Here is a 57671-nt window from a genome sequence, read left to right as displayed (position 1 = left end):
CGGCGACACTCGAAACGGCGTTGTTCGGCGTGCCGATGGCGATCCTGTACAAGACGGGCCGCCTGAACTACTGGATTGCGCGGCGACTTGTGCGCATACCGCACATCGGACTGGTCAACATTCTTGCGGGCCGGGGCATCGTGCCCGAGTTCATTCAGGAGCAGGCGTCGGCGGACGCCATCCTGCCCGTGGCGCTTGAATTGATGGCCGACACGCCGAGCCGTCGGCAAATGCTGGACGACCTCGCGGCGCTGCGGGCGGCGTTGGGCGGACCGGGCGCCTCGATGCGCGCCGCGCGGGCGATCGTCGCCGTGGCGCAAGGAAACTGAGGGATCAAATGGCGGAGAGGCTATACATAATTGACGGAACGGCATTCGCGTTCCGTTCTTTCTTCGCTATTCGCGGCGGACTGAATGATTCCAAGGGAAGGCCGACCAACGCGGCCTACGGTTTTGCCCGCGTGCTCCTGAAAATCCTGCGCGAGGAAAAACCCGACCGGCTCGTGGTGACATTCGATGCGGGCGGCCCGACGTTCCGCGACGCCATGTACGGCGAATACAAGGCGCAGCGCGAGGAAACGCCGCCCGATCTTGTCGCGCAGTTCCCGATGATGAAGAAACTCGTCGAGGCCTTTGGCATTCCGATGTTGTGCGTCGAGGGCGTCGAGGCGGACGACGTCATCGGAACGCTGGCGCGCCGGGCCGGGGCCGAAGGTCTGGAGACCGTCATTGTGTCCGGGGACAAGGATCTGCTGCAACTCGTGTCAGATCGCGTTTCGGTCTACGATCCGAACAAGGGCGATGCCGGCATGCGCTACACGGCCGCCGAGGTCCGCGAACGCTTCGGCGTCGGGCCGGAACACGTGGTTGACGTGCTCGGCCTGATGGGCGATGCTTCGGACAATGTTCCGGGTGTTCGCGGCATCGGCGAGAAGACCGCACGCAGGCTGCTGGAAACCTACGGTTCGCTCGATGGCGTGTACGCGCATCTGGACGATCTCAAGGGAAAGATGCGCGAAAACCTCGAACAGGATCGCGACATGGCGTTTCTCAGCCGCGAACTGGCGACCATCAAGACGGACGTGCCGCTCGATTTCGATTTGGCCTCGGCCACATGCAAGCCGCTTGATCGCGCGCGGCTCGCCGAAGTTTTCGCCGAGCTTCAATTCCAATCGCTGCTCGAGGATTTTCTGCCCGACGCGGGCCAGGGTGAATCGTTGCGTTACATGCTCGTGTTGGACAAGGCGCAATTGGCGGATGCGATTGCCGAAATGCGCGCCGCGGGCGAATTCGCGCTCGACACCGAAACGACTTCGACGGATCCCATGCAGGCGTCGCTCGTCGGAATATCCATGAGCGCCAAGGCGCGGACCGGGTATTACATCCCCATAGCGCACACGCCGGAAGCCATGATGCGCAAGGCGCATCCGGATGATCTGTTCGGCGAACCGCTCGAATGCGTGCCGAAAAAAGAGGCGCTGGCCCTGTTGCGTCCCCTGATTGAGGATCCGGCGGTCAGCAAGACCGGGCACAATATCAAATACGATATGATTGTGTTGGCCCGTGAGGGAATCGAGGTCAGAGGCATCGCCATGGATACCATGGTGGCGTCCTACTTGACGGACCCGTCGCGTTTGAGGCATAATCTGGATGAAGCAAGCCTCCTGTACCTGAAGAGGAAAACGATTCCCATAGCCGATTTGATTGGCAAGGGAACGAAAACCATCACGTTTGACCAAGTCCCCGTAGATCGCGCATGTGAGTATTCATGCGAGGATGCGGATGTGACGTGGCGGCTGACGGGGGTGTTCAGACCGCTGCTGCGTGAACGTGAACTGGAGCCGCTTTTCCGGGAGGTGGAACTTCCGCTGATTCGCGTGTTGGCGCGTATGGAAATGGCGGGCGTGGCGATAGACGCCGCCGTGTTCGACCGCTTGCATGTCGAATTGACAAGACGCCTGAAGGCGCTTGAGGAAACCATATTTGAAGAAGCAGGCACGCCGTTCCAGATCAATTCGCCCAAGCAACTGCAAGCGATATTGTTCGATCGGCTCGGGCTGGCGCCCAAACGAAAGACCAAGACCGGGTACTCGACCGACGTGGACGTGCTCGAGGAACTCGCGGGCGAGCATCCGTTGCCCGCGAAGATCCTCGAATACCGGTCGCTGGACAAATTGCTAGGCACCTATGTAGACGCGCTGCCGAAACTCGTGAACCCGTCAACCGGCCGTATTCACACGTCGTTCAACCAGGCGGTCACGGCCACGGGGCGGCTTTCGAGCAGCGATCCCAATTTGCAAAACATCCCGGTGCGTTCGGAACTCGGACGGCAAATCCGGGAAGGGTTCATCGCGAATCCGGAGGGCATGCGGCTGATTTCGGCCGACTACTCGCAAATCGAACTGCGGATCCTGGCGCACTTGTCCGGTGACAAGGCGCTGCGGGAAGCGTTCGCGCGGGATGCGGACATTCACCGCGACACAGCGTCGCGCATTTTCGGCGTTTCGCCGGAATCGGTGACGCCGGACATGCGCCGGCAGGCCAAGGCGGTGAATTTCGGCGTGGTGTACGGCATCAGCGCGTTCGGCTTGGCGAAAAACGCCGGCTTGTCGAACAGCGAGGCTGCACGCTTTATCGAACAGTATTTCGCGCAGTATCCGCGCGTCAGGGCATGGCTCGACGAGACCATCGAGCGCGCCCGCCGTGACGGCTACACAACGACGATGTTGAACCGGCGCCGGTATGTGCCCGATCTGAAGAGTTCGGACGTGGCGACGCGGAAAGCCGCCGAGCGGGCGACGATCAACACGCCGGTGCAGGGCAGCGCAGCCGACATCATCAAGCGCGCGATGGTCCGGCTGGACGCCGCGCTCGAAAAAACGCGCGCACGGATGTTGTTGCAGGTGCATGACGAACTGTTGGTCGAGTGTCCGGCAGAGGATGTGGACGCGGTGGCGGAGGAGATGCGCCGCATCATGGAAAACGCCATTGCATTGGACGTCCCCCTGAAGGTGGACGTGGGAACTGGAAGGAATTGGGCCGATGCCCATTGACAACGATCATCGTGGACCGGCGAGACCGCCAAGGAGACGGCAATACCCCATGAGCAACGGAGACAATCGCAACCAAAACAAAATGCGCGGCAAGAAAAAGGCCACGGGCGGCCGGCAACAGGGCAAATCACAACAACGCGGGCGCCGTCCCATGAACATGCCGCAGCCCCAACGCCCCCCCATCGAGATCAGCGACGCCGAAATCGAGGAAATGATGCAGACCACCGGAGGGCCGGAAGTCGCCATCGGCGACCTCAAGGCCATGTCCATGCAGGAACTGCTCGATCTCGCGCGGGAACTCAACATCGAGGAATGCAGCGGCCTGAAAAAACAGGACCTGATCTTCAAGGTGCTCCAGGCGAGCATTCTGAAGACCGGATCGCTGTACGGCGAAGGCACGCTCGAAATCCTGCCCGACGGTTTCGGCTTTCTGCGTTCGGCGGACTATTCCTATCTCCCCGGTCCGGACGACATCTACGTCTCGCCGTCGCAGATCCGCAAGTTCGCCCTGCGCACCGGCGACACCATTCAGGGCCACGTCCGCCCGCCGAAGGAAGGCGAACGCTATTTTGCGCTGCTGAAAGTCGAGGCCGTCAACCAGGAAACGCCCGATGTCGCGCGGCAACGCATCATCTTCGACAACCTCACCCCCCTGCACCCCGACGAGCGTTTCCGCCTGGAAACGACGCAGGACGAGGTCGCCATGCGCATCATGGACCTCATCTGCCCCATCGGCAAGGGCCAGCGCGGGCTGATTGTCGCGGCCCCGTTTACCGGCAAGACGGTCCTGTTGCAGAAAATGGCCAACAGCATCGCCACGAACCACCCGGACGTGTCCGTAATCGTCCTGCTCATTGACGAACGCCCTGAAGAAGTCACCGACATGTCCCGCAGCGTCAAGGGCGAGGTCATCGCCTCGACGTTCGACGAACCGCCCGAACGCCACGTGCAGGTCGCCGAAATGGTGCTCGAAAAGGCCAAGCGCCTCGTCGAACACAAGCGCGACGTCGTGATTCTGCTCGACTCGATCACGCGCCTCGCCCGCGCCTACAACGTCATCGTGCCCGCCAGCGGCAAGGTCCTCTCCGGCGGTGTTGACGCCAATGCGCTCCAGCGGCCCAAGCGGTTCTTCGGCGCCGCGCGCAACATCGAGGAGGGCGGCAGCCTCACCATCGTCGCGACGGCGCTCGTCGAAACCGGCAGCCGCATGGACGACGTCATCTTCGAGGAGTTCAAGGGCACGGGCAACATGGAAATTCACCTCGACCGCCGCCTGATGGAAAAACGCATCTTCCCGGCGATGGACGTGGTCAAGTCGCGCACCCGCAAGGAAGAACTCCTCGTCTCCCAGGAAGAACTCCAGCGCGTGTGGCTGCTCCTGCGCGTGCTCAGCCCGCTCGAAACCGCCGAGGCCACCGAACTCCTCGTCGGAAAACTCAAGAAGACCAAGACCAACCACGAATTCCTCGCCATGATGCAGAAAATGTAACGCGACTAACGGAATTCCGAAAACGCCCGGCGTTCATTCGAGTCCGTGTTTACGGATGGCGTATCGGATTTGATCGCGGGTCATTCCAAGGAGTTCGGCGGCCTGGGTGCGGTTGCCGTGCGTGCGCTCCAGCGCCTGGGCGACTAGGTCTCGTTCGACGTCCCCGATCCGGCAGCCGCCGGGGGGAAGCGGGAATTGAAAGCGGTCCGCCGGTTGGGCCGGCGTGGCCGCCCGTCCCAGTACGATGTCCCCGGCGGCGATGACGGTTCCTTCCGAGAGCAGGACGGCGCGCTCAATGACGTTGCGCAGTTCGCGGACGTTTCCCGGCCACGCATAGGCCCGGAGCCTTTCGATGGCTTCGGGGGAGAGAGGGCGGTAGGGGCGGTGAAATTCATCGCTGTAGACGTGCAGGAAATACTCGGCCAGGAGGGGCAGATCCGACAGGCGGTCGCGCAGGGGGGGGATATGAATGGGAACGGCGCTCAGCCGATAGTATAAATCCTCCCTCAGGCGGCCGGTCCGGATGGCCTCCTCCAGATCGCGGTGGGTCGCCGCGACGATGCGCGCGTCCACGTGGATGTCCTGCGTGCCGCCGATGCGCTTGAACGCCTTCTCCTCGAGGACGCGCAGCAGTTTGGCTTGGAGCGCGGGGGGCATGTCGCCGATTTCATCGAGGAACATCGTGCCGCCGTGCGCAATCTCGAACAGGCCTTTTTTCATGGTGCGCGCGTCGGTGAACGCGCCCTTTTCGTACCCGAACAACTCCGATTCGAGCAGGTTCTCCGGCAGGGCGGTGCAGGTCACGTTGACGAACGGCCCCTCGGCCCGGTCCGATTCGCAGTGAATCGCCCGGGCGATCAGATCCTTGCCGGACCCGCTCTCGCCGAGCAGAAGCACGCCGGCGGAACCGCCCCGCGCCACCCGCCGGACCAGCTCCTTGACGGCTTCCATGGGGGGCGATTGGCCGATGACGTTGGCAAGGCCGAACCGGGCCTTTTGCTCGGCGGCATGCCGGGACAGGCGTTGCCGTATCGAGGCATGTTCCATGACGCGTCGGACGACGATCAGCAATTCGTCGAGATCGAACGGCTTGGTTATGTAATCGGCCGCGCCGCATTTCATGGCCTCGACGGCGCCGGCCACGCTCGAATACGCCGTTATGATGATGACGGGGAGACCCGGCAGCGACTCGTGCAGACGCCGCATGACCGACAGGCCGTCCATGTCGGGCAATCGCAAATCGAGCAGGACCAGATCGATTCCGCCCTGCCGCAGCGCCGTTTCCGCCGATTGGCCGTCTTCGGCCTCGGCTACGTCGTAACCGGCCTTCCGCAAGGACTCGCCCAGCGACCAACGGATAAGTTTCTCGTCGTCCACGATCAATATGCGTTCAGCCATGATTCAGGATCCCTTCGAAAATGACATGCTTTTCATTGCATCCCGTTTCGGGTGAAGCGCCCCCGATTGTCTTGAACCGGGATTGGATGCGTTTTGGCCAAGGGCGCGTGAAACGCCATGGTCCCCTGGGAAAAAACCGGAAGCGACACATCGTAAATGGCTTGATTCTTCGGGCCGGATTCACCGGCCCGACTGAATGTCACCTGTTCGTTGATGCCCATAATAAAAACATGACGTGTTATATCTGCGGTAAAGCCTGCGCCTGTTCGATTCGATTACGTATAACTCGCATCGCCGATCCTCGCATGATTGCAGGTGTCGCCCCGCCACGTCCCATTCCGGCGGCGGATATAACGAGTATACGGACAATAAGGCTGAACCGACAACCATCGTGGAAGGGTGGCTGTAAAATTCAACGCCCCAATACCTGTCGGATATCCAAGGGGTACTTGAAAGTGGTTGAGCGAAGGGATAGACTGCGCTGGGTACGAACAAGGATTTCGTAGTGTACAGAGGAGGATTGGTGCAATGAAGACAGGATGCAAGAGCAGGGTGTGGCTGGCGGTTCTTGTGGCGGTTCTCGCGGCGGGCGGCGCCATGGCGGCCACCGTGCCGGATGTGCGGGGAATGACGCAGTCGGCGGCCAACACGGCCATCACGGGAGCGGGGCTTGTGTTGGGCATGCCCGTGGGATACGGGAAAAGCGCCAACTATCCGGCGGGACAAATCTATCGGCAAAGCCCCGCGCCCGGCACGACGGTTGACGCCGGCACGGCGGTAAAAATCGTTGTTTCACAGGGAATGCCGAAACCCGAACCGGTATTTCCGTGGGGCACAAATCCGCAGACTTTATTAGAAGTAAACAGTTTCTGCGACGCGCAGCAGGCGATCATGGACAATACTTTGTTGTCGTTATTGCCGCCTGAATTCACGACCTTTTTGTCGCTTCTGGCGCCCGAAACAGGCGATTTGAACGGGACGACGTTCGTAGTCATCAAGGATCCGTATCCGGACGGCGAACTGAACTTCAATATCGGGGGAAACGGCTGGCTTGACTGCAGCCTCGACCTGATTTTGATTGAAGCGGTATTGAAGGATCAGACCTTCAATATTCCCGCCGGCGAGAAATATGCCGGGCTTACCCATGAGATGGTCTATCGGGCGCTCAACGTGAATGCCGAACAGTTCGAGCAGGATGTCGGTGCTTATTGGATGCTGCTCGGACAGCTTGCCAACGGGTTGCCGCAGGTGCTTCTCGGTCACATGATTCTGGGCGATGGCGGCGCTACGTTCAGCGAACCGGTGCCCGAGGACATCCCCTACAATCGCATTGATTCGGAAGGGTCGGCGGGTTTCATTCAGGCGTTGATGATGCTGCTGGGTTCGACGGGGTACATCAACAACGGCGTGATTGACATGAACACCTACATCCGGATGCCGGAATACTTCGCGAAAGACGGCGACGCGGACGGGGACGGCTACACGAACGAGGCGGAATTCCTCGCGAACGACAGCGATCCGGCGGCCTATGTTTTGGCCGCGTTGGATCCCGCCATCGTGCCCGATGCAGGCGATCCGCCGGTGATTACCCAGCAGCCCGCTTCCCAGACGGTCAATCCGGGCGAGCCCGTGACGTTCGGCGTGTCGGCGACCGGAACGGAGCCCCTGAGTTATCAGTGGTACAAGGACGGCCAGGAACTGCCGGGCGAAACCGCCGGCGCCTATGCGATCGCCAGCGCCATGGAATCCCTTGAAGGCGCATACCGGTGTTATGTGAGCAACGCCGCCGGTCTTGCCATTTCCGATCCGGCCCTGCTGTCGGTCAATGATCCGATCGTGATTACGGGCCATCCCCAATCCCTGACCGTCAATCCGGGCGGCAATGCCGATTTTCAGGTGGAGGCTACCGGTACGCCGCCGCTGAATTACCAATGGATGAAGGATGGAAACGCCATCAATGGCGCGACCGAGGCGGCCTTTACGGTCGTGTCGGCCCAGGAATCCGACGAGGGCGGCTATGCCGTCATGATTACCAATTCGGTTGGCAGCGTGGCGTCGAATACCGCGACCCTGACGGTCAACGATGCCGTGGTTATCGTCGCGCATCCGCAGTCGCTGACATTGAATCCGGGCGCGGGCGCGACTTTCAGCGTAACCGCCGTGGGCACGCCCCCGCTCAGTTACCAATGGACGAAGAACGGCATCGCAATCGCCGGGGCGACGGACGCCTCCTACGCCATTGCATCCGTCCAGGAATCGGATGAGGGGTTGTATGCTTGCGGCGTGACCAATGAAATCGGCGGCGTGACGTCGAATGCGGCGACATTGACCGTCAACGATCCGCCGCAGGTTGTGGTACAACCGCAGTCCGTCACCGTAAATCCGGGCAAGAACGTCACATTCATCATTGCTGCGGCCGGCACGCCCCCCCTGAGTTTACAGTGGAAAAAGAACGGCGCCGACATTCCCGGCGCGACGAACGCCATCTATTCCATCGCGTCCGCGCAGCAGTCCGACGAAGGAACGTATGCGTGTTCCGTTGCGAATTCAGCGGGAAGCACGATTTCGGACGGGGCAACCTTGACCGTCAACGATCCACCGGTCATTACGGCGCAACCCGAATCGCTCACGGTCGAGGCCGGCGGATCGGCGACTTTCTCCGTTTCGGCCACGGGAACGGAACCGCTCGGCTATCAGTGGCAGAAGGGCAAGAGCGACATCGCCGGCGCCACCGATGCCAGTTACACGATTCCAAACGTCCAGGAGTCGGACGCCGGCTCGTATTTCTGCGCGGTGACCAATGTCGCCGGATCGGTTGTATCGGACGTCGCGACATTGACCGTTACGACGGCCGGCGAAGGTGAAGGCGAGGGTGAAGGTGAAGGCGAAGGCGAGGGAGAAGGGGAGGGTGAAGGCGAAGGTGAAGGTGAGGGTGAAGGCGAAGGTGAAGGTGAAGGTGAGGGCGAAGGTGAAGGTGAGGGCGAAGGCGAAACGCCTGAAACCGGTTGCTTTGGCAACAAGAATCTGCGCGACTTCAATGCCGCCGGTTTCTGGACGCGCGTGGCCGACGTGCTGCTGGGTGTCCTCGGACTCGGCGTAATCCAGTTTACAAAGCGGTCCGCATCATAACGAAAAGCGGCCGCGGGGCCGCGCGAAAAGGACGATGAAAGGCATCGGGCTGGACGTTGTTCACCGTGCACGCGGTGGCAACGTCCAGCCCTTGTGTTTGACGTGCGATGAAAAAGTATCGAGGCGCGTTTAGGCCAGGAACGAGCAGATGTACTGCATAAGGCCGCTTTCGACGGCGATATCGAACGACGAATTCGCGGGGATTTCAAAGGCCGTGCCTTCGGTATACGATTTCCATTCCGACTCGCCTTTCAGGCGCACGGTGCATGCGCCCGCGATGACTTCCATTCGTTCCGCGGCGCCCGTGTTGAAATTGTACGAGCCGGGGTAGATGAGTCCGAGTGTTTTTTTGGAGCCGTCGGGAAACAGGATGGTGTGGCTGACGACTTTCCCGTCGAAATAGACATTGGCCTTGCAGATGGCGCTGACGTTGTCGAACTTCTCTTGCATTTGCATTGCTCCTCGTGGTTTCGTCGCATTTGTTGATTTTTGATCGAATGACAGGCGGGACAGTCCGTCCCGCATAAAGCGTCAGAACAGCCCCGTGACCTTTCCGGTGCGCACGTCCACGTCGAACTTGCGGTACGCGGGATCGGACGCGGTGCCGGGCATAAGGTTGATGTCGCCGGCAACGGGCACGATCACGCCCGCGCCCTGATACAGGAGCACGTCGCGCACCGGCAGCGTCCATTCCTTCGGGCGGCCCTTTTTGTCGGGATCGTGCGACAGGCTCAGGTGCGTCTTGACCATGCAGACGCCCAGCTTGCTGATGTCGTCGTCGGCTTGGATGTCCTTGATCTTCTGCTCGGCGAGTTCGGAATAGATCACGCCGCTTGCGCCGTAGACCTCCGTGGCGATTCGGGTGATCTTGTCCTTGACGGGGGTGTCGTCCTCGTAAAGGAGGCGGAACTTCGGCTCGTCCTTGCAGGCGTCCAGGACGGCTTCCGCGAGTTCGACGGCGCCCTCGCCGCCCAGCGCCCAGTGCTTGGACACCGCCACGCGCACGCCCAGCGATTCGCACGCCTGTCGTATCACGTTTATTTCGTCGTCCGAATCCGTCTGAAAATGGTTGATGCACACAACCGGCGCGATGCGGCTTTTCTGCACGGTTTCGAGATGCGCAAACAGATTGCCGAGGCCCTTTTCGACCAGCGCCGGGTTCGACTCGCGGTAGATCCGATCGATCGGCTTGCCCGGCGCGACCCGCGGCCCGCCGCCGTGCATCTTGAGCGCACGGACCGTCGCGACCAGCACCGCGCAGTTCGGGACCAGCCCGCTGTAACGGCATTTCAGATTCCAGAATTTTTCAAAACCGATGTCCGCGCCGAAACCGCTTTCGGTCACGTGGTAATCGCCGAGTTTCAGCGCCACGCGATCCGCGACGATGGACGACTGGCCGATGGCGATGTTCGCGAAAGGCCCCGCGTGCACGAGCACCGGTTGCCCCTCGATGGTCTGCATCAGGTTCGGATTCAGCGCGCGGTTCATGAGCGCCGCCATTGCGCCGTCCACGTCGAGATCCGCCGTATAAATCGGATTGCCCCATTTGTCGAAGGCGACGACCATCTTCGCGATGCGGCGGCGCATGTCCTCCAGGTTCGTCGCGACGGCGAGAATGGCCATCAACTCCGACGACACCGTAATCTGGAATCCGCTGCGCAGCATGAATCCGTCCATCTTCCCGCCGATGCCGATCACGATTTCGCGCAGCGACTGCGCGCAGAAGTCAATGGTCCACTTGATGGCAAGATTGCGCGGATCGATGTTGAGCCGTTTCAGTTTCTTTTTCGACAGCGTTTCGTCCGTGTAATTGAACTCGTGCTGGAGACGGCTGGTCAGCGCGACCATCGCGAGGTTGTGCGCGTTGTTGACCGCGTCAATGTCGCCCGTCAATCCGAGGCTGAACTCGGCCAGCGGGATGCACTGGCTCAGCCCGCCGCCCGCCGCCGATCCCTTGATGTTGAAGGTCGGCCCGCTCGACGGCTGCCGAATCGCGCCCGTCACGCGTTTGCCGCATTTTCCCAAGCCCTGGATCAGCCCCATGGTCGTCGTGGACTTGCCCTCGCCCAACGGCGTCGGCGTGATGGCCGTCACGTCAATGTATTTGCCGTTCGGACGGTCGCGGAGCCGTTCGAGGATGCTCATGTAGTCGAGTTTGGCGACGTAATGGCCGTATGGAAGCAGTTCCATCCGCTCGACACCCATTTCCTCGCCAATCTGATAAACGGTCTTCATGTCTTTTTCGGCCGCCTCGGCGATCTGCCAGTCCGGCATCTTGGTCGGGTCGAGTGTTGCCATGTCCGCGTTCCTCCGGTTGCCGCTCAGTTCATGTTGTGTCGTTCGCAAGCATCATTGTGTTCTTCATCATGCACGTCATCGCCAATAACGATGACAATGGAGTTTATACATGCTCAGATTGGTCGTATGAGACGGCGTTCTACACGAAGTCCCGGAGGGACGCCCCGAGAATAGCCCAGGACGCCAGTCCTGGGATTTCGTGGCGGTGTCAGGGAAGTCCCGTAGGGACGTTTGAAGTCTTTGGTTCCGTCCCATACGTGTCGCTCGTCGCATTCGATCCCGTGCCGTTTTACCTTGAACGAAAATACACCATGGTCGAATATGCTTGCATGGATATGTGCCATTATACTTTTATTCACTCTGTTTCACACGTCCCTACGGGACTGTCATTTGGCTTTTTCCCGTGTCCCAGGAGTTCCTCCTGGGCTACAGTCAAACCGTCCCTACGGGACTAACCTGCCCTTCGCGCGAACCCATTTGACGGGTGTGCTCATCGGTCATGCATAAAGTCCATCGGACTAAAATGCACAAACTCCATCGTCATCGTAAATGATGACGATGGCGATAACGGGTTCGAAAGATGCGGCATAATCGTTACGAATAAAATTCCATCACGCGCATTACGCCGTCGTAACCGCTTTTCGTCAGCACATCCCTCAAACAGATCAACGCCGGATGATCCTCCGGCAGAATCTGGTAATTTCGTTTCACCGATCCGATGATGAAGTCAAGGCCGCGCGGGATCGCCAAGGTCAGAAAAGCGCTTTCAAGCGGTCCCTTGACGGGAGTACCGTCCGCGCGCTTTGCGGGCAGCATCACGGTGAAATTGCTCAGGCCGACCGACGCGTGCACGCCCGCCAGTTCCGGGTCGGCGTGGACGGCGGCAATCGTGTCGAGCACCATCCTCGTGATGCCTTCCGTGTCGCTTCCGATGGGCGCAATGCCCGGATCGATTATGCAGTGCTCGTTTGGAATGCCGTGCGCGTTCGCAATCCGCACAAGCTCCTTCGCGGAAGCGTAGTTTTCTTCCGCGGTCCGGTTGGGTTTCGACGCGCCGTTTTCCTCGTGTTCGCACGACAGCAGCAGCGGCATGAACGGTTGTTCGCGGTACAGCGCGAACATCTTCGTCCGCATGAGTGAAATCGAATTGAGGATGGGCGGCTTGCCGCCGGCCCGCGCCGGATCGTACGCGCGAAGTCCCGCGGCTGCGAGATCGTAGTCCGGCGTGTCGATCGAAAGCGGCTTCGCGGTCACACCCTGGATCGTGCGGACCATGTCCGCCATAAACTCCGGCGAACGCAGGCCGACGTTCACGTCAATCCAACTCGCGCCGCCCGCGTCCTGCGCACGCGCGAGTTCCTTCAACCCTTCGATGTCGTTCGCCTCGTACAGTTTCTTCGTCGAGGGCACCGAGTCGTTGATAGACTCGCCGATAATCGTCAATCCTTCGATGGCCATGACCGCTCCTCTCCGTATCAGACAGTTCCGTGCAATCTACGATCCGCACTCCGCCGCCGTCAACTCCACCGCCGGTTTTTCGCGCAATCCTTCGACAACAGCCGGCAAAACCTTGTGATCCAGGCCGAACAACATCAGGTGCACGCCCGACACACCGGGGATCGCGCGGACTTCCGCGATCATCTCGCGCGCCAGCGCGACGCCTTCCTGCACGATGTCCTGCGTTTGGGCAAACCGTTCCGTAATGTGTTTCGGCACGCGAATGCCCGGAACGCCCGGCATCATCTCGAAGGCCTTCTTCGATATAATCACCGGCAGCCCCGCCAGAATGAACACGTCGTTGTCAATGCCTTCCTCGTGCACGCGGCGCATGAATTCCCTGAACGTCGCCAGATCGAGGATCACCTGCGTCTGGATGAAATCCACGCCCGCCGCCACTTTCTGCTTGAGACGGCGGATGGGCACGTTCCACGGCGTCGTGAACGGGTTGATCGCGCCGGCGATGAACGGTTTCGGCGGATCCTTCATCGTGTCGCCCGTGAAAAAGATGACGCCTTTCTCGCGTAAGTAACGGGCCTCATAAATCATCAGCGCCGAATCCATGTCGTAAACCTGTTTCACGCCCGGATCGCCCTGGTAATAGTCGCCGGTGATGCACAGCGAGTTGTGGACGCCGTTCATCTTGTTCGTGATCAATTCCGAGATGAACGCCGTCTTCGTCAAGTCGCGGCAGACGGACTGGCAGATCGGTTCGACGCCGCATTTCACGATTTGCGCCGAGGCGATGGCCGAAGGCATCGAGGGCTTGCCGTTGAGGTAGGCCGTCGCGTTCAGCGCGTCGAAATGGTCCCGCAACAACTCGGCCTGCTTTTGCACTTTTTCGGGTTCGGCGCCGCGCGGCGAACGGATTTCGGACGTAAACACGAACTGCCCCGCGCGCAGTTTGCGTTCCAACCGCGAGGCCGTTTGCGGCGGCTGTTGCTTGCGGTTCGTGCCCAGATCGAGATACGGGATCGGTGTCCGGGCGAGCAGATCCTTGCCCGTAAAATAGTTCATATACGAGGACGTGAAGAACAGTTTCGGGTCCGGCGACCGCAGCAGCGGCGGCGTGGACGTGCCGTTCTTGTCGGTCAGTTGGTGGATGCGCGCCCAGACGCAGGGGCGATCCGGAAACACTTCGCAATGCTCGTCCATCGAACCGCCGCACGGACCGTTGCGCACCTGTCGCGGACAGGCCATCGGACATTGCGTGTAGCCGGTATGGCTCAGCACGCACTGCCCGCAGTGATGACAGTCGAACAATACGCCCTTGGCGAAGTTCTCCGTCCTTGTCAAAAGCCTTGCCAGGAAATTCATGACTACGTCTCCCTGATGACCAGTTCCGGCTGAACCACGTATTGCCGCATTTCGTTTCGACCGAGGCCGCTGGTCAGCATTCCGGCCAGATGATCGGCCATTTCCTCGTTGTGCGGATCCACGGACGTCAGCGCCGGCGTAAAGTAGCGCGCCAAGGCCGTATTGCCGTAACTGGCAAGGCACACCTCGCCGGGGACAGCCACGCCTTCCTCGCGCAAGCGGCCAATCGCCTGAATCGCGCTGATGTCGTCGCAGCAGAACACGCCCGTGATGCCGTTCGCGCGAATCGCGTCCGCGCTAACCCGCGACACGTTGTCGAAGATCGGCGGTTCCAAGTCCGGCTGCCTGCGCCGCAGGACCATCCGGTATGTCTCGGTCATCAATTCAAGGACCATGTTCCGGCCCGTCCATCCTTCATTCATAACAAACGCCACCGCCCCCGATTTTCTGTCCAAAAGATAATTCAACGCACGGACGACCCCCAGGTCGTAACTCTGTACAACAAAGGGAAAGTCCCGGTATGTCATCGTGTGATCGAGCAGAACCACCGGCGCGTCCGAGGGCGACAAACGCGAATAGAAATCCCAGGTCCGCGACTCGTCGAGCGTCGGGATCACCACAACCGCCTCGTAACGTTCCACCTGCATTCGCGCCACCAGCCGGACTTCCTCTTCCCAGTTGTTGTAACTGTAAAAGCGCCGCACTTCGCGTCCATGGACGGCCGCATGGGCGGACACTTTCGATAGCAGATCGTCGTACTGGATCGAAACAAACGGAATCACGACCCCCCAAATCCGCTCTTTTGGGCCGTGCTCGGCGACGAAGGTTCCCTTGCCGGCCCGCTGAATCACCAATCCGTCCTGTTCGAGAATGTTGAGAACGCGCTTGGCCGTTTCCCGTGCAACCCCATGTTTTCGTTGGATTTGCGTGATGGAATCCAGCCGGTCGCCCGGCTGGAGGCGACGGTGCAGAATGTCGTCGCGATACCGCTCGACAAGCAGTTCATACAACGGCGATGCCGATTGGAGGCCTTTGTCCATAAGCCCGGTTCCAGATGGACCTCAGAGATTCACATCACATCACATCACTCTTATTCTACCCGACTCCGATGCCCATGTCAATAATTTTCTTCATATCCCTTCCCCATAAGAGCCGTGCGGGTATGGAACTTTTCAAACGGCATGGTGCATTGATTAGAAAAAGGCCATGGATGCCTGTTCACATTCGGGACATTTTCGATGAAAATTCTTGTTGCACGAAGGGTAATGGTTTTTTCTTGTATTGCGTTTTCCGTGTTTGCAGGATTGAACTTGGCGCTTGCGGCCGATCGCTTGACGATAGACGACGATTTCGCGGATGGCGCGCTGAACGCCAGTCTTTGGAGCGTTACGCAGTCTGGTCCGATGGCCGTGTCGGAAATCAAGGGCGCGATTGCGGCCGTCACACCGGGTAATGAGCAAGCCAAGGGACGGCTCGCACTGGCCACGGCGGTTCACGGGAATCTGTCGGTTGAAATCGAGTACGACGCCAAATCGTATGCCGGCGGCGCCGACGGCCGTATTTTGCTCCAGGTGCAGGGGCCGTCATCCTATGCTTCGGTTTATTACCACCGGTTCGACATGGACCGGTGCGAGGCCGTTTTCGGCGGCACGTTGTCGGGCGGCGCCTCCATCTATGCCTATCGCGAACAGGTGCCCAACAAGGGCAAGTTGCGGATCGCCCGGACCGGTTCGACATTTACGGCCGCCTACTGGCAAAGCGGGTCATGGCGGACCATCGGGACGCGCGATGGATTCACCGACGATGCCGTCATCCGTATCCAATTTCAAAGCACTTCGGCGAATCCCGCGTTTGATTTTCGCGTGACGCGGTTCCACCTCGATGCGGACAGCGCATCCGCGCCGCTGGCGATTTCGGCGCACCCCGAAAGTTGCAACCGGTATGCCGACGAGGGGCCAATCACCTTGAAGGCGGCCGCGACCGGCGGATTCGGCCCCATCAAATACGAATGGTTCCATGATCCCGGATCGGGGCCTGTGCCGGCGGGCACGGGCGATACGCTTACGATCGCGAAGCCTGCCGCGGGGACTTCCGGGAAGTATGTCTGTAAAATATCGGACGCCAACACATCCCTCGAAAGCAAGCCGGCCGTGGTTCGCGTCGGCGAACGGATTCAGTTCACGCAACATCCGACGGGCGGACGCCGTTACGCAGGGGACGGCGCGTTGACGCTGACCGCCGCCGCCAAGGGCGGCGTGGGCCCGTTGTCCTACGCGTGGCGGCATGAAACCGGCGGCGGGACGAAGACGGTTTCGACTGTTGCCTCCTGCACCATCTCCGCGCCCACGGTCGCGCATTCCGGCAAATATTGGTGCGAAGCCACCGACGGACACGACACGGTCAAGTCCAATGCAGCCGAATGGATCGTGGCGGAACGTCCGGGATTTCAAGAGCATCCCGCTCCCGTCAGGCAATATATGGATGGCGGTCCGTTGACCTTGCAGGCGAAGGCCACAGGCGGGCTGGGGATCGTTTCGTACCGGTGGTTCAAGAAAGGCGTGGATGCGCCCGTTTCGACGGATGCGGCATTCACGATACAGACGCCGACGGCGGCGGATGCGGGTTTTTACCGGTGCGAGGTGCGCGACGAACGCGAAACCGTCCAATCCACGGAGATTGAAGTGGTCCTCGCCGACCACTTGGTTTTTGAACAACAACCCGCCAGTGTGCGGCGTTACGTTGACGCGGGCCCCCTGATCTTGCAAGCCGTGGCGAAGGGCGGCTTGGGGCCGGTCGCGTACCAATGGTTTGTCCAAGGCAAGGACGCGCCTGTTTCGACCGAGAATCCCTTTACAATTGCCGCGCCCGTCCCCGCGGATTCGGGCGTTTACTGGTGTGAAGCGCGCGACGAACGCGAAACCGTGCGATCGAACACGGCAGCGATTACCGTCGCGGAACGCCTCGTTTTCCAGCAACATCCCGCGCCGGCTACCGTACCGCAGGAAACCCCGTTGACCTTGCAGGCCGCCACGACGGGCGGACTCGGCCCCGTTTCATATCGCTGGTTCATGCAAGGCAAGGAAACGCCCGTTTCGACGGCGAATCCCTGGGTGTTGGCCGCGCCCATGCCTTCGGATTCCGGCGTCTACTGGTGCGAAGCCCAAGACGAATGCGAGACTGTCCGGTCGAACACCGCCGCTATCCTCGTCGAGCCGAAACCCGTTGCGCCCAATGCCGCCGCGCTCCCGGCGGAACCGAAGCCTTGATCCATGCCGTCAACGTGGGATCGGCGCGCGTGGTCAAGGTGGACGAAGTGGACTTTTCCCGAAAGGGAAAAACTTCATTTCGTCCACGAAATAAGCCAAGAGCCGTATCTAATTCAGTTCTGACGTTCGCGCCGTGGAAGCAGGCTTCGGGAAATCGTATACTTTTCGCGTTGTAATGGAGTTGCGAGGAGTCGAGCCATGGTGAAGTTGGGTTGGCATAGTCTAGGGACGTCTTTCGATTGTCCGTGTGGTATTCGGCACGAGTTGCCGATCGAAGCGTGTTATCTGGGTGAAGGCGCGGCGGCGCGTCTGGCGGCGTTCGCGCGTGAAAAGTGCGGCAAAACGTGCCTGATCGTATCGGACGCGAACACGCGCCACGCCGGCGGCGAGCGGCTGTTGTCGGCGTTGTCCGGAGCGGGCAAGACATGCACGGAGCATGTTTTCGGTTCGGACCCGTTCGAGGCGACGGAAGAGTTGGGCGAGGTTGTCGCGCGGGCGGGCATGGACGCGGATTTCTTCGTGGGGCTTGGTTCGGGAACCCTGTGCGATTTGGCGAAATACGCGGGGCATAAACTCAAACGGCCCACGCTGCTGTATGCTACGGCCGCTTCAATGAACGGTTACACGTCCTCGATTGTCGCGATGAAGATCCGCGGTCTGAAACGGACGAGTCCCGTGCAGCCGGCGCTGGGGGTATTTGCCGACCCGGACGTGGTCGCGACGGCGCCGATCAAGATGGCGGCGGCTGGCGTGGGGGATTTCCTGTCCAAAAACTCGTCGTCGTCGGATTGGTACGCGGCGCATTTTCTGCGCGATGAATACTATTGTTCGCGTCCGGGCGATTTTTTCGAGGGCACGCAGGAGAAACTGCTCGAGGCGGCGCCCCGCGTGGCGCGGCGCGACCCGGAAGCCGTCGGTATTGTGCTTGAAGCGCTGTTGCTGGCGGGATTCTCGATGGTGGTGGCGGGATCGTCCGCGCCGGCATCGGGCGGCGAGCATCTGATTTCGCATTACCTCGACATGAAGCACGCAACGAAGAAGACTCCGAACGATTTGCACGGCGCGCAGGTCGGCGTAGCGACCGTGTACACGCTGGAACTGTGGGAAAAGGTACTGGCGCTGGATCCGGCGCGAATCGATCCGGAGGCGCTGGCCGGTGCGCATCCCGACGACGAAACGATTCACCGGTGGATTGACGCGGATTGGGGTTCGGTTGGGCCGGAAGTCTGGGCGCAATGGCAGCAGAAGACGCGCGACCGCGAGGGGCTTCGCCGCGAGATCGAACGGTTCCGCGACGGTCTTCCCGCGTTGCGCGACGCACTGAAGAAGGAATTGCTGCCATCGGCGACAGTCGCGGAAGCGATCCGGGCGTCGGGCGGCGCCGTTGACGCCGAAGGCCTGTTGGCGCCCGTCGAGGAGTACCGCAACGCGCAACGTTTCGCGCGCTACCTGCGCAACCGGTTCACGATTCTCGATCTGGCGGCGGAACTCGGCGTGACATGATGGGCGCGTGGACCGGCTGCCTGATTGTCTTATGCGGGCAGGCGCTGTCCATGGAGGAAAAGTCCCTGATTGATACCGCGTGGACGGCGATCCTTGCCCATGAACATTACGTCCGGCAACATCGCGGTTATCTTGCCTATCTCGACACGCATGCGGATATCGCGTCCGCCGAGGAAGCATGGATCGCAATCCAGAATCCGGGCGAATTCCGGGCGGAGTTGAAAATCTTTGAAGAGGCGATTCTGGGGGACGAAACCGTTCGCCGGACATGGGACCGCTACACAGAGACGCTCGTGCGGGACGACATATTACGCGCGAAAGAAGATGCCTGGTGCCGGGCGGTCCTGGCTTCGGAGATCGTCCGGACCCACGGCTGTGCGGGGGTGTTCTGGCTTCAATCCCATGCGGGGGACGCGCTTCGTTTTTTCGAAAACCCGGCCCGGCCGGTTTCAGTGCCGGAACTGTTCTATCCCCTGCGAACTTGGCTTGCCGGGCATCCGCGCGTGCGCGATGAGTGGCGCGATGCGTTTCGGAAACTGTACGAATGCACCGCTGCCCACGATTCCGTTTTCCCGTGGTGGAACATGGGTGCGCCCGAATATCAACAACTTTTCGCTCGTCTTGCGCGGCGCCCGCCCGATTTCTGGGCATGGCGGCGGCAGGCGCTGGCGTGGGCCGTCGAACCCCGGGCGCGCGACTGGGCGCGCTACTGGCGCGGATGCGTCCGCCGCGACCCGGTGCTGTCGGATCGGTATGCGGCCTATGTGTTGTTTCTGCGCGAACGTCCTGCATGGAGGGACGCGGCGGATCGGGCATGGGAAGCGAAATTTGGCCCCGTGCCCGCGTGGCCGCCCGTCGGCGATCCGCCGGCATTGGAACCCGTTGAATCTCCTAAGCGGCCTGTTGTTCCGCGGAAGGAACCCGATTCCGGTCCGCCGCATCGGCCCGACAAACCCGGGGTGACCATGCCGTCCATGCCGTCCATGCCCGAAAAGCCAAAACTGAAAGAACCCGCTGATTCGCGTTTCAAACGCCAGGAGTTTGAAACGCCCCGTCCAGCCGCCCCACAATAACCGTTTGCGGGAATCCGTTGCAGGCCCGCCGGAGTGCAGGAAATGCGTGGAGGAAAAGCCGTTCGTTGGTTGGTTGGGATTGGCTGCTTGGCGCTGGCCTTGCCGGTATACGGCGAAGTGCGCGTCGGCATTGTGCAGGACGGAGCATGGCCCGACGGCGACGAAGTTCGCGCCGTCTTTCAGCGCGAGATAGAATATCTCAATAAAAAGGAATTTGGCGTCGTTTGCCCTGCCGAATGCTATGTTGTCGCGGATGGGACATGGGACGGCGTGGACGCGGCGCTGAACAAGGCTTTCGCAAATCCGTCCGTTGACATCGTGATAGCGCTGGGTCCGATTGGGTCGGCCAATGTGTGCCGGCGGACGATGCTTTCCAAACCGGCGATTGCTCCGATGGTTATGGATGCCGAAGCACAGGGCATTGCCATTGTGGACGGCGCCAGCGGCAAACCCAATCTCATGTTCATGGCATCGCCCGCGCCGTTCAAACGCGACCTGAAAGCCTTTCGCGAACTGACGCCGTATCGGCGCGTGGCCATCCTTGGAAGCCGGTTGCTGTTCGATGCCGTTCCCGTGTTGCGCGACGGCTGTCTTGCCGCGGCGGAATCCCTGGGCGTTGCGGCGGACATCGTGCCCGTAAATGATTCGATTCCCGAAGCGGTCGCGGCCCTTCCGTCCGGCGTGGACGCCGTGTATATCGGCCCGCTGCTTCAACTGTCCGGCGACGCCGTTGAACAACTGGCGCGATGGCTCATGGATCGCAAACTGCCGAGTTTTTCCTTTGCCGGACGTGGGGACGTTGAGCGCGGCATTCTTGCGAGCGTGAATCCGCCACTGGACACGGTGCGCCTCGCCCGCCGCGCGGCGCTACACATTCAACGGCTACAGATGGGCGAATCGGCGGAAAAACTGCCGGTGTTGTTCACGCGTGACGAGAAATTGACTGTCAACATGGCCACGGCGCGCGCCATTGAAGCGGCCCTTCCCCGGGCGATTCTCATCGAGGCGGAACTTCTGAACGAACAGGCCGCCAACGTTGATCGTCGCGTCAATTTGTCCGAAGCGGTTGCCGGCGCGCTGGCGTCCAATCTCGAAATCGAGGCGGGCGCGCACAAAGTCGCCGCGGGCAGGGAAAACATCCGCGACGCGCGATCGAAGTTGTTGCCAAAAATTGAGGCGGATTTGGCCGATGTGCGGCTCGACAAGGATCGCGCCGCCGCCAGCGCCGGCATGTTTCCGGAGCGGTCGCTCACGGCGACCCTGTCGTTTACGCAGGTTATCTTCGCCGAGCAGGCATGGGCGAATCTCGACGCGCAGAAACTCCTGCAGAAAGCGCGCGAATTCGAATATGAACGCGCGAAACTCGACCTGGCGCTCGAAGCCGCGAAGGCGTATTTGAATGTATTGCGGGCGAAGACCGGCGAACGGATTCGCAAGGGCATTCTGCGGATGTCGCGTTCGCACCTTGAACTGGCCCGCGTGCGCAAGGCGGCCGGCGTCGGAAATCCAATAGAACTGTTCCGCTGGGAAAATGAGATAGCAAAAGCCAAGAAAGCCGTCATCGAATCCGAGGCGTTGCGGCAGGCCGCCGAACTTGCACTTAATCGCCTGCTGCATCGTCCGCTCGAGGAGACTTTTCTGACCGAGGACGTTAGCCCGGACGACACGCGGCTTGCGGGCGGGAACAGTCCGTTGGCGCGTTACCTTGCGGACGACCGCACTTTTGCGGCGTTCCGCGATTTTTTGGCCCGGGAAGGTCTCGCGGCATCGCCGGAACTGCACCAAATGGACGCGGGCATCGCGGCGCAGAAACGCGGACTCCTCTCGGCCCGGCGCGCCTATTTCATGCCCGTTATCGGCCTGCACGGCGAAGCCGGACGCATTCTCGAAGAGGACGGCGAAGGCGTCAAACCGCATTTTCCGTTGTCGTTGTTCCTGAAATATCCGGATGAAAAAGAATGGGATCTTGGAATCAAGGCGTCGTTGCCCCTCTATGCCGGTGGCGCGCGCAAGGCGGCCGTGGGCAAGGCCCGGGAAACGCTCGCGCAACTGACGATCGATCGCGAGGCCATCGCCGAAAAAATCGAGCAGCGCATTCGATCCCATGCCATTGCGGCGCGTGCCGGAAACGAAAACATCGAACAGACCCGCGCCGCCGCCGAGGCTGCGCACAAGGCCCTCGATCTGGCGGCGGACGCCTACGCACAGGGCGTGGCGTCTCTCGTCGAACTGATAGACGCGCAAACCGCGGCCAACGTATCGGACGATCTGGCCGCCAATGCCGTCTTTGACTTCCTGATCAGCGTCATGGAAGTCCAGCGCGCCGCCAACGCGTTCGTGTTCTTCATGACCGACGAGGACCGTCAGGCGTGGCGCGAACGCCTCGAAGCCTATGTCGCGGAACGAGAGACAGCGGGGCGCTGATCGACTATGGACCCACGCGAGCGGGAACTATGGAAAAGCATCGCCGACGCGGCGGGACTGGTGGGCCAACTCGGCGCTTCGATAGCGGCGCCGATAGTCCTCTGCGCGGTCGCGGGCGTATATCTTGACCGATGGCTTGGCGCGCGCGGCATCGCGACATTCGGGATGATTGTCCTTGGACTTGCCGCGGCCGGCTATTCGGGATACCGGATGATCGCCGCCGTATTGCGCGACAAGCGTGGTCCGTGATTTCGGCAATACATGCTGACATGAGAGTACCGAATTCTCGAACTTTGTTACAGGCTGCAATTACCCGAAAAGTGTTGTTTTTCCGGTTGAACGGATTACAGAATCGTATTGAAGCATTGAATGTGGAGTCCCAACAGGAGCAGAAACAAGGGCAAGTGTGTGGGACAGGCTGTCCAGCCTGTCCGTCCACGGACATGGCGGGGCTTCGGAAAAGACAGACCGGACAGTTTGTCCTGCGTTCCGCACCCGAAAGACTCCCTATGCGCGTTCAGGGCAGGTGAATACAAACAAGAACTCGGTACTCTCAATCTGTTGAAAGCCTTGGATTTTTCCCATGGTCGTTATGGACTGGATGGACACAATAAAAAGTCCACCATGTCCTCATTGCCCATAAACTGGACTGACGAGTTTTTTTAGGACAACGATGGTTATGCTTATGATGACGTGCTTGTTGCTTTTCCAATCGGCGGGCGCCGGTTTCGCCGAAGAAGCCATACTGCCGCATGGGAACGCCGCCCCGGCCCTTGCCGCCCGCCACTTCCCGGATCGCGTACATGAGTTTGTGTGGCGGAACTGGACCGTCGTGGCCCCGGACAAATTGGCCCGGCTCCTCGGCGCTTCCGTCGGAGACATCACGGCGCTGGCCGTGTCCATGGGCTTGCCTCCCGACCCCGCTGTCTCGCCGGAAATGCAGACGCGGGGGTATATCGCCCTTATCCGGCGCAACTGGCATCTTCTGCCCTACGAACAGTTGCTTGAACTACTCGACATGACACCGGAACGCCTGTCGGTCATGCTGCGGGAGGAGGACTTCCTATGGATCAAATTGGGCCGCGTCAAACCCGCATGCAAACCGATCCGTTATCAAGCGCCAGACGAAGCCACGCAATGCCGGGCGGCGGAAATACGCCGCGTGGTCGAGGAAGATTTCGGCGAGGCGATTCGCGGTCCAGCGGAGCCGCGCTTCGATTTTGTTCGGCAACTGAGAAATTCAGGGACAGACACCGAATTTCCGGGAAATTCGGTGTCTGTCCCTGAATTTCTGCGGCTTGTGTATTCCTATGTCGCGGTATACGGCGATCCGCTGATGAACCCCGGATTGAATCCCTATCCCGACGGCCTGTTGCAGCGGCTTGCCGCGGCAGGGATCAACGGCGTCTGGATCCATGTTCTTCTGCGGGACCTTGCGCCGGGCGGCGCGGTGTTTCCCGAGTTTGGGGCCGGGCACGAGGAGCGGCTGGCGAATCTCCGCGCGCTGGTCGAACGGGCCGGGAAATTCGGGATCGGCGTATATCTCTACATCAACGAGCCACGCGCAATGCCGGATTCCTTCTTCAAGGATCGCGCCGAACTGCGCGGTGTCCGGGAAAAGGAACTGACGGCGCTGTGCACCTCGCATCCGGCGGTGCGTCAGTGGATGGGCGATGCGCTGGCCCATGTTTTCCGTGAAGCGCCGGGATTGGGCGGCGTCTACGCGATCACGGCATCGGAAAACCTGACCAACTGCGCATCGCACGGCGACTGGCGATCCTGCGATCGCTGCAAGGATCGCACCGATGCGGACATCCTGGCCGAAGTGGTCGAAACCATCGAGGCCGGTGTGCATCGTGGCCATGGCGGGGCCCATGTGCTTGTGTCGGATTGGGGATGGCGCGGACACGGCGATGCGCGGGACATCATTCCGCGCCTGCCGAAATCCGTGTGTCTGATGTCGGTGAGCGAATGGAGCCTGCCCATTGAACGCGGCGGGATCAAGAGCGCCGTCGGCGAGTATTCCATTTCGTCCGTCGGGCCGGGACCCCGCGCGTTGCTGCACTGGAAGACCGCCCAGGAGGCCGGACTGAAAACGGGCACGGAAATCCAATTCAACAATACCTGCGAAATCGCCAGCATTCCGTATTTGCCCGTGATGGATCTGGTTGCCGAGCATTGCTGCAATCTGCGCGCACAGGCCCAACTTAGCGCGATGCTGATCGGCTGGACGATGGGCGGCTATCCCTCGCCGAATTTCCAACTTGCCCGGCGGTTGAGCCTGATGTCCGTTCCAGACGCCGCCCAGGCGCTGGACGAACTGGCGCGGGATCGTTTCGGCATGGAGGGCGCCCCGCATGCGCGCAAGGCATGGACGATTTTGAGCGACGCCTTTCGGCAGTATCCGTTCCACATCAGTGTGGTCTATACCTCGCCGGTCCAATGGGGAGCGGCCAATCCGTTATACGCCGAAAGAACCGGTTACTCGGCCACGATGTGGGGGATTCCCTACGACGACCTTGACGGTTGGCGCGGTCCTTATCCGCCGGACGTGTTTGCGGCGCAGTTTGAAAAAGTCGCCGAAGGGTGGCGGAGGGGGATGGTGGAATTGCAGGCGGCTATGGAAAAAACACCGCCCGAGAAGCGCAATGAGGCCGAATCGGATTTGCGGCTGGCGCGAGCGGCGGGCATCCATTTTCAGTCCGTGGCCAACCAGGCGCGGTTCGTCTTCGCGCGTAACGCACTGGCCGATCCCAAGACTCCCGACGACGATCGCCTGCGGTTGAAAACCGAAATCAGGCAATGCCTGGAATCCGAGATTGATTTGGCCCGCCAACTTTTTGCGCTTGCACAAAAAGACTCGCGCATCGGCTTCGAGCCCTCCTGCCATTATTTCTACCTGCCGCTCGATCTCGTCGAGAAAGTTGTCAACTGCCGCTGGCTGATCGCGCATTTTGGCGAATAGCCGCGTATCTTCGCGGAATAGGCGATCAGGCGCCGGTTTGGCAACCCGGCGTTTGAAAAGCCGCGCACCGGTTGTTACCATGCGGCGCATGAGTGCTCTTGCGTACACAAGCGAGAAACAGGGCGATCCCTGGCGCATCGTGCCCGATTTGCTGGCAAGCCGCGGGCTTCTTCGCGACGTGGTGTGGCGCGAATTGCGCGCGCGCTACCGCAACGCGATGATGGGGTTCCTGTGGGCGGTGGTGCAGCCGGTCCTGATGATGGCCATTCTCCTGTTTGTGTTCGGTTATCTTCTCGGCGACATCATGCAGGCCCGCGGACTGCGCAGCGAGCGGCCCTCGGCGGTGTTTCTGCTGTGCGGGCTGGTGCCGTGGCAGTTTCTGGCGGTTGCGCTGGCCTGCGGCACGCATTCGCTCATCGAAAGCCAGGAACTGATCAAGAAAGTCTATTTTCCGCGCGAGATCATCCCGCTGGCGGCCGTCGTCAATTGTCTGGTGAATTTTTTTGTTGGATTTGTGACGTTGCTTGTTTTCATTATTGTGCGCGACGGTGTTTCCGCGTTGGGCGCGGGGCTTTTTTGCGTGCCATTTATTTTCGCGATTCAATTCATGCTGGTCCTTGGGCTTGCCCTGCTGCTGTCGGCGCTGAACGTCCATTACCGGGACGTTGGCTACATGGTGGATGTTGTCCTCGCGTTTGGCTTTTACGCGACACCGATTTTTTATCCGTTGGGCATGGTGTCGTCCCGGCTTGACGGTTTCCTGTTCAACCTGTACATGCTCAATCCGATGGCGAATCTTGTCACGGCGTACCGGCAGGCCCTGCTGGACAATGTGTTTCCGGAACCCATGCTGCTGTTGCGGCCCCTTGTTGTTGCCGTCCTCTGCCTGCTGATCGGCGCCGTCGTGTTCCGGCGCAACGCCCCAACCCTTGCGGATTACTTGTGATGCCGTTGATCGAAGTCGAGAATGTCGGAAAGTCATTTCGCGCGCGGGGCGGACCGGGCATGTTGCTGGCGCGCGGCGGATTCGTCAATCTCTTTCGCCGCCGCCGTTCGGAAACGATTACCGCGCTGCAAGATATTTCGTTCACCGTGGAACCCGGCGAGGCTGTGGGCATCATCGGCGCAAACGGCAGCGGCAAGAGCACACTGCTCAAACTGCTGGCCGGCGTGACCGTTCCGACGACCGGCCGCGTCAACGTATACGGCCGCGTCGCGTCCCTGTTGGAATTGGGCGCGGGATTCCACCCGCTGCTCACGGGCCGCGAGAACGTGTATCTCAATGCGCGCATCCTCGGCGTGGGGCCCGCGCAGGTCAACCGCGTCTTCGACGAGATTGTCGCCTTCTCCGGCATTGGGGAATTTCTCGACAATCCCGTGAACACCTATTCGAGCGGGATGTTCGTGCGGCTCGGATTCGCCGTAGCGGTGCATACCGATCCCGACGTGTTTCTCGTGGACGAGGTCCTTTCCGTCGGCGACGAGGAATTTCAGCGCAAATGCCGGACGCGCATCGGCGAACTGCGCGAACAGGGCAAGACCATCGTGTTCGTTTCGCACGATCTCGGCATCGTGAACTCGTTGTGCAACCGCGTCGTGCTGCTGAGCAAGGGCCGGATGATTGTGCGCGAATCGCCCAAGGCGACGATTGATTTTTATCTGCGCCAGATCGGTCGTGACATCGGCATCCACACCTTCCGCGGGGATTCGCTCGAGGCGATTCAATGCCATGGGCGGGTGTCCGTTTTTCAGGATCAGCGCGAAATCAGCGCGCCCAGCGGGTTTCAGATGCAGATCGAATCCATGGGACAATGGCATCTGTCGTCCGGCGGCGACTGGATCGTTGATCGGCGCGAGCCGAGCCGCTGCGTGGCCCACGGGCGCATGGCGCGCCTTCCCGTGACCCTGCATTGGGACCTCCGCATCGAGGACAGCCGGCTCGTTTGGAACGCCGCGATGGAGTGCGATCGCGACGTGGACATACCGTCCCTGGCGCTGAACTGTCTTCTGCCGCCCGCGCACACGCGATGGATGTACAACGGCGTAATGGGCCTGTTTCCGAACATCCTGCCGGGCGACCTTGGCTGGACAAGCGCCGTGCCTTCCGACATGAGTTGCCGGGAAGCCGCCGTGCTGCCGCCGGAAAACAGCCCGCTGCGGCCCGTTCTGGCCCGCTTGGACAGCCCCCTGCCCTACTTTTGCCTGAATCTGAGCAATACCGACTATGTGACCGGCGCGCGGGCCCTTCAAGCCCAAGCAACCCTGCCCGGTACGGCGGCCACGTTTGCCGCAGGCCGCCATGAATTGTTGACGCTCACGCTGGACTTCGGCCAGACCGCCGACACGATAGGTGAATGGGTTGACGCGCGGCTTGCCCAGCGGACGATCGTCCAAGGTCCCCTGAAGGCACGTTTCGACGCCGGCCGGATTCGCATCGCCCACGACGGGGAAGAACTCACGGCGTTCCTGCATTTTTATGCCTCGATGCTTTTCGGGGCCATGTGGAACGATAGCACGGCGCTGCATTGGCATTCCCCCCGGCGGACCGGCCAGCGCATCGAGGTGACGGGTGAATCGCGCCGTTTCCCCTACCGCCAGACGTGGGAAATCGAAGCGGCGCCGGAAGGCGTGGCGGTGCGCATCATCCTGCATGTGGACGAACCCATGGACGTGGACGAATATCACGCCAGCATCGTGCTGCGCCCCGAATATTCGCACTGGGAAACCGATCACGAAAGCGGGGCCTACCCCGATTTTGTACAAGGGCTGGCCGACTGGCGCCACGCCAACCGGATCTATGCGCCGGGCCGCCAAGCGACCGCCTTGAGTTCTTCGCTGCCTTCGATTACGCTTGCAACGACAACGGATGAAACGGCTTTTCACATGACGGCCATCAACACCGGCTACCATGAGAATGCGCGGGTCTTGCAGGCCCTTCACAGTCCCGGCGGCGGCCAGATGCACTTCGACAAAGGCGACCGTGTCTATTTCGAGGGCCTGATTACTGTCAATCCGAACCGGCGGGCAACCGCCCCGAGTGCCGAAACATGACGTTCAAAAAGACGAAAAAACGAGTCCTGACGCGCCGCGGCGTGATGTGGCTGGGCCAAACCTGCAACCAACGCTGCTACTTCTGCTACTTTGTCGCGCACATCACCAACTGCGACGACAAGATGCACGATTTCATGGCGCTGGACAAGGCGAAACGGATTTGCAAAACCCTGCGGGACTACTACGGCAACACCGCGATAGATATCCAAGGCGGCGAACCGACCATCTACCCCGATATCTTCGAGTTGATCCGCTATTGCCGCGACATCGGCCTGTACCCGACGCTCATCACCAACGGCCTAATCCTCGGCCGGCCGGGCGCGATCGAAAAATACCGGGACGCCGGCCTTCGCGATTTCCTCGTCAGCCTCCACGGGCATGAAACGATCCACGACGAGGTCGTCGGCGTGGACGGCGCCTACGCCAAAATCCTCGCCGCCATCGGGCGCATGCGCGAAACGGGCGTTCCGTTCCGGTTCAACTGCACCATGTCGAAACCGGTCATTCCCGTCATTCCGAAGATTGCGGAGAAGGCCGTCGAATACGGCGCCTACGCCGTCAACTACATTGCGTTCAACCCGTTCGGCAACCAGGAACAGGGCCGCCGCACCCGCGAAAACGTCGGCCGCTACTCGGACATCAAGCCCTATCTGGCCGAGGCGATCGACCGGCTCGAAGAGGCCGGCATCGAAACCAACGTCCGTTACCTCCCGCTGTGTATGGCCGAACCGCGCCACCGCAAGAATTTCTACAACTACCAGCAACTTTCCTACGACACGCACGAATGGGATTTCGCCAGCTGGCTATGGACCATGATGGCGCCCCAGATGATGAAGGAAGGCGGCGTCGCCCCCGTGTTCCCCATCGGCTTCGGCGCGCGCAAGATTTACACCTGCAACGGGATCGTCCTGCGCGACCGCTACGAGGCGGGCGATGTGAAAACGCGATTCAAGTACGCCGTCCAACGAACCGTCGCGCGCGCCGACCAAGCGCTCCGCGGCAAGGAGGCGCTCTGCCGCAAGGAGGCCCGCGAACGCGCCGCCAACGAATGCCGGTATCAATATCATGAAGCCTGCCGGTCGTGCCATGCCCGAAACATCTGCGACGGATTCCACGGCGACTACGTCGAAATGTTCGGTTCGGCCGAGGCCGCGCCCATTGACGACATCCCCCTTACCGACGATCCCACCTTCTTTATCCGCGAACAGGAAAAAACCGTCGAGCCCGAAGACGAAGCCTGGGCGCTCTAACGGGTTTTTACCCACTCATACGCTCTGCGAAAAGTACCCCAGACGCCGTGGGCGCGATAGACTCTGGCCAAACGGGCTGGAAGATTGCGAACACCCCCTTGTTGCCGCGAAATAAGACGTTCCTGTTCTTTCTGTTCACGGTCCAGCACGGATCGTCGGATTTGTTCCGTTTGCCATCTCAGATGCGATGGGCACCATTGGCAGTATTGCGGGAGATTTCCCATTAGCGCATCTTCCCGGAGGCGCGTCATATACGATCCTGTCCATGTTTCCGACAGGGTTTGTTTTCTGATATTACCGGCGTTTACATCCCAAAAAGCGCAACAAGGCCCCACATATCCTTGGGGAAGAATCGTTGCTGTCAGCCAGGGTTCAAAGCAAGAAGCCGCCGCAATCCGGCTTGGGCCGAAACCGTTTCGATTCGGTTGGGCCTCTTTTGTCCGAACCGCCTCCCCGGACAACAGATGCTGCGCGTTCGTGCCTATGCCTTTTTCTTGGCAGCGCCGGTGCAGATTTTCCAACAATTCAGGAAGCGCCGTCATTTGTTCGGGGGTTAGGATCAGTGATTGGCTCTGTTCGCTTTGTGCCTGAAGCGCTCCCAATCCGAAACTTGACGGCATCATTTCCTCCACGATTTCGAACATGGCATCCAAATGATCCGCATTGTTTCGCATCAACACCATGTGAATGTCTATGACAGGCTGCTTTTTTCCTGTTTCGCGGCGTATTCGGGCGAGGGTACGCATATTGGCCATGGTGCGTTCAAAAGATCCCTCGCCCCGTATCGCGTCGTTGATTTCGGGCGAGGGGCCGTCCAGGCTGAAATCAATGCGTTCCCACCCGATATCCACCAGGCGCCGAAGCAGAGGTTCTTTGAACAATGTCCCATTGGTGAAGAGCCCACCGTTCATTCCTCGTTCCCGAATACGCATACACATCTGCTCGACAAGGCCGGCGCGAACCAGCGGTTCTCCGCCGCCTCCGATGGACCATTCGCGCACGCCCATGTCGGCCGCCTCGTCTACCAGGCGAAGCAATCGGCTGTCCGGAATCTCGTCTGAATAGTCAAGCGCCCCGTATTCGTTTTCGGCCCATCGCTGCCAGCAAATACCACAACGCAGATTGCACCTGTTCGTGGGGAAAACGACCATTTGCCAAGGGCCGGGCGTCTCTCCGTGTTGCCAACGGAGCAGACGCGCCGCTTTGGAGTCTTCATCGTTCACAACGTTGTGTTCCTGCTCTTGTTTCGACTGTCGCGGAAATCCGAATGCTATTATCAATCAGAGGAAGACTTCTTCCATGCGGAACTCCGGTTCGAAGACGCCGAAAATACGCGACGGAACCGCCACGGAATAAAAGCGCTGCTGGCACTTCCGGCACTGTGCCGGCGCCTTGTTCATCAAATGCAGCATGCGCATGCGTCTGTACGGTTTTCCGAACCAAATTTCCTCGAAGGTTTGTGTTTTAAAATCCCCCATGACGTACTGGGGCGCCCAGCAACAGGTGCACATTTCGCTGTTTGCCTTGACAAACGGAAGCCGCCACAGCTCGATACACGTCAGGACGGTCCCGTCGTCCGGCTTTTCGATTTTGATGCCGCCCCAATCCCCCGGAATCGTGACTTCAATCTTGTCGGTGCCAAGCGCTTTGAGCGCCGACAATTCCCGCCAAATTTCTTCTTCCGACATGCTGGCTCCGAGGGCTTGATCGCGCAAATCGGAGCCATCGGCCAATGTAAGCGGTCCTGTATATTCCGGGTAGGTGCACATGTCCGCCAAGTGAAGCCTTACGACCCCGCGCTGCTCCAGGGTGGTTATCAGGTCTGGAATATCGGGAAGGGTATGTTTCATCATGACGCAGCAGGCGGTGATTTTCGGATGATCCACGCCCGCGCGCTGCTTCGCCTCGTTTAGTTTGTCCAGATTGGCCAGAAAACGTTCAATGTCGCCGTTGCGGCGAATATCGGCATACCGCTCGGGATGAGCCGTTTCGATGGAAACAACCACTTCCGATAAACCGGCTGCCACAAGACGATTCGCCATCTCATCAGTCAGCAACAACAAATTCGTGTTGAAATTCGTGCGAAAACCCTGGCGGCAGGCAAATTCGATCATGGGCACGATTTCTTTATTGAGCAGTGGTTCGCCCGTGCCTTGGATTGTAACCAGCTCGACGCTTTTGGGGAGTTGCGATATAACCCGTTTGAATTCCTCGAGCGTCATGTCTTTCGTTTTGTCGCCGTGATAGAACTGCGTCAGGGCGCACATCACACAGCGAAGGTTACAACGGCGGGTCGGCTCCATTTGCATTACCGGCGGAAAAACGGGGTCGTGGCACCATGCATAGGCCATGGCTTTTGCGGGCGCGGGCAAGAGTTTCCAAGCCCGGTATTGCATGGCTTTTTTCAATTGCGCTTGAATAAATCTCTTCATGGATACAACGTTTCCGAGCTGGCAATCACTAATCAAACCGCAGTCTATCGCCGGTGAATATCCCATTATGTCAGGCCGGCTTTCCCGCTTCAACAACAACAGGCGAATCGTCATCTCCGCCGACGGTGTGTATTCAACGATCCCCGATTGGCAGGCCGATGCGAAGCAACGCGACGCGTGCGGACATGTCCCCTTGCCAAACTTCAAATACTTTTTATTCATGTTTGAGCGTACCGAGTTCTTGAGACAAAGGGATGAGAATTTCCTCGAAGATTGGCATTTTCGGGCAATTCCATGTCGGATCGGGCAACGAGATCTTGTGTTGAAATTGAAAATGGCCGCTTGGTAGCGCCGATTTCCCAATCGGCATGTCGTGTTTCAGCAAGCCGATTTGGAAATCGGCGTTACATTCCGAGACCTTCACGACTCCGAGAACACGGTACTCTCAAGTTCATGCTTTTTCTGTCGAAATGCGGCCTGCACGGCATGAAACATACCCGGCGGAATCGTAAAGGCGGGGCGTGGACGAGGGCAACGGGTGGTTACTGAGATGCGATAAACGATTCCATCAAGTCGGTTGCTGGTCCTGCGGTTTTTTTATTCAACGCATTTTCCACGTGTTCCGCCAAGACACCCGCGGCTTTTTTATGGCCGCTGTCGTTCCAATGCACGGAAGGGCGGGATACATAATCGCTTCGCTCCAAACAATCCCTGAGTTCGACATACTCGATGCCGAGGGAATCGAACAACGAAACGGCTGCCTGATAAGTCCTGGAGGGCGTTTTCAGGTCGTCAATATGCGGAATGATCAGTGCAATCAGGCGCGCGGGTTGCCCTTCGACATAATCGCGGATTTGAGCCAGCAGATCGGCTGTTTCCATCCCGCCGCGCAGGGTGCGAATCAATTCCGAATCGCCGGGGCTTTCGACGGCATTCTGTTCGCGGGAGACCTCCCGCCGGACGAGTGGAGCCAACCATTGTTGCCCGCTGCGCGCCACGTTACAAAATTGGAGGAAGACCCGCGAGGCCGACAGCCGTTCCGAAAGCGGATGGGCGCGCCAGTAAGCCTCCACGGGACTTAGCGTCCGAATGCGTCCGTCTCCCATATCCTCGTAACGCATAATGAAATTGGGGCTGTCCTCGAAAATATAGTACATACTCATGGGATACATGTTGTCGTCGAAATCGTTCATGAAAAAGCCGAGTATCACAAACTGCGGGCGCAAAAGGGGAGCATACGTTTTCAGAGATAACAGTTCCTGCTTCTGCCCGATTCCGGGAATGGCCGTATTCCAGACGACGACATTTCTTTCCGCCTTCAGCCGCTTTTCAAAAAGGGCAACGTAACTATTCGCATACGAGGACGCCTGGACGCCCCAAGTGAACGAGTCGCCGATCGCCAGGATGCGGATCTCCGCATCGGCGCATGCCTCCACGGTAAAATCGGTCGCGCCGACAAAGCCGTTACGGTTGATGGGCCAATTCGGATTGCTCCATTCGCGGGCGATATAACGACTCCCCGTAACCGGGCTGAAATCCCACCAGGAAACCAATTTCGGCGTCTTCCATCGGAAATGGAAGGAAGAATGGATGCCCAAATCCGCCAGCACCAATTCCATTGTCCCAAAACAGGCGACGCATGTGGCGGCAAGAAGCAGGAGACTCGATGGATGTATCCGGCGTTTCAACGCAAAAAGCAAAGTCCCCGATCCGATCAACGCCAAGCCTAGGCCCCACCCCGAGGCGGGAAACAGATAATCGTCTATCGCTGGGAAGCGGCCGTACAGAAACGAATAGCCGGCGGGGCTGCACACAAGCCCCGCAAGAACAAGCAGGACGGCAAGACCACCGGTCGTCCGTGACGGCCATTTATGTTGGTGTGGATTCTGAAAAGACAGGTTTTCAGGCGCGTTCGCCATTCTTGTTTTCCATCCCATGCGCACACAAAAAACAACCGAGATGTTGAAATCTCACCTTCCTTCAGGGGCCCCGATGTTCAGATCCTTCACCAGTTGCATGGCCACGGTCTCATGTGTCCGGGGAACCGGATGCGAATCCGCATAAAAAAGATCCCAGTCGGCATTCGGAGCAAGTTCCCGGTAATCAAGGCATTGTAGACCAGCGGCGCGCAGGTCGTCCGCAACACAATGTCCCCATGCATTCCCATGCCTTGGATATATCAATACATAGAAATCCGAACCGGGAAACTGGCGCCGGAATACGAGGTCCATTTCTTTGATAATCGTTTCCATAAGCGGGTAATAGCGTGTCGGGGTTGGCGGAATGTCCACGTTCAAATAGGAAATGGTGTGGCTCTTCAGCAAGCGATCGTAGATCCACGTTCGCCAGGGATGGGCGGTGCGAAACGAACCCATCCATTGCAACCGGCCGTCGTGGATTTCGTAGCAGGCTTGGTCGCGGCCCCAGAATACACGCATGCTGCCGGCAACTCTTCGCGCGATGTCGTCCATGTAAACGAAAACACCGAAACCCCGTTCCTGTGGAATTTCCCGCCGAAGACGCCCGTCCGTCATCATAAACAGCATGCCGTTTGGTCCGTGGCCGGGAATTCCGTAGTTGTACGGCATGTATTTGGGTGCATATTTCCCCGTGTAAAACGGCAAGGTCTCGTCGTCGTTCACGCCCTCTCCAAACGTGAATGAGCATCCCAGAAACACGGCAAAAAAAGTCTGATCGCCCGCATTGTCCACGGGCGTTGCCCGGCGTCCGTATTTGTCGCTCGAATAGGTTGCGCGCCAGATTATTTCACTATCCTTTTTCATGGTGGCGGCGACATGCCTATCGGGAAGAAGTCTGCAACCAAACAGGGGTGTATTTTTTAGCAATGGAATATTCCAACTGGGTTCCGATCCAGTCGGATTGTGTCGCAAGTGGTGCAGCGAAGCAAAGAAACACTCGACCAAGACAACCGGCAGCACGGCGCCCATCGTAATCAACAGAAGGCCCGTCAGCAGGCGTTGTCGCGCAAGGGCGCCGGCGGATGCCCTGACGGTCCTGATTATCAGGCCATGAATATGCCGATTGTTTCGTGTCATGCCGCGTGCGCATACCCTGTATTGCGAAAAGCCTATCGCGATTCGATTGCAACGCGCAACCTCGCCGGTCGCGTTTGAGCGTTCCGTCCTCCTGTGGTAGGCTTGAACGTGGACAGATTCGATCGTTCCCGCGCATCGGGCGGCGCCCATGCCGCCTTTTCCGGGGACAGGAGATTTCGATGAAAGACGCGATTTTTTTCCGCGGCATGATGCCGATTATGCCGACGGTTGTCACGGAATCCGGCGCGCTGGACGAGGCCGGCCAGCGGCGCGTTGTCGAGTATTGCCTGCAATGCGGCGCCGTGGCCATCGGCCATTTCGGCTATGCTTCGGAATTTCACATGTTGTCGGAAGAACAACGGCGCCGGCTTACCGGATTGATAGTGCGGGAGGTCGCGGGCCGCGTGCCGGTATTCATCGGCGTGGCGGCGCCGGCCGTCCATATCGCCGTCGAATATGCGCGGCAAGCGGCGGATCTCGGCGCGGACCTGATCATGGCGACGCTGCCCTATATAGATGTGCCCGATTCCGATGGCGCGTTCGCCTATTATCAAGCCCTTTCGGACGCGTCGCCGTTGCCGATCATCGTGCAGGACGCGGGCCACTGCGCGCCGGTGTTGACTGCGGACTTCATGCTGCGCATGCACCGGGAAATCGAAAACATCCGGTATGTGAAGGCGGAAGGCGCCCGTTTCCTCGACAAGGCCGCCGCCCTGATTGCGGGATCGGGGGGAACGCTTCCGGTCATCGGCGGCGCCGGCGGCAAACATCTGATTCACATGCTGCGGCTGGGCGTCACCGCGTTCATGACCGGCACCGAGGCGCTCGATTTGCACGGCGGGGTGGTCCGCGCCTATCTCGCGGGCGACGAGGCGGAGGCCGCGCGTCTCTATTTCGAGCGCGTGCTGCCCTACCTCGTGTTCTACCTCGACCACTCCAAGGAATTGCTCAAGGAAATGCTCCATCGCCGGGGCCTCATTGACTCGCCCGCAATGATCGCCCCCGCCGGCGTCGCGCCCATGAGCGAAACCGAGCGCCGCGAATTTGACTGGATTCTCAAGCGGATCGGCTTCGATCAAGATCCCCGAAAGACATTTTCGTAACAAGGATTTCCTGGCCTCGCTTCCGGTTTGTTGTTCTTTTTCATGCAAGAACGCATTCCGCCGGAACCGGCTGCCGCACGACGGCCTATTTTGTAAATTAGAGCTACTCCACCCGATCTGCCGGTGAGAATCCATCAGGCTCCACCGTTCCAGCGGCATTTCGCGTGTTCGTGCTCGTAATCGTGCGCGAAATCGTAATCGAATCATCGAAAACGCTTGATGGAGCGCTGCGGTGATGGGACAGTGCTATCCTCACACTTTATTGTTGGTCGCAACGTATTCAACCGGCGAGGACAAGTCTTTCCGATCTAGTGCGATTACGATTTCGGGCAAGAGTAAGAGCAAGAGCAAGAGCAAGAGCAAGAGTAAGAGCAAGAGCAAGAGCAAGAGCAAGAGCAAGAGGAAGAGCAAGAGCAAGAGTAAGAGCAAGAGCAAGAGCAAGAGGAAGAGGAAGAGTAAGAGCAAGAGCAAGAGGAAGAACTTACTGGCCTCTTTACGCTGCCTTAGTCAAGTCACCAGTTCTACTGGTGGTGACTGACTGCCTCTTGCGGGGAAGGCCGGGCATCGAGGGCGGGAGCGATATAGGGATTGAGCGATTCGGCGACGATGTGGGCCTTGATTGGGACGGCGTCAAACGTGAGGTGGCAGGAGTCAAACAGCCAGTCGGGATTGGTTATGTTTTCGCAAACGGGAATGTAGAGCATCCCGTTTCGGTCGCAAAAGCGCCGGATTTCCGGGTTGAGCCATTTGACCAACCTTGCGAAAACCGCGCCGGTGAAATCGCATTGCATGTCCACATGCCGGCGCTTTGCGCGGGGAACCGCAAAATAATCCACATAAGCAAGGCTGCACAGGGCAAAGCGGATGCCGTGCCGCGCGAAAATCCGGCGAAGCCCTTCCAGATTCGCCAGGGTGACCGCCTCGAAATGATCGCGGATGACTTCGTCGGAAGGCCAGAACAGCCACTCGAAGTTGCGCCGGAGGAAATAGGAGTTTCCGAGGAATGCGCCGATGGAGGATATTTCGGCCCGACACAGGATCTGAACGTCGTTCTGCGAGTCGTTGATGCCGAGGTAGCCCACGACGAGGTCCGGCTCCAGTTCGAGATAGGCCGGCATGTGCAGGAAGTTGGCGCGGGAATTGAGGCCTTCGACGCCGCAGTTGACGACTTCGATGGTCCGTCCGGGAAAGGCGCCGCGCAATTCCTTCTGCAGCAGGGCGGGATAGGTGCTGTCGTTGTCGAGACCCTCGTAGGTCGTCGAGCCGCCGAGGCACAGAATGCGGAAGACGTTTTTGGGTTTGGGCACGGCAACGTCCGGGGATCGGTAGCCGAAACGATTGGTTGCAACACGGCCCTCGCTGACAGGACCCTGAAAATTCTTTTTATAACTGAAATTGAAAACTTCCCACCGCGATTCGGCGGGGATGTCCTTTTGGTTCAACCGCATGAGGCGGTATTCGTATTCGATGAACGCATAGACGCTTTGTCCGTCCGGGTCCGGCATGAAAAAGACGTCCGTTTCGCCCGCCGGATGGTTGTCCGGGTCGAAGTTGAAAACGGCGTTGGAGGCCTTCCCGGTTTTTCCCACTTCCTGGGCCTTTGCGGCCAATGCGTCCATGGGCAAGGGGTACGTAATCACGTTTTTGTGAAGCGCCCGCCGCTTGAACCCGTCGCTGTAAACGACCGGCGGTCCTTCCTTCCCAAACCGTATCACCGTTTCCCCGTTGCCCAAGGCAAACCAAAACCGGTCTTCCTCGGACAACGCGGGGAACCGTTCGCGCCGCGCCCGTTTCTCGGCGTCGTTTTCGCCGTCCTTTCGGATGGCCCAATCCGCCGCGAAGGGCGGTTTCGGCGCGCTGGCTTCCCACGATACCGGCGTTGTCGCGACGCGCAGGGGACCTTCCAGGGATTCGCGCGGCACCGGCGCGAACACCGAGGGGTCGCCATTGGCGACGGCAACACAATAGGGGTTGCGGGTTGCAATCCAGATGATTTGCGCCCGCGCCAGCAGCGCCAGTCCCAATGAAATCACGACGATCCATGCGACGGTTGCAAACAGCCAGAATGCGGTTTTGGCGACGACGCTCCTCATGATGCTTTTCCCATGATGAACACATGAAACTTCCCGGCAATCGCCTTTCCACGGCCGAGCGAATCGTCGTTGGACAATCCTGCCCGCGCCGGCAGGCGCGGGTGACTTGCCGGTCCCGAATCGGATACCATTCCCGATATTTTCATTCCATAAAGGAATTGTCGCATGCAGGAAACCACTTTTTACAAACCATCGAACCATGTGCGCATCGTGACGGCCACCTCGCTGTTCGACGGGCACGACGTGGCCATCAACATCATGCGCCGGATTATGCAGGATTCCGGCGCGGAAGTCATCCATCTCGGACACAACCGGACGGCGTCCGAAGTGGTCGAGGCGGCCATTCAAGAAGATGTCCAGGCGCTTGCGCTGACCTGTTACCAGGGCGGCCACGTCGAGTTTTTCCAGATGGTCATGGACCTCCTGCGCGATCGGGGCGTTCCCCACGTTAAAGTGTTCGGCGGGGGCGGGGGTGTGATTGTACCCAAGGAAATCGCGCAAATCGAAGCGATGGGTGTCGGCAAGATTTTTTCGCCGGAAGACGGCCGCCGACTTGGGCTGCAGGGGATGATAGACCTGGTTCTGAAGGAATCGGATTTCCCGCTACCCTGCGAGGGGGTCGAGAGACGCGCCGGGGAATTGCACCCGGCGAATGCAGCGTTGATTGCGCGTTTCATAACGGCTGTCGAGGAAGCGAAGGCACGGCAGAACGGCTGTCTGCGTTCCCTGACGGATGCGTTGCTGAAAAAAGTGTCCCGCAATGTGCCGATCCTCGGATTTACGGGGCCGGGCGGCGCGGGCAAATCGTCCCTCGTGGACGAACTGGTCACGCGGTTTATCAACGATTTTCCCCAAAAACGCGTGGCGGTGGTATCGGTGGACCCGACGAAACGCCGCACCGGCGGCGCGTTGCTGGGCGACCGGATTCGCATGAACAGCCTCGCAAGCGGGCGCGTCTATATGCGATCGCTGTCCACCCGGCGGGCGGAGAGCGAAATCCCCGACGCGCTGCCGGAAGTGTTGACGGTCCTGCGCGCGGCGGACTTCGATTTCATCGTTGTCGAGACGGCCGGCATCGGGCAGGGCGACGCGGCGATTGTCCCGCATGTGGACGCCACGATCTATGTCATGACGGCGGAATTCGGCGCGCCGACCCAACTCGAAAAGATTGACATGCTGGATCTGGCCGATTTTGTCGCCATCAACAAATACGATCACCGAGGCGCGGAGGACGCCCTGCGCGATGTGCGCCGCCAGTTCCAGCGCAACCGGCGCCTTTTCGATATGCCGCCCGAACAGTTGCCCGTGTTCGGCACGATCGCCGCCCGATTCAACGACGACGGGGTAACGGCGCTTTACCAGGCCGTCGTGGAAATGATGAACGACCGGACCCGCTGTGGGTGGCAGTCGTCGCTGCCGCCCACGGACCGCCGGACCTCGTCGGTCTCGTCGGCGCTCGTGCCGCCGGAACGCGTGCGATACCTTGCTGAAGTCGCCGACACCGTCGAGCGATACCACAAAACCTGCGCGCAGCAGGCGGAACTCGTCGAACGATTGTGGCAAATTGAAGGCGTGCTTTCGCAGATTGGAAATTCGGAAATGGTCTCCGACTTTTCAAATACGCGATCGTCCGCCGATTCAAGCATGGGACATCCCGTGTCTGTTTCCGCATTGCTCGAAGCGCGGCGTGAAGCGCTGCAGAAGCAAATTTCGCCGGATTGCCGCCGTATCCTCGAGGAGTTTCCCGCGATTCGCGAGGAGTACGCACGGGACGAGATTGTTTATTCCGTCCGGGGCCGAGAGATTTGCACGACGTTGCACCGGAGAAGCCTTTCGGGAACGCGCATTCCGCGCGTGGCTCTGCCCGGATACCGCAATCCCGGGGATTGGGTTCGCTGGGCGTTTCGCGAGAATGTGCCGGGCCGTTTTCCGTTTACGGCGGGCGTATTCCCGTTCAAGCGCGAGGACGAGGATCCCACGCGCATGTTTGCGGGCGAAGGCGGTCCTGAACGGACGAACCGCCGGTTCAAATTCCTTTCGCACAATCACGAGGCCAAACGTCTTTCGACGGCGTTCGACTCGGTAACGTTGTATGGGTGCGATCCGGACGAACAGCTCGACATCTACGGCAAGGTGGGCACGTCGGGCGTTTCGATTTGCACGATCGAGGACATGAAGATCCTGTTCGACGGCTTCGATTTGTGCGCGCCCAACACCAGCGTTTCGATGACGATCAACGGTCCGGCGCCGATCGTTCTGGCCATGTTTTTCAACACGGCCATCGATCAACAACTGGCGCGCATCGAAGCCGAATACGGCCGCCCGTTGAGCGCCGGCGAACGGGAGCGGTTCACGGCGTGGACGCTGCAAACCGTCCGCGGCACCGTGCAGGCCGACATCCTCAAGGAAGACCAAGGCCAGAACACCTGCATATTCGCGATAGATTTCGCGCTCAAGATGATGGGGGATGTCCAGGAGTATTTCATCCGGCACGGCGTGCAGCATTTTTATTCGGTGTCCATTTCGGGCTATCACATCGCCGAGGCGGGCGCGAATCCCATTTCGCAGCTCGCCTTTACGCTCGCCAATGGATTCACCTACGTAGAGTATTTCCTTGCGCGCGGAATGGACATTGACGATTTTGCGCCCAATCTTTCGTTCTTCTTTTCGAGCGGCATGGATCCGGAATACAGCGTGATCAACCGTGTCGCCCGCCGCATCTGGGCGGTGGCGATGCGCGACAAGTACGGCGCGAACGAACGGTCGCAAAAATTGAAGACGCACATTCAGACCAGCGGGCGGTCGCTGCATGCCCACGAGATCCAATTCAACGACATCCGCACCACGCTCCAAGCGCTGACCGCCATGTACGATCATTGCAACTCGCTCCATACGAATGCCTACGACGAGGGCATCACGACTCCCTCGGAAGAGTCCGTGCGGCGCGCCCAGGCGATCCAGCTCATCATCAAAAACGAGTTCGGGCCCACCATCAACGAGAATCCGCTGCAGGGTTCCTTCCTCATCGAGGAACTGACGGATCTCGTTGAGGAGGCCGTCCTGCGCGAATTCCGCCGCATTTCCGAACGGGGCGGCGTGCTCGGCGCCATGGAAACCGGCTATCAGCGCGCCAGGATCCAGGAAGAGTCCATGCACTACGAGCAAAAAAAGATGGACGGTTCGCTGCCCATCATCGGCGTCAACACCTTCATCAATCCGCATGAGGACATGAATGCCGTCGTGGGCAACCTGCAACTGGCCCGCGCCGGCGAAGACGAAAAACGCCGCCAACTCGACCGGCTGCGCGCTTTTCAGGCCGCGCATCGCGACGAGGCGCCCGCCGCGCTCGAACGCCTCCAGCAGGCCGCGCTGGCCGGCGAAAACGTCTTCGCCGAACTGATGCAAACTGTCCGCGTATGCTCGCTGGGGCAGATTACCCGCGCCCTTTTCCGCGTCGGGGGCCAATTCCGCCGGAATATGTAGAGATGCCCTGCACGGGCCTGTTTCAGGCCGGTGGCGGGTTCCGTTTGCCCGGCGAGGGGGCCGCGTAGTACTGTTGTTTTACGCGGGTTGCGGGAAAAAAACGAGGAGTTGCAGGACATGGTTCCCATCAGACTTTCGGACTTGGCGCAAGGACAACGCATTCGCGATTGGCTCGTTTTGGGGCCGTTCGTCGTGCGGACGGGCGATCATTTCGAGCGCGAATACATGTACGAGCGCGAGCGGATTCTGGACATTGACTATCTGGCCGGGGAAGGCGGCGAGGCGGCGGTTTGTCCCGTCGAGGGCCAAGCGCACGCCAATATCGGCCTCGGACCGAAGAAGCTGGCCTGGCGCCGGTACACGGATGAGTGGCTCGGCGGCATGGACATCGCCGGGGAGATTATCTACGAGACGGTCCAACGCAACTGCGTGATCTACGCCGCCGCGTGCGTGGCCGCCGATGCCGACGGGCTTGCGCTGATGGACGCGTACACGTCGGGCATGAAGGTGTGGGTCAACGGCGAATTGGCGTGCAACATGCCGTACGGCCTTCCCAAGGGCGTGCGGATGAACATGCCCAGTGTGCCCGTCCGTTTGCGAAAAGGCGAAAACACGCTGCTGTTCAAATTCCGTCCGGGCTACATCTGCGACGGCGTGGACTTTTGCGTCGGCGATGTAACGATTGCGCCGCTCGTGTCGCGGCCCGGCATGCCCGTGGCGCTTGGCCGGGTGCGCGCACTGTCCTATTTTCAGGGTTCGCCGGAAGAACCGCGGCAGGTTATCGAGGCGGCCTTGTTGAACTCGTCGCGCCTGCACCAGACCGTCCGCATTTCGCTCGCGTCCGATTCGCTGGGCGATGGCGGCCAGTCGGATGTCGAATGCGCGCCGAACGCGGTGACGACGGTCCGCCTGAGCCTGCCGACTCCGCGGGAAAAGGCCGGCATGCCCGTGAAGGCGATTTTCAGCGCGCGGCTGCGCGGCGAGACACTGGAAGCGCCGCTCGCCTATGAAGCCGCCGCCGCGCCGAAATACGACGGCACCGTGCTCGTCCTGTCGAGTTTCCATTTCGACACGACCTACCACGAGGAGCAGCGCGTGTACGCGATGGGCGCGTTCGATCTCGTGCGCCAGTATTGCCGGCTGCATCGGGCGGACCCGTTGTTCCGTTCGATCATTTCCGAGGTGGACTATCTGAAACCGTATTTCGACGTGTATCCGGAAGACCGCGAGACGCTCATGCGCGTCTTCCGCGAAAAGCGTTCGGAACCGGATGTCATGTACAACCAGCCGAACGAGCAGAATTGCGGCGACGAGGGCCTTGTCCGCAATTTCCTGTACGGCCAGCTCATTCACGGCCGGGTGTTCGGCAACATCTGCCACGTTTACGGCCCCGGCGACGTGTTCGGCCACCCGAACCAACTCTCGCAGATTGCGCGAAAGAGCGGTTGCATCGGCGTGACATGGGGAAAGCACATCTTCAATTTTCCGCCGTTTTTCAACCACCTCTCGCTCGACGGTTCGTCGCTGCCGCACCAACGCGGCCACGCCACGGAAGACGACGTGCATGAGATGGGCCTTTCGGTGCGGCTCGACGGCATAGACCAGACGCCGCCCACCCAGTGGCATCACACGCTCATGCCGTTGTACCGTCAGGGCGCCTATGAAGACCTGATGGCGGCCATCCATCGCGAAACGGAGGAGGGCAAGGCGCGCCTGCCCGTCACGTCGCGCGACATGTCGCTCTATCACGCGGCCACGGCGGTCTCGCGCGTGGATCTGAAGATCGCGAACCGCCTCGGCGAGAACCTGCTGATCGATGCCGAGAAATTCGCCACGATCGCCAACCTGCTCGGCGCGAAGTATCCCGAAAAGGCGCTCGACAAGGCATGGCGGCAGATTCTGTGCGGACAGCATCATGACTCGATTACCGGCACGCACAACGAAATATCGTTCGTGGACCTCATGAACTCCTACCGCGAAATCCTTGAACTCGGGACGGACTGCCTCAACCGTTCGATCGCATTTCTCGGCGAGGCCGTCAGGGGCGACAAGAAGGAACAGACCTACGCGGTCTTCAATTCGCTCGCATGGGAACGCACGGACGTGGCCCAACTCTCGGTCTCGGACGTCGGCGCGCCCAATTTCTCCCTGCGCGATCCGAGGGGCAAGAACGTCGCCTTTGAAGTCCTGCGCGTCGTCCGCGACGCAAAAGGCCATGTCCGGGAAGCCGATATCCGTTTCGTGGCCGTAAAGATGCCCTCGCTCGGCTATCGCGCATACACGGTCGTGCCGAAATCCTCCGGCACGCTTCCCGTATGTAAAACAACCGATGGCCGCATCATTGAAAATGCGTTCTACCGAATCACGGTCGATCCTGCGCGCGGCGGCGGCATTTCAAGCATTTACGACAAGACCGCCAAACGCGAAATCATTGAAAGCGCAAACGGCCACGTCGGCAACGAACTCGCCATCCTCGAGGAAGTTTCGTATCGCAACGAGACGCAGCACGAGTTCTACACGACCGGACTCAAAATGTTTTCCGGCGACACCCCCGCGTCCGTCGAGATCGAGCAGGGCGCCGTCAGCCGCACAATCCGCGCGCGCTACCGGATGGGCGAGTTGTGCGATGTCATCCAGGAAACGACGCTTTTCAACGACGTGCCGCGCATTGAATTCCGCACGATCCTCGTGGACGTCCAGCGCGAACATTATTTGTATTGCGTGACGTTCCCGACGAATTTGAAGGGATTGTCGCCCATCTTCGACGAGCGCTTCGGCGTCGTCGCGCGCAACGACAGCAAGAACTACCTCGATTTCCGCACGCACCAGATGCTCATGTTTGGCGATTGCGCCGTCTATGCCGCGAACAAGTTCATGGAATACGGATCCTCGGCCAAGGTACAGATCGGCCGTAATGTGTACTCGCTCTCGATGGTGGGCCTCGTCACGCCGAAGAATGCGGACGATGTGGCGGTGGCGGAGGAACTCCAGCGCGTCCTCGTGAAGAAAGGCGTCACGTGCACGCCATGGCATGGTGATGGCGGCCCCTACTGGGGCACTTATCTCAAGCACATGGACGACGACATGCTCTACACGCGGTTCCGCATCACGATAGGTTCCGGCGGGCGCAATGCGTACACGAAAAAACTGCTCGGCAAGGCGTCGGCCGCCGCGCGCAACGCGTTCAAGGCGCGCCTCAAGAAGAACGGCTACGCGTTTCTATTCGTGAAGGACGCGGATCTGAAAGACCCGTCGTGGCCGGCACTGCCGGTATTGATTGTCGAAGCGAAGAATGCCGGGAAACTGGCCGAGGCCTGTGAAACCCTTCTCGCCGAATTCCCGGAAAAGGCAACGATTACACTGCCCGCCGCTGCCGACGCGAGCGGCGCGTCGAACAAGATGGACGACTACGGCCTCGCGCTCCTGAATCGCGGGAACTACGCGAACAGCATCGAGAAGGGCGGCACGCTTTGCATGATCCTCGGACATGCGTGCCTGTGGTACGGCGGCACGAACAACTTCCCCGAAGGCTACCTCATCCCCGAAAACAAAAACCACGTCTATGGGTATGCGCTGTATCCGCACGCGGGTGACTGGCGCAAGGCCAATACGCCCCGCGCCGCATACGCGTACAATCACCCGCTCATTGCGCGGCGGATCGAACCGTCGGCAAAGGGTTGCTTGCCGGCGGAGTCGTCCTTCGCGGGCGTTTCGCCCGAGAACGTCATCCTGACCGCAATGAAGCCCTTCGGCAATCCCATTGCATCCTTCGAACGGAACAAGACGCCCGATGCGTCGCAAGGCGTCATGATTCGCGTCTACGACACGATGGGCAGGGACGCCGAGGCGAAAATCGTCTTTGGCAACGGCATCGAAAAGGCATGGGCTGCAAACCTGATCGAGGAACCGCAGGGCGATCTGGCCGTCAAGAAAGGCGCGCTGCCGCTGTACATCTCGCCATTCTCCATCGAGACGGTCGGGTTCAAACCCGCGCCGTTCGGGAAAAAATTGGACGCGCGCATCCTCGGCCCCGAAGCCGAACCCGTCCAGCCCGTCTGGGTGCGTTCGTGGGAACACGACGCCGAATCCATGCCGATGGGGTATGCCCCCGTGGTCTGCTCCATCAGTCGCGAGGTCAAGGAAGCCGACGAGGGCCGGACGCTACAACTCCGCGTCAACGTGGTCAACGACTACACCGATTCGCCCGTTTCCGGCGGCGCGGACCTTGTTGTGCCCGATGGCTGGCAGGTTGAACCGGCTGTCATCGCGTTCACCGTCGAACCGCTCAAGTACCAGGCCACGGACGTGATCGTCCGCCGTCCGGACGCATCCGCCGCGGGACAAATCAAGTTGCGCCATGCCTTCGACGGACAAGTTTTTCAGGACGTGCTCGAAATCGGCGGCGCCTTCAATCTCGACATGGACGTCCGCAACGAAGGCGATGCGATCATCGTGACGCTCAGGAATCCCCACGCCGAAACCGTCGAAGCCGAAGTCTCCCTCGTGTCGCCCATCGAGACGTGGCCCCGCGAACTCGTCGGTCCACACTCCATTCGGGCGATTTCACCCCGAACCCAAGGCGTCAGTCTCGCGGCGGGCACGACAACGGAAATGCGCTTTACCGTCGCGCATGTCCCCGGCATGGATCTCGTCCCCGAAGACTCCTACTGGGCCGTCGCCAAGCTCATGTCCAACGGCCGCATCACCCTCAAGCGTTGCGACCGCCGCCCCGAAACCCGCCGCATGTGGTCCGACCGCTGGTTCCGCCAATACTTCGGAAAACCAAGAGGGTATGTGTGACAATAGTTTTCCTAGGGCTTTCCTGACAATTTCCGATATGTGCGAAGATCGTTTTCCGAGAGACCATCGCTTGAGACCAACAGATAGTGGCGTTCTTGTACAACCTTGACTTCGCCGGTTTCGACGGCAGCCAACTCGAACATGGCAATTGCACCCTCGTCGAGAAACTGGGCGGAAACGGCACGGCAGACAAGTTCTGGAAATCGTATTTCACAGCAAAGGAGGTCTTGTTTCGTTTGCACGATGGAATGCCGATCGTTTCCCGATTTGGCTTGCACCGGAATTACATACTGTACTCCCGCTTTGTCCACGCCCACGTATATCTCGTCGATCTCGATCTGACCGACATCTTGGACCGTCGTCCGCAGGTGGTTCTGAAGACTGTAGGTCGTGACGCCGAGGAAAATGTCCACGAGTCGATTGTATCGCACCTTCGCGAGCAATGCCTGTTCGTCGCTCTGTGCGTACATCGAGACGATTTCGGGAGTGGCGTCGGGAATCTTGATGGCAATGAGATCGGGACGCGGAACGACACGTTGGCATCGCACCAGTCGCATCGCATAGCGACCCTTCCCGGCGCCCTCGATGATCCATTCGCATCCCGCTTTCGCCGTAACTGCTATACGCTCCGGCAATCTCTCGCGATAGCGAAACGAGTAGAGAACATCCCCAAGGTTCTTCGGCAACTTGACGTCAAGTATCTTGGCGAACTCCGCGAGTTCTTCCCGTTTGAATGTGAACTCGTCCTTTCCCTTTCGATAGTGTTTTTCAAATACTGCCGTTATAATCCGCGCGTACGCATTTTCACGCCGTCTTGTTCCGTCTCTGTCTCGTTCCATGTTCACGTTTTCCCAACAGTTGCGGCACGGTCTTTTCGTGTACGCGGGGGAATCACGGAAGCAGACACTCCGAAATAGGCCGCGGCTTCGTGCAAGTTCATCTTCAACAGTTTTTCGTCGCCAAGTTCGATTGTCCGATTCGGGTGGGTTGGCGTCAGTCCCATGGCCTTTACAACCTCCGCGGCTACGGCCCTTGCAAGCAACGGCGGGACTGAATTGCCCACTTGCCGGGCGCCATGCCACTTAGTAACATGAAAGCGGAACCAGTCCGGGTATGAATGGAGCCGCGCAGCCTCGCGAACCGTGATGCAACGCGGATAGAAGGGATGGATAGGCCGAGGCGACGTAAAAGCACCGTGATCGCTAGCAGTCCCGGCCCGCAAGGTATTGCACAATCCGTTGGGGTCGAGTTTGAAAAAACGGCTGATCGGCTCAGTTCGGCCCCACTCCGTTTCCGCAAAACGCCGTTGCGATTCCCGCGAGTGTTCCGTCCGCAAACTGGATGTCAGGGTCTTGCCATCGAACTTCCTCCGGTAACTGTAATCGTCCGGATCGAAAACGACAGAACGAAGTTTGGCCGAGTACTCGGATGGGGGGCCGTATGCGATGGTTGTTGAATCCGAATTGCACAGCGCCGCAAACTCATCCGCATCGGGCAAGTCTCCGATCGCATCCAACACGGTTGGTGTTCTGGGAAGACCGATCAGTTCCGGCTTTTCGCCACAAGGAATGGATGTTGGAATTGGATATTCTGGCAAGGGCAACCCTTCCAAGGCTCCAAGCAGGAATAACCGCTCGCGATCCTGGGGTACGCCATAGTAGGATGCATTCAGTACATGCCACGGTTTGCGTACACGATATCCATAAAGTGCAAATTCCTCGATTAGTTCCAACAAGAAACGCTGATGTCTGCCGACAGTTAGCCCCCGAACGTTTTCAAAGACGAAATAGCGGGCGCCGGTCTCGGAAACTAAGCGAACGAAGTGCTGAACAAGCCGATTTCGGGGATCTTCCAATAATCGTTTTCCCATAAGCGAGAAACCTTGACACGGGGGACCGCCGAAGACGACATCCACGCCAATGTTTTCGGATCCGATTAGTCCAAGCAATTCATTGCCGTCAATGGCCGATACATCCCTGCATAACGTACGGCATTCGGGAAAATTGTAACTGTGGGCGGCGCAATGGATAGGGTCATATTCGACGCAGGCAGCTATATCGAATCCTGCTTGCTCGAACCCAAGCGACATACCCCCGGCGCCAGAGAACAAGTCTATACCGATGGGTCTTCTCGTTTTTTGTTTAGTGTTCATTCGTCGAAAAATTTCCGCAATTTCGACTCGATGGTCTTTACATCGCGAGTTTGACATTGCCAAATTACAAGTATACGCCAACCGGACCGGCGCAGTTTCCGGGCGTTTCGCAAGTCTCGTTGCATATTCTTTTGGAACTTCTCTTTCCAATATTTAACTCTTGTTTTGGGTGTTGTTGTAAATCGGCAACCTCGATGTCGATGCCAGAAACAGCCATGCACAAACACTACTCTATTGTATGCTGGAAAGACAAGATCGGGTGTGCCGGGCAAATCGCGCCTGTGCAGGCGAAAGCGTAGGCCCATGGAGTGCGCGATACGTCGCACAAGGAGTTCGGGAGTTGTATTTTTCGAGCGGACACGTCTCATGAGCCAGCTTCGATGTTCTGGAGTCAAATTGTCCATATTGGCCTAATAGCACATATGAAATAGTGGCTTTTTTACTGGCCAATTGTCCTGGCCGAATTGCTCGATTTGTCTCAAACTTGTCATTGTCGCTCGATATCCAAGATCGTTCCGCGCCGCTCGCTTGATGCGAATCCCATGTCCGCCACACATCACGCTATCAACCATCCATGGACGTGTCAAGCGGTTTTTTGCTTCACCCTGGGACATCTCGGTATAAAAATACCAATGCCGCAAAAGGGACAACGGCCATGGACAAAGGATACATGTTCGAATTCCGAGATGGCAATTTAGCGCAAGAGGTATGGTCCTCAGACGGGATGAAGGAGGCGTAAGAAACAGGGGTGTACGTTTCGAGCGGCGGACGTTTTTGAAGGGCACGGCTCCGGGCGTGTTCACGACGGGCCAAATGGGCGATTCGCTCGTGAGGGAAGGCAAGATCGATCTCCTCGCCAAAACCGTCGAATACATCTAGGCCAGCGGCGTCATCGCCGGTGTTTCCTGCCACGAACTGGGCGTCATCGCGGCATGCGAAAAGGCCGGGATCAAGCCGGATTTCTACATGAAGACCTTCAACAGCAAAAACTGCTGGTCGGCCGGCAACAAGACGCCATGCGACAACGTGTTCAACGACGAGGCGCCGGAAGAGACCGCCGCATTCATGAAAACCATTGACCGGCCGTGGGTGGCGTTCAAGGTTCACGGCGCGGGCGCCATCGAACCGCGCGCCGGATTCGAGTACGCCTTCAAGAACGGGGCCGATTACATTTGCGTGGGCATGTTCGATTTTCAAATTGCGGAGGACGCGGCCATCGCGCGGCAAGTGCTCGAAAGCGTCAAAGAACGCGATCGCGCCTGGCGAACATAATCAGAATGGCTAAGACCACCGTCTTCAAGCGGCCAGGAGGGATTTCGATGCGTTCCTGGCGCCGTGCATTCTCATAGGCGGCATTGGGCGCGGCGATGTGCCCTCGAAGGCGTGCCGCTTGCGTTTCGGCGGTCGCCTTCAGGAGACCAACGCGTCCCGGACGGCTTCGTAGGCGGGTTTGGGCTGCCCGGCGTCGTCGAACAGGAGCGCGGCGCCTTCTCGTTTGAATGCTTGGGGAACCCACGAATACCGGTCCGTCACGCCCCAGACGGCCCATGCGCCGCAGCGTTCGGCCCGCAGGCAAACGTCCATGATTTCACGGTAGATTCTCGCCTGCCGCAGCAGATCCGATTCAAGAAACGGCTCCTTGATCCGTACATCCATCTCAGTGATGTGAACGTCGAGGCCAAGATCGTTGAAACGCTTGATATTCGCGGCGATGGACGCCGGGTGGAGGTCGTCCCAGACGCACAGGTGCATCTGGAGTCCGACGCCGTGGATAGGCGCGCCCTGTTCGAGCAGCATGCGAATCATGGCGTACATGGCATCCGATTTCCGGTTCAGGCCGTCCGCGCTGTAATCGTTGTAAAACAATTTCGCGTCTGGATCGGCCTCGTGCGCCCAATGGAACGCCATCGCGAGGTAGTCCGGGCCGAACATGCGCAGGAACGGCGAATCGCGCCAGCCGCCGTGGTCGTCCAGCGCTTCGTTGACGACATCCCATGCGAACACATCGCCGCGATACCGGCTCACGACCGTGTGGATATGTCCGCGCACCAAGTCAATGCCGTCGTCGTAGGTGAACCCGCCTTTCGCGAACCAGTCCGGCAGAATGTAATGCCAGACCAGCGTGTGGCCGCGCACGGCCATGCCGTGTTCCCGCGCGAACGCGACGATTGCGTCGGCGTCATCAAACGCGAACCGGTCGCGTTCAGGTCGCAAGGGGCCGAACTTCATCGCGTTTTCGCAGGTGATCATGTCGAATTCGCGAGCAAGGATCGTCCGGTATTGCGGATCGTCGCGCAGGGCGTCGGCGCTGACCGCCGTCCCGATGCGCAATCCCCGCTTGCCCGCCAGTTCGCGCAGACCGGTTGCTTCAGTACTCATACAGTCCCTTTTCCCTCAACGCCTGGACAATCGCCGCGGCCGTTTCGTCATGGTTCAATCCGGCGCAATGGATCGTCACGTCCGCGTGTTTTGCATAAAGCGGCTGGCGTTCGTCGAACAATTCCGCGAACGTCTGGCCGGGCGCCATGACGATGCCCCTCGAATCGAGATTGGTCACCCGCGCGTACAGGGGCTCCAGCGGCAGATACAGGTAAACGACGGGCCCCGATCGCCGCAGATGCGCCATGGCGCGTTCGCTGTACACGACGCTTCCCCCGGTCGCCACCACATGCTCGCGGCAATCCAGCGAAAGGATGAAATTTTCCTCGATGGCGCGAAACCGGTCAAGGCCGTCCGTGTCAATGATGTCCTGAAGGCGCCGCCCCTCGCGCGCCTGCAAATGGACGTCCGTGTCTATGAAACTGCGCGACAGCGCCTTCGCCAGCAGCACGCCGACCGTGCTCTTGCCCACGCCGGGCATCCCAATCAACACCACGTTGCGCTCATCATTCCTCATTGTTTACTCCGAAACACCCTTGAAACGGTCATCCTCGTCGCGAAACAGAATGTTGAACGTCGTCAGGCTGCCGTAGGCGCGCGTGATGAGTTGTTGCAATTCGATCTTGTCTTCCTGCGCCAATGCGGGATGGTTGTTGATTTTCTGTTCGAGGACGCGCAACTTTTCGCGGACGGACACGATCTTCTTGAAAAACACCGCGAGCGGCACTTCCTTGCCTTGCAACGCCGTGTCGAACGGTTGCAGGATCATCTTGCCGCCCTTCCATTTCGGTGCGATGGCGCAGGTTCCCGCGCCCGTTTCCTCTTCAAGCACCTCGCGCAACGCTTCCTTCACATCGTCCCATGTCCACTCCGTCATCGTGCGATTCCTCCACTATTTCGCCACCATACCACGATCGGGACGGTATCGCTCAACTTGCTGCTTCGGACCAGAGGCGCCCGACCGGACAGACGCATCTTGCGCTTTCCCGACAATGCATCCGACCGCCACTCTGTCTCGTGCGTGTTATCGTAATCGTAATCATAATCGAAACAAGGACTTATGAACATCTCCAATCGCTTGCGTGATTATTCAAGAGAACTCATTTTCGTCCCCCAAGAGCCAGGGTCTCATGACAACTCGTAATTATATTTGCAGTTGATCGGAGAGACTTGTCCGCACCGGTTGAATACGTTGCGACCAACAATAAAGTATGAGGATAACACCGTACTATCAGTACATTGCTCAATCAAGAGTTTTCGGGGATTCGATTACGATTACGAGCACGAGCACGCACCTGCCGGCGCCTTTGAAGGGCCTTCCGCAAGCCACCAGTTCTTGTGGTGTTGACTGATTCGGAGGTGTTTGCGTAAATGCCGGTCGGCATTTACTCCCCTTAATGTGCACATTGAGGTGGAATTCGGGGTATGGCTTTTTGCGGCGGCTTGTTGTATGATGTTTTACAAGTGAGGTGGCATTCCACGATGCGTGAGGCACATTTTTAGGGGATTGGCGCCATGCGGAAAGACGACGTTGGTGAAGGGCAGGTCAACACAAGGCGGCTGCACCTGCTGATGTTGATTCCGCTCGGATGGATGGTTTTTGCGGCGCTCCTGCCCGACTTTGCGATGCGCCTTTTCGGGCAAAATATCGCATGGCTGCGTATTTCGGCGTCCGGTATCGGTTTTCTGCTCATTTGCGTCTTCACCGCGTATCTTCTGGGACGGATCCGCCGCGAGCGAAAACTGGTGCTGCTTGTCATGGGGGGCACAACCCTGCTGCTGGTTTCCCAATCGTACCGGTTTTTGCAGTCGCTGAGGCTTCTGGACGGGTTTGTAAGCCGGGACTGGAACAACGTCTTGCGCGCGTTCGACAACCTTTTCACGGGGCTGGGTCTTGTCCTGATTGCGGTCGCGTTCTTCTTGGCTATTATCGAAATGATGGCCTCGCGGCAACGGCTCATGGCCGAACATGCGCGGCTCACCGAAGAAGTTGCCCGCCGGGAGCAGGTGGAAAAAAGTCTGCGCGAAAACGAGGCGGTGCTGCACGGGATTAGCGCGTCGGCGTTGGACGGCATTGTCCTGATGGACAACGTGGGAAGCGTGTGCTACTGGAATCCGGCCGCCGAGCGGATTTTGGGTTACGCGGCGGGGGAGGTTATGGGGAAATCCGTCCACGAAACACTCGTTCCCTCCCGCATGCGAAACCATTATTTGGAAGGTCTGCGTGCATGGAGGAATACGGGCGAAGGGCCCGTCGTGGGGAAAACGACGCTGGTCAGGGCAATACGCAAGGACGGCGCCGAAATTGACGTCGAAATTTCCGTGTCTTCCCTCCATCTGCGGGGGGAGTGGCATACGCTGGGGATCATCCGCGACGTGACCGCGCGGCGCGAGGCCGAGGAAGAGCATCAACTGATTTTGCGCACGGCCATGGACGGCTTCTGGGTCGTGGATGTCAATGGACGGATTCTGGACGTAAATGAAGCGTATTGCCGTATGATCGGATACAGCCGGGATGAACTCCTGAACATGAGCATCGCGGATGTGGAAGCGATCGAGATGGCCGAGGACGTCGCCGCGCATATCCAGCGCGTACAAACGAAAGGCTGGGATCGCTTCGAAACCCGCCATCGCAGAAAAGACGGATCGGTGATTGACGTGGAAGTCAGCACCAGCCATTTGAGCACGAGCGGAGGCCGGCAATACTGCTTCCTTCGCGATATTACCGAGCACAAGCGCGACGAGCAATCCCTGCAGGCCAGTGAGTCGAAATACCGGGATCTCGTGCAGAACGCCAACACGATCATCGCCCGGCTGGATGCCGGGGGAACGATCACCTTTTTCAACGAGTTTGCCGAGCAATTTTTTGGGTTGCTGGAAAAAGACCTGCGCGGGCAAAGCGCGCTGGGAACGATTCTCCCGGGAGATCGGGCGGACGGAACGGATTTGGCCGCGTTGCTTCGCCGCAAGGAAAAACATCCGGATCATTCGATCGAAAGCGAATACGAATGGAACCGGGGCGACGGGCGCCGGGTCTGGATTTCGTGGATCAGCACGCCGGTTTACGACGAGCAAGGGCACGTTCGCGAATTGCTCTGCGTCGGAAACGATGTGACATCCCGTGTCGAGGCGGATCGGATCATCGCCGAACAGCAGACGCGGATGCTTCATGCGTCGCGGCTTTCGGCTGTGGGCACCATGGCGAGCGGCATCGCCCACGAAATCAACAATCCGCTGGCGATTATCTCAGGCGCCGCCCAGCAGTTGGATGCGCTGGCCCGCCAGGAACACCCCGACGCGGCGCGTCTCGAAAAGATTTCCGAGGTTGTTGGGCGCAACGTCAATCGGATATCGCGTATTATCCGGGCGCTCCGAATGCTTTCGCGCGACGGATCCCGGGATCCCTATGTCCTGATTCCGCTTCAAAGCCTCGTGGCGGATATCCTTGAATTATGCCAGGCGCGTTTTCTGGCACACGGCATCATGCTGGAAGTCGCCGGCATCCCCAACATCGAAATCGAATGCCTGCCTCCCCAGATTTCGCAAGTGCTCCTCAATCTGCTCAACAATGCCCATGACGCCGTCGAAACGCTTCCGGAGAAGTGGATCCGAATCGGCGTTCAGGACGAAGGCGATACAATCGCCCTGACGGTTACCGACAGTGGCCGCGGACTGGCGCCCGAAACCCGGGAAAAGGCGATGCTGCCGTTTTTCACCACGAAGGAACCGGGGAAGGGTGTCGGCTTGGGGTTGAGCATTTCCGCGCAGATTCTGGAAGCGCACCACGGGGAATTGATCATTGACGCGAATTATCCAAACACCCGCTTTGTCGCCCGGCTGCCCAAGCGCCAGCCGATCGGGACATGAACCGCCCATGGGCCGTTGCAACAACCCGCCAAGAATCGGCAATGGAAGCCGGTTCTTTTTACCTTGGACAAGGTGGACTCTATAGAAGCGGTGGATGTTTTCCACAAAGCGAAACGATTCCTGGATCCTTGAGAGTACCGAGTTCTTGCCTGTATTCATCTGTTCTGAACGTGCAATGGGGAATTTTTTGGGGGGTACGGAACGTAGGACAGACTGTCCAGTCTGCCTTTTTTGAAGCCAAGCCATGTCTGTGGACGGACAGGCTGGACAGCCTGTTCCACGCATTTGCCTTCATTTCTGATCCTGTTGGGATTCCGCAATCAATGCTTCAAGACGATTCTGTAATCCGTTCAACCAAAAAAACGACATTTTTCGAGTAATTGCAGCCTGTAGCAAGGTTCGAGAAATCGGTACTCTTACACTGGGGTTATTTCGTCCATAAAGTCCCTGCCGTCCACGGGATAAACCGGTTGGCCGCCCCATGCGCAACGGATGCGCAGCCCGATGGTATTATGGATGGCGATCCCCATTCCGGCGCGTCCGTGCGCATGGGGTGCGGATTGGCGGGTGTGGCGTGCTATACTGGGAAGAGGTTTTTACCCTGAAGACGCGCCGTGCGTCGGGAGGGAGGATTCGGCGATGAACCGTTTGAAGACAATGATGCGCGTTTGCCCGAAGGGGATGGCGGCGGCATTTGCGGCATTGTGTTTCGTTGCGTTGACGGGGTGTCCCCGCGAGAAAGGACCGGAACTTTCAGTATCCGAGGCCAGCCATTATTTCCGTCCGAACGAAACGGTGTGGACCTTTTATGTTACGAACACCGGCCAGCCCGGGACGCCCATTCGATTTGAAGCCGTGGTCAGTGCGCCGTGGATGGCGTTGACCCCGACGGGGGGTGTCAGTTCGGGGCCGAACGACAAGACCGGCATCGAGGTCCGCGTGATACCATCTGCCTTTACGCGCAAGGTGAATGAAGGCCAGATTATGGTCTACTGGGGACTGCAACAGATCTCGATACGTATCACGGCCGAAGCGCCCGACACGGCCGGGGAAGGCGAGGGCGAGGGGGAAGGCGAAGGCGAGGGCGAAGGCGAGGGCGAAGGCGAAACGGAACGGCGCGTTATTTATGTAAACCGCGACAATCCGTCGCATTTTCAGGATGGGACCACATGGGAAACGGCTTTTTCGAGTCTTCAACGCGGCATTGACAAGGCGTTCTTCAAATTCGGGCGCGGCGAGGTCTGGGTGCGCGAAGGCATCTACGACGAAACGCGGTCCAATGCAAACGGCGCGCTGGTTTTACGCCGCGGCATCGAGATATACGGCGGATTCGACGGCACAGAAACGGAACGGGCCCAACGTGATTGGATCGTGCGCCGGACCGTGATTGACGGAAGCAAGGCGCGCAATGGCGCGGCGGCTTATCATGTGATTGTCGGGGCGGACGACGCCGTGCTGGACGGGCTGATCGTCCAGGGCGGACGCGCGACGGGCAGTGAAACCGGCCAGGATCGCGGCGGGGGGCTCTATATCGTTCGTTCGTCTCCCCGTATCGTCAATTGCACGTTTTCGAAAAACAGGGGCCTGTACGGGGCCGCCATTTACAGCGAGGGCGGCGTGCCTACCTTCCGCGACTGCCTGTTCGAGGAAAATATGGCTGTCGCCAAGGGCGGGGCAGTCTACATGACGCGCGGGGGCGGACGACTCGAACGATGCGTTTTTTCTGAAAACATGTCATGGGTCATCGCGGGCGCCCTTTGCTGCGAGAAGAACCCCATCGTGGCCAAGGGATGCCGGTTCGACACGAACCTGTGCATCGGAAACGGCGGCGGTGTGAATCTGCAGGAATCCACCTCGATAATCTCGGAGTGCCTGTTCAGAAACAACGAGGCCGGATTGTGGGGCGGCGGCATTTACGCCGAACTGTGCGCGCCGCGCATCGTCAACTGCGTTTTCATGGGCAACGTGGGCGTCGAGGGCGGGGGCATTTACAACAGCAGCGCGAATGCCGTCATCACGAATTGCACGCTGGCGTTCAACCGGGCCAACGCCAACATGACGGGCGGAAACGAACCGAATGCCAAAATCGGCGCGGGCGCGTCGCTGGCCAATCTGAAGTCCTCGCCGGTCGTGACCAATTGCATTCTCTGGGGAAAAGAAGGTGAGACGCCCGTCCAGAATTCCGATCCGGTCTCGCAACCGGTTATCACATACTGCAACGTGCGCGGGGGATATGCGGGTACGGGCAATATAAACGCCGACCCCAAATTTCTTGGATTGGGACTGGATGTATGCGCGCTGAAACCCGGTTCTTCCTGTATTGATACCGGCCGAAATACCGGCGATACCGCCAGCGGGGTTGTCGTGTTGGATTTCCTCGGGCAAGCGCGCGGAATGGATGGTGACGGGCTTGGCGCCGGACCCACCGGCGACGGTTCGGATTACGACATTGGCGCGTATGAATACGTTCCGGGCACGGGCGAAGGCGAAGGCGAAGGCGAGGGCGAGGGCGAAGGCGAAGGCGAAGGTGAGGGCGAGGGCGAAGGCGAAGGCGAAGGTGAGGGCGAGGGCGAAGGCGAAGGCGAAGGTGAGGG

General features: G+C 59.4%; 37 protein-coding genes (1 of these 37 running past the window's edge). 20 read left to right on the top strand and 17 right to left on the bottom strand.

The features are described from left to right. The 3 genes from lpxB to rho form a co-directional block, all read left to right on the top strand. A protein-coding gene (lpxB, locus tag P5540_11275; GenBank protein HRT65395.1) for a lipid-A-disaccharide synthase crosses the window boundary here: on the top strand, positions 1–329 show its final stretch. Its footprint begins 781 nt before the window's first position; 329 of the gene's 1110 nt are visible here — the last part of the coding sequence; its start codon lies off the left edge, out of view; its stop codon occupies positions 327–329. An 8-nt stretch (positions 330–337) separates the two neighbouring features. After that, a complete protein-coding gene (polA, locus tag P5540_11270) occupies positions 338–3052 on the top strand; it encodes a DNA polymerase I (protein HRT65394.1) in 2715 nt (904 codons plus the stop codon). A gap of 211 nt (positions 3053–3263) precedes the next feature. Continuing rightward, positions 3264–4541 carry a transcription termination factor Rho gene (rho, locus tag P5540_11265; protein HRT65393.1) on the top strand — a complete coding sequence of 426 codons (1278 nt, stop codon included), beginning with the start codon at positions 3264–3266 and terminating at the stop codon, positions 4539–4541. A 33-nt stretch (positions 4542–4574) separates the two neighbouring features. Here the strand turns inward: rho and P5540_11260 are convergent, their stop codons facing one another. Beyond that, positions 4575–5939: a sigma-54 dependent transcriptional regulator gene (locus P5540_11260; GenBank protein HRT65392.1), complete on the bottom strand. Its 1365-nt coding sequence runs from the start codon at positions 5937–5939 to the stop codon at positions 4575–4577. 528 nt (positions 5940–6467) lie between these two features. Here P5540_11260 and P5540_11255 point away from each other — a divergent pair. Further along, positions 6468–9068, top strand: a complete 2601-nt coding sequence (locus tag P5540_11255; GenBank protein ID HRT65391.1) for an immunoglobulin domain-containing protein — start codon at positions 6468–6470, stop codon at positions 9066–9068. A gap of 129 nt (positions 9069–9197) precedes the next feature. On the opposite strand, the gene P5540_11250 is transcribed toward P5540_11255, so the two are convergent. The 5 genes from P5540_11250 to P5540_11230 form a co-directional block, all read right to left on the bottom strand. Beyond that, the gene (locus P5540_11250; GenBank protein ID HRT65390.1) at positions 9198–9518 is read right to left on the bottom strand and encodes a pyrimidine/purine nucleoside phosphorylase; all 321 of its coding nucleotides are present in this window, start codon (positions 9516–9518) and stop codon (positions 9198–9200) included. Between the two features lie 81 nt (positions 9519–9599). Then, on the bottom strand, positions 9600–11393 hold the full coding sequence (locus P5540_11245) for a formate--tetrahydrofolate ligase (protein ID HRT65389.1): 1794 nt from the start codon (positions 11391–11393) through the stop codon (positions 9600–9602). 567 nt (positions 11394–11960) lie between these two features. Further along, positions 11961–12824 carry a dihydropteroate synthase gene (locus tag P5540_11240; GenBank protein ID HRT65388.1) on the bottom strand — a complete coding sequence of 288 codons (864 nt, stop codon included), beginning with the start codon at positions 12822–12824 and terminating at the stop codon, positions 11961–11963. A gap of 36 nt (positions 12825–12860) precedes the next feature. Beyond that, entirely contained in the window at positions 12861–14180 is a 1320-nt protein-coding gene (locus P5540_11235; protein ID HRT65387.1) for a methylenetetrahydrofolate reductase C-terminal domain-containing protein, read from the bottom strand. Positions 14181–14182: 2 nt separating this feature from the next. Further along, positions 14183–15220 carry a GntR family transcriptional regulator gene (locus P5540_11230; protein ID HRT65386.1) on the bottom strand — a complete coding sequence of 346 codons (1038 nt, stop codon included), beginning with the start codon at positions 15218–15220 and terminating at the stop codon, positions 14183–14185. Positions 15221–15490: 270 nt separating this feature from the next. Here P5540_11230 and P5540_11225 point away from each other — a divergent pair, with 270 nt between their 5' ends. From P5540_11225 to P5540_11185, 9 genes are all read left to right on the top strand, one after another. Then, a complete protein-coding gene (locus tag P5540_11225) occupies positions 15491–17446 on the top strand; it encodes a hypothetical protein (GenBank protein ID HRT65385.1) in 1956 nt (651 codons plus the stop codon). A 198-nt stretch (positions 17447–17644) separates the two neighbouring features. Further along, on the top strand, positions 17645–18949 hold the full coding sequence (locus P5540_11220) for an iron-containing alcohol dehydrogenase (protein ID HRT65384.1): 1305 nt from the start codon (positions 17645–17647) through the stop codon (positions 18947–18949). After that, positions 18946–20022: a hypothetical protein gene (locus P5540_11215; protein ID HRT65383.1), complete on the top strand. Its 1077-nt coding sequence runs from the start codon at positions 18946–18948 to the stop codon at positions 20020–20022. The genes P5540_11220 and P5540_11215 overlap by 4 nt, the downstream gene beginning before the upstream one ends. 42 nt (positions 20023–20064) lie before the next feature. Further along, on the top strand, positions 20065–22446 hold the full coding sequence (locus P5540_11210; protein HRT65382.1) for a TolC family protein: 2382 nt from the start codon (positions 20065–20067) through the stop codon (positions 22444–22446). Positions 22447–22452: 6 nt separating this feature from the next. Further along, positions 22453–22695 (top strand): AtpZ/AtpI family protein, encoded by a 243-nt coding sequence (locus P5540_11205; protein ID HRT65381.1) that lies wholly within the window; start codon positions 22453–22455, stop codon positions 22693–22695. Positions 22696–23131: 436 nt separating this feature from the next. Next, positions 23132–25411 (top strand): hypothetical protein, encoded by a 2280-nt coding sequence (locus tag P5540_11200; protein HRT65380.1) that lies wholly within the window; start codon positions 23132–23134, stop codon positions 25409–25411. A gap of 79 nt (positions 25412–25490) precedes the next feature. After that, entirely contained in the window at positions 25491–26357 is an 867-nt protein-coding gene (locus tag P5540_11195; GenBank protein ID HRT65379.1) for an ABC transporter permease, read from the top strand. Continuing rightward, positions 26357–28462, top strand: coding sequence for an ABC transporter ATP-binding protein (locus P5540_11190; GenBank protein ID HRT65378.1), 2106 nt, complete (start codon positions 26357–26359; stop codon positions 28460–28462). Before P5540_11195 ends, P5540_11190 begins: the two co-directional genes overlap by 1 nt. Next, entirely contained in the window at positions 28459–29712 is a 1254-nt protein-coding gene (locus P5540_11185; protein HRT65377.1) for a radical SAM protein, read from the top strand. Before P5540_11190 ends, P5540_11185 begins: the two co-directional genes overlap by 4 nt. Here P5540_11185 and P5540_11180 read toward each other — a convergent pair. Both P5540_11180 and P5540_11175 read right to left on the bottom strand, forming a co-directional pair. Further along, on the bottom strand, positions 29709–30935 hold the full coding sequence (locus P5540_11180; protein HRT65376.1) for a radical SAM protein: 1227 nt from the start codon (positions 30933–30935) through the stop codon (positions 29709–29711). The genes P5540_11185 and P5540_11180 overlap by 4 nt on opposite strands. Before the next feature lie 57 nt (positions 30936–30992). Continuing rightward, entirely contained in the window at positions 30993–32144 is a 1152-nt protein-coding gene (locus tag P5540_11175) for a radical SAM/SPASM domain-containing protein (protein HRT65375.1), read from the bottom strand. On the opposite strand from P5540_11175, the gene P5540_11170 reads away from it, so the two are divergent. Further along, complete coding sequence (locus tag P5540_11170; protein HRT65374.1) at positions 32143–32493, top strand: hypothetical protein; 351 nt, start codon at positions 32143–32145, stop codon at positions 32491–32493. The two genes, P5540_11175 and P5540_11170, sit on opposite strands and share 2 nt — an antisense overlap. A gap of 193 nt (positions 32494–32686) precedes the next feature. Here P5540_11170 and P5540_11165 read toward each other — a convergent pair whose 3' ends face one another. Continuing rightward, positions 32687–34063 carry an SGNH/GDSL hydrolase family protein gene (locus tag P5540_11165; protein ID HRT65373.1) on the bottom strand — a complete coding sequence of 459 codons (1377 nt, stop codon included), beginning with the start codon at positions 34061–34063 and terminating at the stop codon, positions 32687–32689. 51 nt (positions 34064–34114) lie between these two features. Beyond that, positions 34115–35200: a hypothetical protein gene (locus P5540_11160; protein ID HRT65372.1), complete on the bottom strand. Its 1086-nt coding sequence runs from the start codon at positions 35198–35200 to the stop codon at positions 34115–34117. Positions 35201–35379: 179 nt separating this feature from the next. Here P5540_11160 and P5540_11155 point away from each other — a divergent pair, with 179 nt between their 5' ends. Further along, positions 35380–36303 carry a dihydrodipicolinate synthase family protein gene (locus P5540_11155; GenBank protein HRT65371.1) on the top strand — a complete coding sequence of 308 codons (924 nt, stop codon included), beginning with the start codon at positions 35380–35382 and terminating at the stop codon, positions 36301–36303. 521 nt (positions 36304–36824) lie between these two features. Here the strand turns inward: P5540_11155 and P5540_11150 are convergent. Further along, entirely contained in the window at positions 36825–38396 is a 1572-nt protein-coding gene (locus P5540_11150; GenBank protein HRT65370.1) for a hypothetical protein, read from the bottom strand. A gap of 165 nt (positions 38397–38561) precedes the next feature. Between P5540_11150 and P5540_11145 the strand changes: the two genes are divergently transcribed. Then, a complete protein-coding gene (locus P5540_11145; GenBank protein ID HRT65369.1) occupies positions 38562–41879 on the top strand; it encodes a methylmalonyl-CoA mutase family protein in 3318 nt (1105 codons plus the stop codon). 117 nt (positions 41880–41996) lie between these two features. Continuing rightward, positions 41997–46679, top strand: a complete 4683-nt coding sequence (locus P5540_11140; protein ID HRT65368.1) for a glycoside hydrolase family 38 C-terminal domain-containing protein — start codon at positions 41997–41999, stop codon at positions 46677–46679. An 11-nt stretch (positions 46680–46690) separates the two neighbouring features. Here P5540_11140 and P5540_11135 read toward each other — a convergent pair whose 3' ends face one another. Genes P5540_11135 through P5540_11125 form a run of 3 tightly spaced genes read right to left on the bottom strand, consistent with a single transcriptional unit; the run spans position 46691 to position 49235 of the window. Beyond that, positions 46691–47518 (bottom strand): endonuclease, encoded by an 828-nt coding sequence (locus P5540_11135; GenBank protein HRT65367.1) that lies wholly within the window; start codon positions 47516–47518, stop codon positions 46691–46693. 2 nt (positions 47519–47520) lie between these two features. Continuing rightward, positions 47521–48831, bottom strand: a complete 1311-nt coding sequence (locus P5540_11130; protein ID HRT65366.1) for a DNA cytosine methyltransferase — start codon at positions 48829–48831, stop codon at positions 47521–47523. Continuing rightward, a complete protein-coding gene (locus tag P5540_11125; GenBank protein ID HRT65365.1) occupies positions 48828–49235 on the bottom strand; it encodes a very short patch repair endonuclease in 408 nt (135 codons plus the stop codon). The genes P5540_11130 and P5540_11125 overlap by 4 nt, the downstream gene beginning before the upstream one ends. 562 nt (positions 49236–49797) lie before the next feature. On the opposite strand from P5540_11125, the gene P5540_11120 reads away from it, so the two are divergent. Then, positions 49798–50103: a hypothetical protein gene (locus P5540_11120; GenBank protein HRT65364.1), complete on the top strand. Its 306-nt coding sequence runs from the start codon at positions 49798–49800 to the stop codon at positions 50101–50103. Between the two features lie 138 nt (positions 50104–50241). On the opposite strand, the gene P5540_11115 is transcribed toward P5540_11120, so the two are convergent. Genes P5540_11115 through P5540_11105 form a run of 3 tightly spaced genes read right to left on the bottom strand, consistent with a single transcriptional unit; the run spans position 50242 to position 52087 of the window. Continuing rightward, positions 50242–51210 carry an endo-1,4-beta-xylanase gene (locus P5540_11115; protein ID HRT65363.1) on the bottom strand — a complete coding sequence of 323 codons (969 nt, stop codon included), beginning with the start codon at positions 51208–51210 and terminating at the stop codon, positions 50242–50244. Continuing rightward, positions 51200–51727, bottom strand: a complete 528-nt coding sequence (locus tag P5540_11110; protein ID HRT65362.1) for a shikimate kinase — start codon at positions 51725–51727, stop codon at positions 51200–51202. The genes P5540_11115 and P5540_11110 overlap by 11 nt, the downstream gene beginning before the upstream one ends. A gap of 3 nt (positions 51728–51730) precedes the next feature. Beyond that, the gene (locus P5540_11105) at positions 51731–52087 is read right to left on the bottom strand and encodes a hypothetical protein (GenBank protein HRT65361.1); all 357 of its coding nucleotides are present in this window, start codon (positions 52085–52087) and stop codon (positions 51731–51733) included. Positions 52088–52725: 638 nt separating this feature from the next. Here P5540_11105 and P5540_11100 point away from each other — a divergent pair. Then, positions 52726–55077 carry a PAS domain S-box protein gene (locus tag P5540_11100; protein ID HRT65360.1) on the top strand — a complete coding sequence of 784 codons (2352 nt, stop codon included), beginning with the start codon at positions 52726–52728 and terminating at the stop codon, positions 55075–55077. Between the two features lie 639 nt (positions 55078–55716). Beyond that, on the top strand, positions 55717–57671 hold a 1955-nt coding region (locus tag P5540_11095; protein ID HRT65359.1), incomplete at its 3' end, for a right-handed parallel beta-helix repeat-containing protein.

The organism is Candidatus Hydrogenedentota bacterium, assembly GCA_035450225.1.
Lineage (GTDB): Bacteria > Hydrogenedentota > Hydrogenedentia > Hydrogenedentales > SLHB01 > DSVR01.
Note: the sequence above shows the minus strand (reverse complement) of the source record. Positions and strands in the feature narration are given on the sequence as shown.

What these genes read in the sequence shown, in the direction of transcription:
- P5540_11140 (HRT65368.1), top strand. Translation starts at nt 41,997, where the DNA reads ATGGTTCCCATCAGACTTTCGGACTTGGCGCAAGGACAACGCATTCGC.
- rho (HRT65393.1), top strand. Translation starts at nt 3,264, where the DNA reads ATGATGCAGACCACCGGAGGGCCGGAAGTCGCCATCGGCGACCTCAAG.
- P5540_11190 (HRT65378.1), top strand. Translation starts at nt 26,357, where the DNA reads ATGCCGTTGATCGAAGTCGAGAATGTCGGAAAGTCATTTCGCGCGCGG.
- P5540_11235 (HRT65387.1), bottom strand. Translation starts at nt 14,180, where the DNA reads ATGAATTTCCTGGCAAGGCTTTTGACAAGGACGGAGAACTTCGCCAAG.
- P5540_11160 (HRT65372.1), bottom strand. Translation starts at nt 35,200, where the DNA reads ATGACACGAAACAATCGGCATATTCATGGCCTGATAATCAGGACCGTC.
- P5540_11120 (HRT65364.1), top strand. Translation starts at nt 49,798, where the DNA reads ATGAAGACCTTCAACAGCAAAAACTGCTGGTCGGCCGGCAACAAGACG.
- polA (HRT65394.1), top strand. Translation starts at nt 338, where the DNA reads ATGGCGGAGAGGCTATACATAATTGACGGAACGGCATTCGCGTTCCGT.
- P5540_11210 (HRT65382.1), top strand. Translation starts at nt 20,065, where the DNA reads ATGCGTGGAGGAAAAGCCGTTCGTTGGTTGGTTGGGATTGGCTGCTTG.
- P5540_11165 (HRT65373.1), bottom strand. Translation starts at nt 34,063, where the DNA reads ATGGCGAACGCGCCTGAAAACCTGTCTTTTCAGAATCCACACCAACAT.
- P5540_11215 (HRT65383.1), top strand. Translation starts at nt 18,946, where the DNA reads ATGATGGGCGCGTGGACCGGCTGCCTGATTGTCTTATGCGGGCAGGCG.
- P5540_11110 (HRT65362.1), bottom strand. Translation starts at nt 51,727, where the DNA reads ATGAGGAATGATGAGCGCAACGTGGTGTTGATTGGGATGCCCGGCGTG.
- P5540_11220 (HRT65384.1), top strand. Translation starts at nt 17,645, where the DNA reads ATGGTGAAGTTGGGTTGGCATAGTCTAGGGACGTCTTTCGATTGTCCG.
- P5540_11100 (HRT65360.1), top strand. Translation starts at nt 52,726, where the DNA reads ATGCGGAAAGACGACGTTGGTGAAGGGCAGGTCAACACAAGGCGGCTG.
- P5540_11195 (HRT65379.1), top strand. Translation starts at nt 25,491, where the DNA reads ATGCGGCGCATGAGTGCTCTTGCGTACACAAGCGAGAAACAGGGCGAT.
- P5540_11250 (HRT65390.1), bottom strand. Translation starts at nt 9,518, where the DNA reads ATGCAAGAGAAGTTCGACAACGTCAGCGCCATCTGCAAGGCCAATGTC.
- P5540_11115 (HRT65363.1), bottom strand. Translation starts at nt 51,210, where the DNA reads ATGAGTACTGAAGCAACCGGTCTGCGCGAACTGGCGGGCAAGCGGGGA.
- P5540_11150 (HRT65370.1), bottom strand. Translation starts at nt 38,396, where the DNA reads ATGAGGAGCGTCGTCGCCAAAACCGCATTCTGGCTGTTTGCAACCGTC.
- P5540_11240 (HRT65388.1), bottom strand. Translation starts at nt 12,824, where the DNA reads ATGGCCATCGAAGGATTGACGATTATCGGCGAGTCTATCAACGACTCG.
- P5540_11125 (HRT65365.1), bottom strand. Translation starts at nt 49,235, where the DNA reads ATGGACAATTTGACTCCAGAACATCGAAGCTGGCTCATGAGACGTGTC.
- P5540_11155 (HRT65371.1), top strand. Translation starts at nt 35,380, where the DNA reads ATGAAAGACGCGATTTTTTTCCGCGGCATGATGCCGATTATGCCGACG.
- P5540_11200 (HRT65380.1), top strand. Translation starts at nt 23,132, where the DNA reads ATGATGACGTGCTTGTTGCTTTTCCAATCGGCGGGCGCCGGTTTCGCC.
- P5540_11205 (HRT65381.1), top strand. Translation starts at nt 22,453, where the DNA reads ATGGACCCACGCGAGCGGGAACTATGGAAAAGCATCGCCGACGCGGCG.
- P5540_11260 (HRT65392.1), bottom strand. Translation starts at nt 5,939, where the DNA reads ATGGCTGAACGCATATTGATCGTGGACGACGAGAAACTTATCCGTTGG.
- P5540_11175 (HRT65375.1), bottom strand. Translation starts at nt 32,144, where the DNA reads ATGAAGAGATTTATTCAAGCGCAATTGAAAAAAGCCATGCAATACCGG.
- P5540_11105 (HRT65361.1), bottom strand. Translation starts at nt 52,087, where the DNA reads ATGACGGAGTGGACATGGGACGATGTGAAGGAAGCGTTGCGCGAGGTG.
- P5540_11130 (HRT65366.1), bottom strand. Translation starts at nt 48,831, where the DNA reads ATGAACACTAAACAAAAAACGAGAAGACCCATCGGTATAGACTTGTTC.
- P5540_11230 (HRT65386.1), bottom strand. Translation starts at nt 15,220, where the DNA reads ATGGACAAAGGCCTCCAATCGGCATCGCCGTTGTATGAACTGCTTGTC.
- P5540_11255 (HRT65391.1), top strand. Translation starts at nt 6,468, where the DNA reads ATGAAGACAGGATGCAAGAGCAGGGTGTGGCTGGCGGTTCTTGTGGCG.
- P5540_11145 (HRT65369.1), top strand. Translation starts at nt 38,562, where the DNA reads ATGCAGGAAACCACTTTTTACAAACCATCGAACCATGTGCGCATCGTG.
- P5540_11185 (HRT65377.1), top strand. Translation starts at nt 28,459, where the DNA reads ATGACGTTCAAAAAGACGAAAAAACGAGTCCTGACGCGCCGCGGCGTG.
- P5540_11170 (HRT65374.1), top strand. Translation starts at nt 32,143, where the DNA reads ATGGATACAACGTTTCCGAGCTGGCAATCACTAATCAAACCGCAGTCT.
- P5540_11135 (HRT65367.1), bottom strand. Translation starts at nt 47,518, where the DNA reads ATGGAACGAGACAGAGACGGAACAAGACGGCGTGAAAATGCGTACGCG.